Origin of the sequence: Streptomyces sp. NBC_00490, assembly GCF_036013645.1 — a bacterium.
Taxonomy (GTDB): domain Bacteria; phylum Actinomycetota; class Actinomycetes; order Streptomycetales; family Streptomycetaceae; genus Streptomyces; species Streptomyces canus_F.
Window position 1 is genome coordinate 1,702,330 of sequence record NZ_CP107869.1, and the last position, 57,671, is coordinate 1,760,000.

The 57,671-nt window shown below is 72.3% G+C and carries 45 protein-coding genes (2 of these 45 only partly in view); 23 read left to right on the forward strand and 22 right to left on the reverse strand.

Features of this window, described 5'->3' with window-relative positions:
• On the forward strand, positions 1–331 hold the end of the coding sequence (locus tag OG381_RS07670; RefSeq protein WP_327715355.1) for an O-antigen ligase family protein. The gene continues 743 nt to the left of window position 1, outside the view; the window shows 331 of its 1,074 coding nt (coding positions 744–1,074); its start codon lies off the left edge, out of view; its stop codon occupies positions 329–331.
• Between the two features lies 1 nt (position 332).
• Here the strand turns inward: OG381_RS07670 and OG381_RS07675 are convergent, their stop codons facing one another.
• Complete coding sequence (locus OG381_RS07675; RefSeq protein ID WP_327715356.1) at positions 333–878, reverse strand: hypothetical protein; 546 nt, start codon at positions 876–878, stop codon at positions 333–335.
• Between the two features lie 94 nt (positions 879–972).
• Entirely contained in the window at positions 973–1,758 is a 786-nt protein-coding gene (locus OG381_RS07680) for a glutamate racemase (protein WP_327715357.1), read from the reverse strand.
• A 66-nt stretch (positions 1,759–1,824) separates the two neighbouring features.
• Here OG381_RS07680 and OG381_RS07685 point away from each other — a divergent pair, with 66 nt between their 5' ends.
• Entirely contained in the window at positions 1,825–2,991 is a 1,167-nt protein-coding gene (locus tag OG381_RS07685; RefSeq protein ID WP_327722412.1) for a glycosyltransferase, read from the forward strand.
• A 4-nt stretch (positions 2,992–2,995) separates the two neighbouring features.
• Here the strand turns inward: OG381_RS07685 and OG381_RS07690 are convergent, their stop codons facing one another.
• Complete coding sequence (locus OG381_RS07690; protein ID WP_327722413.1) at positions 2,996–4,270, reverse strand: TerD family protein; 1,275 nt, start codon at positions 4,268–4,270, stop codon at positions 2,996–2,998.
• A gap of 295 nt (positions 4,271–4,565) precedes the next feature.
• Between OG381_RS07690 and OG381_RS07695 the strand changes: the two genes are divergently transcribed.
• The 4 genes from OG381_RS07695 (at position 4,566) to OG381_RS07710 (ending at position 9,280) form a co-directional block, all read left to right on the forward strand.
• Positions 4,566–5,003 carry a DUF6643 family protein gene (locus OG381_RS07695; RefSeq protein ID WP_327715358.1) on the forward strand — a complete coding sequence of 146 codons (438 nt, stop codon included), beginning with the start codon at positions 4,566–4,568 and terminating at the stop codon, positions 5,001–5,003.
• A gap of 42 nt (positions 5,004–5,045) precedes the next feature.
• Positions 5,046–5,876, forward strand: coding sequence for an MOSC domain-containing protein (locus tag OG381_RS07700; RefSeq protein ID WP_327715359.1), 831 nt, complete (start codon positions 5,046–5,048; stop codon positions 5,874–5,876).
• 169 nt (positions 5,877–6,045) lie between these two features.
• The gene (locus OG381_RS07705) at positions 6,046–6,651 is read left to right on the forward strand and encodes an Rv1733c family protein (protein WP_327722414.1); all 606 of its coding nucleotides are present in this window, start codon (positions 6,046–6,048) and stop codon (positions 6,649–6,651) included.
• 190 nt (positions 6,652–6,841) lie between these two features.
• Entirely contained in the window at positions 6,842–9,280 is a 2,439-nt protein-coding gene (locus OG381_RS07710) for a right-handed parallel beta-helix repeat-containing protein (protein WP_327722415.1), read from the forward strand.
• 9 nt (positions 9,281–9,289) lie between these two features.
• Here the strand turns inward: OG381_RS07710 and OG381_RS07715 are convergent, their stop codons facing one another.
• A complete protein-coding gene (locus OG381_RS07715; RefSeq protein ID WP_327715360.1) occupies positions 9,290–11,581 on the reverse strand; it encodes a hypothetical protein in 2,292 nt (763 codons plus the stop codon).
• A gap of 292 nt (positions 11,582–11,873) precedes the next feature.
• Between OG381_RS07715 and OG381_RS07720 the strand changes: the two genes are divergently transcribed.
• Both OG381_RS07720 and OG381_RS07725 read left to right on the forward strand, forming a co-directional pair.
• Complete coding sequence (locus tag OG381_RS07720) at positions 11,874–12,704, forward strand: DeoR/GlpR family DNA-binding transcription regulator (protein ID WP_327715361.1); 831 nt, start codon at positions 11,874–11,876, stop codon at positions 12,702–12,704.
• Positions 12,705–12,756: 52 nt separating this feature from the next.
• Positions 12,757–13,227: an SRPBCC family protein gene (locus OG381_RS07725; protein WP_327715362.1), complete on the forward strand. Its 471-nt coding sequence runs from the start codon at positions 12,757–12,759 to the stop codon at positions 13,225–13,227.
• On the opposite strand, the gene OG381_RS07730 is transcribed toward OG381_RS07725, so the two are convergent.
• A complete protein-coding gene (locus OG381_RS07730) occupies positions 13,224–14,348 on the reverse strand; it encodes a PLP-dependent cysteine synthase family protein (protein ID WP_307034317.1) in 1,125 nt (374 codons plus the stop codon). The two genes, OG381_RS07725 and OG381_RS07730, sit on opposite strands and share 4 nt — an antisense overlap.
• Before the next feature lie 332 nt (positions 14,349–14,680).
• Here OG381_RS07730 and OG381_RS07735 point away from each other — a divergent pair, with 332 nt between their 5' ends.
• Positions 14,681–15,004, forward strand: coding sequence for a hypothetical protein (locus OG381_RS07735; RefSeq protein ID WP_327722416.1), 324 nt, complete (start codon positions 14,681–14,683; stop codon positions 15,002–15,004).
• 187 nt (positions 15,005–15,191) lie between these two features.
• Positions 15,192–15,731 carry an ATP-binding protein gene (locus OG381_RS07740; protein ID WP_327715363.1) on the forward strand — a complete coding sequence of 180 codons (540 nt, stop codon included), beginning with the start codon at positions 15,192–15,194 and terminating at the stop codon, positions 15,729–15,731.
• 32 nt (positions 15,732–15,763) lie between these two features.
• Here OG381_RS07740 and OG381_RS07745 read toward each other — a convergent pair whose 3' ends face one another.
• The 3 genes from OG381_RS07745 to OG381_RS07755 are packed head-to-tail and all read right to left on the reverse strand — an operon-like array spanning position 15,764 to position 19,376.
• Positions 15,764–18,325: an ABC transporter permease gene (locus OG381_RS07745; RefSeq protein WP_327715364.1), complete on the reverse strand. Its 2,562-nt coding sequence runs from the start codon at positions 18,323–18,325 to the stop codon at positions 15,764–15,766.
• On the reverse strand, positions 18,322–19,089 hold the full coding sequence (locus OG381_RS07750; protein ID WP_327715365.1) for an ABC transporter ATP-binding protein: 768 nt from the start codon (positions 19,087–19,089) through the stop codon (positions 18,322–18,324). Before OG381_RS07750 ends, OG381_RS07745 begins: the two co-directional genes overlap by 4 nt.
• Positions 19,086–19,376 carry an SHOCT domain-containing protein gene (locus OG381_RS07755; protein WP_327715366.1) on the reverse strand — a complete coding sequence of 97 codons (291 nt, stop codon included), beginning with the start codon at positions 19,374–19,376 and terminating at the stop codon, positions 19,086–19,088. The genes OG381_RS07750 and OG381_RS07755 overlap by 4 nt, the downstream gene beginning before the upstream one ends.
• A 177-nt stretch (positions 19,377–19,553) precedes the next feature.
• Between OG381_RS07755 and OG381_RS07760 the strand changes: the two genes are divergently transcribed.
• The 5 genes from OG381_RS07760 to OG381_RS07780 are packed head-to-tail and all read left to right on the forward strand — an operon-like array spanning position 19,554 to position 22,224.
• Positions 19,554–20,114: a TetR/AcrR family transcriptional regulator gene (locus OG381_RS07760; protein WP_327715367.1), complete on the forward strand. Its 561-nt coding sequence runs from the start codon at positions 19,554–19,556 to the stop codon at positions 20,112–20,114.
• 12 nt (positions 20,115–20,126) lie between these two features.
• Positions 20,127–20,522, forward strand: coding sequence for a (R)-mandelonitrile lyase (locus tag OG381_RS07765; RefSeq protein ID WP_327715368.1), 396 nt, complete (start codon positions 20,127–20,129; stop codon positions 20,520–20,522).
• A gap of 11 nt (positions 20,523–20,533) precedes the next feature.
• On the forward strand, positions 20,534–21,118 hold the full coding sequence (locus OG381_RS07770) for a DUF4865 family protein (RefSeq protein WP_327715369.1): 585 nt from the start codon (positions 20,534–20,536) through the stop codon (positions 21,116–21,118).
• Positions 21,115–22,023 carry a phosphotriesterase family protein gene (locus tag OG381_RS07775; protein ID WP_327715370.1) on the forward strand — a complete coding sequence of 303 codons (909 nt, stop codon included), beginning with the start codon at positions 21,115–21,117 and terminating at the stop codon, positions 22,021–22,023. The genes OG381_RS07770 and OG381_RS07775 overlap by 4 nt, the downstream gene beginning before the upstream one ends.
• A gap of 24 nt (positions 22,024–22,047) precedes the next feature.
• A complete protein-coding gene (locus tag OG381_RS07780) occupies positions 22,048–22,224 on the forward strand; it encodes a DUF1272 domain-containing protein (RefSeq protein ID WP_327715371.1) in 177 nt (58 codons plus the stop codon).
• Here the strand turns inward: OG381_RS07780 and OG381_RS07785 are convergent.
• Together OG381_RS07785 and OG381_RS07790 are read right to left on the reverse strand one after the other, a co-directional pair.
• Positions 22,221–22,763, reverse strand: coding sequence for a GNAT family N-acetyltransferase (locus OG381_RS07785; protein WP_327715372.1), 543 nt, complete (start codon positions 22,761–22,763; stop codon positions 22,221–22,223). The genes OG381_RS07780 and OG381_RS07785 overlap by 4 nt on opposite strands.
• Positions 22,764–22,807: 44 nt before the next feature.
• On the reverse strand, positions 22,808–24,277 hold the full coding sequence (locus OG381_RS07790; RefSeq protein ID WP_327715373.1) for a ketol-acid reductoisomerase: 1,470 nt from the start codon (positions 24,275–24,277) through the stop codon (positions 22,808–22,810).
• 88 nt (positions 24,278–24,365) lie between these two features.
• On the opposite strand from OG381_RS07790, the gene ilvY reads away from it, so the two are divergent.
• Entirely contained in the window at positions 24,366–25,217 is an 852-nt protein-coding gene (ilvY, locus tag OG381_RS07795; RefSeq protein ID WP_327715374.1) for an HTH-type transcriptional activator IlvY, read from the forward strand.
• A 12-nt stretch (positions 25,218–25,229) separates the two neighbouring features.
• Here the strand turns inward: ilvY and OG381_RS07800 are convergent, their stop codons facing one another.
• Together OG381_RS07800 and OG381_RS07805 are read right to left on the reverse strand one after the other, a co-directional pair.
• Positions 25,230–25,679 (reverse strand): RpiB/LacA/LacB family sugar-phosphate isomerase, encoded by a 450-nt coding sequence (locus tag OG381_RS07800; protein WP_327715375.1) that lies wholly within the window; start codon positions 25,677–25,679, stop codon positions 25,230–25,232.
• Positions 25,680–25,688: 9 nt separating this feature from the next.
• Entirely contained in the window at positions 25,689–26,690 is a 1,002-nt protein-coding gene (locus OG381_RS07805; RefSeq protein ID WP_327715376.1) for a helix-turn-helix transcriptional regulator, read from the reverse strand.
• Positions 26,691–26,773: 83 nt separating this feature from the next.
• Here OG381_RS07805 and OG381_RS07810 point away from each other — a divergent pair, with 83 nt between their 5' ends.
• Positions 26,774–27,088, forward strand: coding sequence for a hypothetical protein (locus OG381_RS07810; RefSeq protein WP_327715377.1), 315 nt, complete (start codon positions 26,774–26,776; stop codon positions 27,086–27,088).
• On the opposite strand, the gene OG381_RS07815 is transcribed toward OG381_RS07810, so the two are convergent.
• Positions 27,055–27,762, reverse strand: coding sequence for an SDR family oxidoreductase (locus OG381_RS07815; RefSeq protein ID WP_327715378.1), 708 nt, complete (start codon positions 27,760–27,762; stop codon positions 27,055–27,057). The genes OG381_RS07810 and OG381_RS07815 overlap by 34 nt on opposite strands.
• 101 nt (positions 27,763–27,863) lie before the next feature.
• Between OG381_RS07815 and OG381_RS07820 the strand changes: the two genes are divergently transcribed.
• Positions 27,864–28,703: a helix-turn-helix transcriptional regulator gene (locus tag OG381_RS07820; RefSeq protein WP_327715379.1), complete on the forward strand. Its 840-nt coding sequence runs from the start codon at positions 27,864–27,866 to the stop codon at positions 28,701–28,703.
• Here the strand turns inward: OG381_RS07820 and OG381_RS07825 are convergent.
• A complete protein-coding gene (locus OG381_RS07825) occupies positions 28,689–29,933 on the reverse strand; it encodes an ROK family protein (protein WP_327715380.1) in 1,245 nt (414 codons plus the stop codon). The genes OG381_RS07820 and OG381_RS07825 overlap by 15 nt on opposite strands.
• A 36-nt stretch (positions 29,934–29,969) precedes the next feature.
• Positions 29,970–30,644 carry an alpha-ketoglutarate-dependent dioxygenase AlkB family protein gene (locus OG381_RS07830; RefSeq protein ID WP_327715381.1) on the reverse strand — a complete coding sequence of 225 codons (675 nt, stop codon included), beginning with the start codon at positions 30,642–30,644 and terminating at the stop codon, positions 29,970–29,972.
• Between the two features lie 67 nt (positions 30,645–30,711).
• On the opposite strand from OG381_RS07830, the gene OG381_RS07835 reads away from it, so the two are divergent.
• Positions 30,712–31,845, forward strand: coding sequence for a methyltransferase (locus tag OG381_RS07835; protein WP_327722417.1), 1,134 nt, complete (start codon positions 30,712–30,714; stop codon positions 31,843–31,845).
• A 6-nt stretch (positions 31,846–31,851) separates the two neighbouring features.
• On the opposite strand, the gene OG381_RS07840 is transcribed toward OG381_RS07835, so the two are convergent.
• Positions 31,852–32,700, reverse strand: coding sequence for a class II fructose-bisphosphate aldolase (locus tag OG381_RS07840; protein WP_327715382.1), 849 nt, complete (start codon positions 32,698–32,700; stop codon positions 31,852–31,854).
• Between the two features lie 8 nt (positions 32,701–32,708).
• Positions 32,709–33,593: an SIS domain-containing protein gene (locus tag OG381_RS07845; protein WP_327715383.1), complete on the reverse strand. Its 885-nt coding sequence runs from the start codon at positions 33,591–33,593 to the stop codon at positions 32,709–32,711.
• A 137-nt stretch (positions 33,594–33,730) separates the two neighbouring features.
• Here OG381_RS07845 and OG381_RS07850 point away from each other — a divergent pair, with 137 nt between their 5' ends.
• Both OG381_RS07850 and OG381_RS07855 read left to right on the forward strand, forming a co-directional pair.
• Positions 33,731–34,510: a DeoR/GlpR family DNA-binding transcription regulator gene (locus OG381_RS07850; protein ID WP_327715384.1), complete on the forward strand. Its 780-nt coding sequence runs from the start codon at positions 33,731–33,733 to the stop codon at positions 34,508–34,510.
• Between the two features lie 58 nt (positions 34,511–34,568).
• Positions 34,569–36,395: a glycoside hydrolase family 15 protein gene (locus OG381_RS07855; protein ID WP_327715385.1), complete on the forward strand. Its 1,827-nt coding sequence runs from the start codon at positions 34,569–34,571 to the stop codon at positions 36,393–36,395.
• Positions 36,396–36,456: 61 nt separating this feature from the next.
• On the opposite strand, the gene OG381_RS07860 is transcribed toward OG381_RS07855, so the two are convergent.
• Positions 36,457–37,764 (reverse strand): lysine N(6)-hydroxylase/L-ornithine N(5)-oxygenase family protein, encoded by a 1,308-nt coding sequence (locus OG381_RS07860; protein WP_327715386.1) that lies wholly within the window; start codon positions 37,762–37,764, stop codon positions 36,457–36,459.
• An 83-nt stretch (positions 37,765–37,847) separates the two neighbouring features.
• Between OG381_RS07860 and OG381_RS07865 the strand changes: the two genes are divergently transcribed.
• Together OG381_RS07865 and OG381_RS07870 are read left to right on the forward strand one after the other, a co-directional pair.
• The gene (locus OG381_RS07865) at positions 37,848–38,825 is read left to right on the forward strand and encodes a methionyl-tRNA formyltransferase (RefSeq protein ID WP_327715387.1); all 978 of its coding nucleotides are present in this window, start codon (positions 37,848–37,850) and stop codon (positions 38,823–38,825) included.
• A gap of 121 nt (positions 38,826–38,946) precedes the next feature.
• Positions 38,947–39,951, forward strand: a complete 1,005-nt coding sequence (locus OG381_RS07870) for an iron-siderophore ABC transporter substrate-binding protein (RefSeq protein WP_327715388.1) — start codon at positions 38,947–38,949, stop codon at positions 39,949–39,951.
• A gap of 57 nt (positions 39,952–40,008) precedes the next feature.
• Here OG381_RS07870 and OG381_RS07875 read toward each other — a convergent pair whose 3' ends face one another.
• The 4 genes in view from OG381_RS07875 to OG381_RS07890 are tightly spaced (at most 16 nt apart) and all read right to left on the reverse strand, a layout consistent with a single transcriptional unit that may run on beyond the window.
• Positions 40,009–43,434, reverse strand: a complete 3,426-nt coding sequence (locus OG381_RS07875) for an amino acid adenylation domain-containing protein (RefSeq protein ID WP_327715389.1) — start codon at positions 43,432–43,434, stop codon at positions 40,009–40,011.
• Positions 43,435–43,450: 16 nt separating this feature from the next.
• Complete coding sequence (locus tag OG381_RS07880) at positions 43,451–51,163, reverse strand: non-ribosomal peptide synthetase (RefSeq protein ID WP_327715390.1); 7,713 nt, start codon at positions 51,161–51,163, stop codon at positions 43,451–43,453.
• Complete coding sequence (locus OG381_RS07885; RefSeq protein ID WP_327715391.1) at positions 51,160–55,530, reverse strand: amino acid adenylation domain-containing protein; 4,371 nt, start codon at positions 55,528–55,530, stop codon at positions 51,160–51,162. The genes OG381_RS07880 and OG381_RS07885 overlap by 4 nt, the downstream gene beginning before the upstream one ends.
• Positions 55,527–57,671, reverse strand: the 3' portion of a protein-coding gene (locus OG381_RS07890) for an amino acid adenylation domain-containing protein (protein ID WP_327715392.1). 1,056 nt of this gene lie beyond the right edge of the window; only the last 2,145 of its 3,201 coding nucleotides appear in the window; its start codon lies off the right edge, out of view; its stop codon occupies positions 55,527–55,529. Before OG381_RS07890 ends, OG381_RS07885 begins: the two co-directional genes overlap by 4 nt.

The following is a 57,671-nucleotide window of genomic DNA, read 5'->3' on the forward strand; positions in this document are numbered from 1 at the left end:
GCTGCTGCCGGACGGCAAACCGCACTCGGCGCCGCTCCAGCAGGCCGCCGAACAGGGAGTCGTCGGCGTGGTCCTGCTCGCCGCGGCCTTCTGCTGGCTTCTCTACACCCTGTGGCGCTCCCCGCGCCCCACGCCGGTCGCGCTCACCGCGGGTGCGGCGCTCACCGCGCTCGCGGCCATCGCGGCGGTCGGCAACGCGCTCAGTTTCACGACGGTGTCGGTGGGCGCCGGCCTCCTGGCGGGGCTGGCCACGGCCCGCCCGCTGGCCGACGAGTCGGCGCGCCGCGAGTCGGACGACATCCGCCCCTGGGACGACCGACCGGCTCGGTGACCTAGTGCGCCCCGCCGTGCGATCGCGAACGCAGCCGGTCCCTGATGATCTGCACGGCGGCCTCGGCGTCGTCCACGGTGATCGTGAACGTGTGCCCGTCCCACAGGCTCAGCACGATGCCCTCGCCACGGCGTACGACGACGGCGGTGCCCTTCTCGGGCCGCCAGCGGTAGCCCCAGCCTCCCCAGTGGCGCGGGGTGACGTCATGGTCGACCTCGGCGCCCGCCACGTGCGACAGCAGGATGCGGCGGCGCGGCAGGCCCATGTGACCGCAGCGCACCTCGAGGGACTCCTCGTCGACCTTGAGCGCGACATGCACGAACGCCAGGGTGCCGAAGAGGACGAGCAGGCCGGCCGCGATGCATCCGACGACCGCCATGGCGAGCGGGGCGATGCCCGAGGTCCACGCCGAGTCGACGGCCAGCTCGATGCCGAGCGCCATGCACGCGGCGCCGACGAGCGCCAGCAGCCACTGGACCCGGTTGGTGGCGCGTCCGGTCCAGACGTCGGGATGCGGCGCGTTCACGCCGTGGGGGTGGTCCCTCATGCTTATGAGGTTACTCAGGTTTCGCTGTGCGGGTAGCGCGTGGCGGAGGGTGACCGGTCCGGTGGACCGATCGGGGCGCGTGCGCCGCGCCCCGTCAGCGGGCGGGGCTGACCGCCGAGAGGAAGCGGCCTTCCGCGTAGGTGAGCGCGGTCCCGGGCAGCTCCGCCTCACGTCCGCTGAGCAGCACGGTGAGACGGCCGTCGGCGGATGCCTCGGGAGCGGGCAGCTCGCCGATCCTGCGCAGTGCCTGGGCGACCACGGCTCCGGCGGTGCCGTGCAGGATGAGCGGCGCCCGGCCGGGCTGTTGCACTGCCGCGCGGATGCGCTCGGCGACCAGTTCGTAGTTGGTGCAGCCGAGGACGAGGGTCGTGATGTCGTCGGGGGTGCGTGCCGCGGCGGCGGCGATCGCGGCCTCGATGGCCGGCTCGTCGGCATGGTGGACGGCGTCCGCGAGCCCCGGGCACGGCACCTCGGCGACGTCCACGCCTATGGCGAACCGCTCGATGAGATCGCGCTGGTAGGGGCTGCCGGTGGTGGCGGGGGTCGCCCAGATGGCGAGGGGGCCACCGCCCGCGGCGGCCGGCTTGATCGCCGGAACGGTGCCGATGATCGGCAGGTCCGGCTCGAAACGGGCCCGCAGCGCGGGCAGCGAGTGCACCGAGGCGGTGTTGCAGGCGACGATCAGCACATCGGGACGGTGCGCCGCGGCGGCCTCGGCGACGGCCAGCGCCCGCTGCGTGATGTCCTCGGGGGTGCGCGGCCCCCAGGGCATCCCGTCGGGGTCCCAGGACAGGACGAGATCCGCGTCGGGCCTGAGCCGGCGTGCCGCGGCAGCGGCGGGAAGCAGGCCGATTCCGGAGTCCATGAGCGCGATCTTCACCCGGCCACGATAGACGATGAGCTCTTTCGGGCCGGTCCGGTGGGGGACACTGCGCCAGTGAGTGCCATGACGTGGACCGCCGCCGCTTCCCTCGCCGCCTGGCTGTGGCTGTTGCTCTGCCAGGGCTTCTTCTGGCGTACGGACGTCAGACTGCCCGAGCGGCGGGAACCCGACGAGTGGCCGTCCGTCTGCGTCGTCGTCCCCGCGCGCGACGAGGCCGCCGTCCTGCCCGCCAGTCTTCCGTCGCTGCTGGCCCAGGACTACCCCGGGACGGCCGAGGTCTTCCTCGTCGACGACGGCAGCTCGGACGGCACCGCGGAACTGGCCCGGGAACTGTCGCGACGGTACGGCGGGCTGCCGCTCACCGTGGCCTCGCCCGGTGAACCGCCCGCCGGGTGGACCGGCAAGCTGTGGGCGGTGCGCCATGGCATCGGCCTGGCACGCGCGCGTGACCCCGAGTACCTGCTGCTCACGGACGCGGACATCGCACACGAGCCGGAGAGTCTGCGCGCCTTGGTCGCGGCGGCGCGCACCGGCGGCTTCGACGTCGTGTCGCAGATGGCCCGGCTGCGGGTGGAGAGCCTGTGGGAGCGGCTGGTCGTGCCGGCCTTCGTCTACTTCTTCGCCCAGCTGTACCCCTTCCGCCGTATCGGGAGGAAGGGGTCCCGGACGGCGGCGGCCGCGGGCGGGTGCGTACTGCTGCGCACACAGAGCGCCGAGCGGGCGCGGATCCCGGACGCGATCCGGCACGCCGTCATCGACGACGTGGCGCTCGCGCGCGCGGTCAAGGGCGGGGGCGGTCACATCTGGCTGGGGCTGGCCGAGCGGGTGGACAGCGTCCGGCCGTATCCGCGGCTGCACGACCTGTGGCGCATGGTCTCGCGCAGCGCGTACGCGCAGTTGCGGCACAGCCTTCCGTTGCTGGCCGGAACGGTGGCCGGGCTGGCGCTGGTCTACCTGGTGCCGCCCGTGGCCCTGGCGGCGGGACTCGTCGCGGGGGATACGGCGGCCGCGGTCCTCGGCGGGCTCGCGTGGCTGGTGATGACGGGGACGTACGTCCCGATGCTTCGCTACTACCGGCAGCCCCTGTGGCTCGCTCCCCTGCTGCCGTTCACGGCGTTCCTCTACCTCCTGATGACGCTCGACTCGGCCGTCCAGCACTACCGGGGGCGCGGTGCGGCCTGGAAGGGCCGCACCTACGCACGTCCGGACGCGGTGCCCGACGAGGGCTGACCCGCTACTTGCGGCCGGGGGTCCAGTTCATGCCCCAGCCGTAGGCGTAGTCGACGGTCCGCTGAGGGCTGACTCCGCGCTCGGGCACCAGGTAGCGGGCTTCGCGCTGGACGACGAGGTCGGAGCCGGTGTTGGTGATCAGGGCGAGCGCGCAGACCGTCGAGGGGACGGTGCACTCGTCGAGGGAGAAGTCGATCGCGGCGCCGAACTGCGGCTGAAGGGTCACGGTGGCGTGCAGGTCGGCGAAGGAGCGCGCGCCCTCGTAGATCGTGACGAAGACGAGGATGCGCCGGAAGGCCTGCTTGTGGTCGAGGTTGACGGTGAGGTTCTCGCCGCTCGCGACGGCGCCGGTGCGGTCGTCGCCGTCGAGGTGGATGAACGGCGGCTGGTGCAGCGCGCCGAAGGCGTTGCCGAGTGCCTGGACGACGCCCTTGCTGCCGTCGGTGAGCTCGTACAGGGCGCACAGGTCCAGGTCGAGGTCGTTGTGCGTGGCGACCGGGCGGCCCAGTTTGCTCGCCCAGCCCGAGAACTGCTTGCGGACCTCCCAGTTGAGGTTCACGCGCATCGCGCCCGAGGTGCCGCCCTGCTTGGTCAGTGAGACCGACGGGGACGCCTTGGTGAGCGTGACCTTGGTGAGGCGGACCGGTTGCGCCGGAGGTGCCGGAGGGGCGGCCGGCGCAGGCGGCACGGTCACCGGCGGGGCGGTGACGGGCGGGGCGGTGACCGCGGGGGCCGCCGGTGCGGGCGGGGCGGCCTGCTGCGGTTCGTCCACGGTGATGCCGAAGTCCGTGGCCAGCCCTTCCAGCCCGCTGCTGTAGCCCTGGCCGACGGCACGGAACTTCCAGTTGCCCTGGCGGCGGTAGAACTCGCCGAGGACGAAAGCGGTTTCGACGCTGGCGCCGGTGCTGTCGAAGCGGGCGATCACCGTGCTCTGGGCGGCGTCCTTGACCTCGATGTAGAGGCCCGGCACCTGTCCGAACGACCCGCCGTCGCTGGAGGCGGCCAGGACCACCGTCTCGACGGCGGGCTCCACGCGCGCGAGGTCGACGAGAAGGGTGTCGACCACCCGGCCACCGGCGTTCTGCTTGCCCTCGTGACGGACCGCGCCGGAGGTGTGCGCCGGCTGGTTGTAGAAGACGAAGTCGCCGTCGGAACGGACCTTTCCGCCGACCAGGAGCAGCGCCGACGCGTCCGCGTCGGGTACGCCCGGTCCGGAACTCCAGCCCAGTTCGACCCGCAGTGCCGTCGTCGGCACCGGAGCATTGGACCCTTTCGACATTGACATGTCCGCCCCCATCACGTGTCACCGCGCCAGGCATGTCCCGGCAGCCCGTTGTTCTCTACGGGGCCAACCTATTCCCCGCGACAGCGAACTCCCATCCGGTGCACAGGGAGATCGCCCGCCAACCCTGGGTAACCCGCTCGGAACTCGGCCTTTACAGGATCGGAGCCTGTGCCGCTGCCCCTTTTCCCCACCTTCGCTCGCATTGGGGATCCGACGTCACTGCCGACACGGAAAACAACCCTCTTATCGGTCTCCCCAACCAGCACATCGTGGGCTTAACTTATGTGCCATGACCTCCCCCCGCTCCACTTATGGCGGCGGCTACTACTCCGCCTCCTTCCCGGACACTCCGATCTACGACTCGCTCGTGGCCGAGCGGGGTACCCCGCAGATCGCCCCGATCCGGGTCCCCGCCGAGTACGCCATGCCGAGCAGCAACAACCTGCCCGCGCTGCCGTCGGCACTGCCCGCCCTCCCGGCGGGTCCCTCCCAGCCCTCCTACGGCTACCCGCAGGCGCAGCAGCCGGCTCCGCTGCAACAGGCGCCCGCCGCGTACATCCCGCAGCAGGCCGGCGCCCCGCGCGGCTATCCCGGTCCGCAGCCACAGCAGCCCCGTCCGGCGGCGGCGCAGGGCATGGGCTACGAGGCGATGCGCCCCGCGGCTCCCCGCCCCGCTCCGGCTCCGTACCAGGACCCGTACAACAACCAGCAGTACCGCGGCTACTGAGCCGACCCCCGGACACCGCGTGCCTGCTGGCACGATGGGTTCATGGGTAATGCGCGGCTTCAGTCGATTCACGTCCATCCGGTCAAGGCGTTCCGGGGCCTCGCGCCCGGGGAGGCCGACGTGGAGCCCTGGGGGCTGGCCGGGGACAGGCGCTGGGCGCTGATCGACGACGGGGGAAAGGTCGTCACGCAACGCCGGGAGCCGCGTGTCGCGCTTGCCGCCGCCGAGCTGCTGCCCGGCGGCGGCGTCCGGCTGTCCGCGCCCGGCATGGAGCCGCTGGAGGTCCCCGTACCGCGCCCGGTCGGCACCGTGCCGGTGACGATCTTCCGGGACAAGGTGGAGGCGGTGCCCGCCGAGGACGCGGCCGCGCACGCCTGGTGCAGCGACTATCTCGGCGCGGACGCCCGTCTGGTGCACATGGACGATCCCGCCACGCGCCGGCCCGTCGATCCGGAGTACGCGCTCGACGGAGAGACCGTTTCCTTCGCCGACGGCTTTCCCCTGCTGCTCACCACGACGGCCTCGCTCGACGCCCTGAACTCCCTGATCGCGCAGGGTGATCACGCCGACGAGGGTCCGCTGCGCATGGACCGGTTCCGGCCCAACGTGGTCGTGTCGGGCACCGATGCCTGGGCCGAGGACGACTGGTCGCTGCTCTCGATCGGCGAGGTCGTCTTCCGGGTCGCCAAGACCTGTGGGCGCTGTGTCGTGACCACCACCGACCAGTCCACCGCCGCCCGCGGCAGGGAACCTCTGCACACCCTGGGACACCACCGTCGCCTGGGCGGAAAGCTGGTCTTCGGGCAGAACCTGGTGGCCCGGTCCCGTGGCACGATCCGCGTCGGCGACCCCGTCACGATCCTCGATCGGTAGAGACCCGCTCAACGCCTGATGTGCGGGAACCCACCGCGGGGGACCGCGCGTTGATAATCGTGAGAAGTTCATGAGAGGTCCGGCTGGTGATTTCGCTCTCTCTTTGACCGGGCCTGCACGTGAACATCTCCGCCAGGGGTTATCACGGAGCGGGAAGGGGGTGCGGACAGTGCGAGCGATGAGCGGACTCTGGCGCTGGCGGCGCAATCCGCTGCGCCGTGCGACCGATCTGGCCGAGGCCTGGGTCGCCCTCGCGGCCCTGCTGCTCATCCTGGTCGTCGCGCCGGTGGCCGGCGTCGTCGTGGGCGGCCTCGCCCAGGACTCCCTCCAGGAATCGGTGCGCGACCAGCGCGGCACCCGTCATGTGGTGACGGCGACCGTGGCCCGCAAGCTGGACCGGTCCCCGCTGGACGCCGACCCCGAGACCTCCACCGGGCGGGAGATGCGCACCCGCGTCCTCGCCGACTGGACCGCGCCGGACGGCACCGCACAGCACGGCCCGGTGCTGGCGAACCTCAAGGACCCGCATCGGGGCGACCACTTCACCATCTGGACGGACGCCCGGGGCCACATAGTGGCCCGGCCGCTGGACTCCGCGACCGCCACGACCCATGCCGTCCTCGCCGGCTTCGGTGCGGCCCTGCTCGGCATCGGACTCGTCGAGAGTGCCCGCCGGTTGATCGTCTGGCGCATGGTCCGTCGCCGGTACGCCCGTTGGGACCAGGCCTGGGAGCGGGTGGGCCCGGACTGGGGCAGGACCGGCACCGGCAGCTGACAGCCTTCCCTCTCTGGTCAACCCACCGCCTGCGCGCACGCTACGGTGGACCGGCCGAACTTCTTCGGCAGCACGAACCCGCGAGCGAGCGAGCCGCAGGGACGTGCCGGTGTCCGGCAGTTGACGTCGGTACCGGTGTCCCGACGGCCCGCGAGCCATGAGTACCGCACAGTGGGGGCACGGCAACGCCATGGCACAGGGCACGGTCCAGGTGACGCACACCGGTACCTCGCGGTGGCGGCGCCGCACGGGTGAGTACGCATCGCTCGCCGCCGCCCTGGAGGCCGCGGCCGACGGCGACGTCCTCACGGTCGCCCCCGGCACCTACCGGGAGAACCTCGTCGTGCAGCGGGCGGTGACCCTGCGCGGGCCTGAGGGCTCCCCCGGCTCGGTGCGGATCGCGCCCCTCGACGGGGTGCCGCTGACCGTGCGCGCCTCGGCGGTGGTCCAGGACCTGCACGTGGAGGGCCAGGACGCGGCAGCGCCCGCGCTGCTCGTCGAGGAGGGCACCCCGGAGCTGACGGACATCCGGATCGTCACCCGGTCCGCGGCCGGGATAGAGGTGCGCGGCGGCGCCCGGCCCACCGTGCGGCGCTGCACCGTCGACAACCCGGCCGGGATCGGCATCGCCGTACTCGACGACGGGGGCGGCGTGTTCGAGGAGTGCGAGGTCGTGGCGGCCGGCCAGGCCGGCGTCGCGGTCCGCGGCGGGGCCCATCCGCGCCTGGAGCGCTGCCGGGTGCATCACGCGTCGGGTGTGGGCCTGTCGGTGACCGGGGAGAACTCCGCGCTGGAAGCGGTGGGTTGCGAGGTCTACGAGGTCCGTGGCAGCGGGGTGCAGATCACCGGCAAGGCCACCGCGCACCTCACCGACTGCGATGTGCACCGCACCACCGGGGACGGCGTCACGCTCGACACGGACGCCGTGCTGACCCTGGCCGACTGCACCATCCACGACATCCCCGAGAACGCGGTGGACCTCAGGTCGCGTGCCGTCCTCACCCTCACACGCACGACGGTGCGCCGGTTCGGGCGCAACGGCCTGTCGGTGTGGGATCCGGGCACGCGCGTGGACGCCAACCAGTGCGAGATCTTCGACAGCACCGGCGACTATCCCGCGGTGTGGGTGAGCGACGGGGCGACCGTGGTGCTGGACTCGTGCCGGGTGCACGACGTGCCGGACGCGCTGTTCGTCCTGGACCGCGGCTCCCGCGCGGACGTCGTCGACAGCGACCTCTCCCAGGTGCGCAACACCGCGGTGTCGGTGAGCGACGGAGCCACCGCGCAACTCGACGACTGCCGTATCCGGGACGCGGCCACCGGCGCCTGGTTCCGGGACCACGGCAGTGGCGGCACCCTCAACAACTGCACGGTGGACGGCACCCAGACCGGCGTGATCGTCACCAAGGGCGCCGACCCGACGATCGAGCGGTGCACGGTCGACTCCCCCGCCGAGGCGGGCTTCTACGTGTCGGCGGGCGGCCGGGGCAGCTTCCTCAACTGCCGGGTCACCGGCAGCGGCGGCTACGGCTTCCATGTGATCGACGGGTCCCGTACGACGCTCAGGAAGTGCCGCACGGAGCGGTGCGCACGGGGCGGTTACGAGTTCGCGGACGCCGGCCCGGACACGGGATCCGGCGTCGGCCCGGTCGTCGAGGACTGCACGAGCGACGAGAGCGCGGGGCTGCGCCCGTCCGCCGACCCGGAGCCCGTCGTGCAGACGGCGAGCCAGTCCCCCGGTCTGCTCGGCGCGATCCCCGGGCAGCGCATCACCGAGCCGGAGCAGCCTGCCGCCCCCGCCGAGCCGGAGCAGCCCGCGCGCACCTCCCAGGCCGTCATGGGCGAACTCGACGCCCTGGTGGGCCTGGACAGCGTCAAGCGCGAGGTGCGGGCCCTCACCGACATGATCGAGGTCGGCCGGCGCCGCCGGGAGGCGGGCCTCAAGGCGGCCTCGGTCAAACGCCACCTGGTCTTCACCGGCTCCCCCGGAACCGGCAAGACGACGGTCGCCCGCCTCTACGGCGAGATCCTCGCCTCCCTCGGTGTCCTGGAGAAGGGCCACCTCGTCGAGGTGTCCCGCGTCGACCTGGTCGGCGAGCACATCGGCTCCACCGCGATCCGCACCCAGGAGGCCTTCGACAAGGCGCGCGGCGGTGTGCTGTTCATCGACGAGGCGTACGCGCTCTCCCCCGAGGACTCCGGCCGCGACTTCGGCAAGGAGGCCATCGACACCCTGGTGAAGCTCATGGAGGACCACCGGGACGCGGTCGTGGTGATCGTCGCGGGCTACACGGCCGAGATGGAGCGGTTCCTCTCGGTCAACCCCGGGGTGGCGTCCCGCTTCTCACGGACCATCACCTTCGGCGACTACACCCCCGACGAACTGCTGCGGATCGTGGAGCAGCAGGCCGACGAGCACGAGTACCGACTGGCGTCGGGCGCGCCGGAGGCTCTCCTCAAGTACTTCACGGCGATCCCCAAGGGCCCCGCCTTCGGCAACGGCCGCACCGCCCGCCAGACGTTCGAGGCCATGGTCGAGCGGCACGCGAGCCGCGTCGCCCAGTTCGCGGAGCCCAGCACGGACGATCTGACGCTGCTGTACGCGGAGGACCTGCCGGAGCTCGGCTGACCTGAGCGGCTACCGCTGCGCCGGTACGTCCGGACGCAGCCGGGCCAGCAGCTTCGTCCGCTCCTGCGCGAAGCCGGGGTCGGCCTGGTAGTCGGAGTGGCCCAGGATCGGTGTGGGCAGCGGGTGCTGCTCGGTGCGGCCGTAGGCCAGCGGGTCCTCGAGGGGTTCGTGGTCGACCTCGGGGCCGCATTCGCCAGGCAGTCGGACCGGGCCGCCGATGGGGTCGGTGGGTCGGTACAGGTTGCGCCAGCAGGCGACGTCGTGGTGCAGGGCGCTGAGCGCGGCCGGCCCGAAGTGGGCGGGGAACCAGCGGCCGTAGAGCCGCTCGAGCGGTGAGCCGTACGTCAGCAGCGCGACCCGCCTGCGGTCGGCCGGCGTCAGCTGCCAGGCCGCCGCGGCGGCGAGGACGCTGCCCTGGGAGTGCCCGGAGATCACCAGACGGCCGCCGGTGGCGCGGGTCCAGGTGGCTATCCGCCAGGTCAGGTCGGGCACCGCGCGCTCGGCGTAGCAGGGCGGCGAGAAGGGGTGGGCGGCGCGCGGCCAGAACGTGCCGACGTCCCACAGGATGCCGATGGTACGGCGTGCGGAGGGGTCCTTGTAGGCGCGTCGGCCCCAGGTGACGAACAGTATGAAGCCGAACCCGATCAGCCAGGAGCCGAGCGCCTGCGCGGTGTCGGCGGCGCCCTGGACGAAGGCGTACGTCCGGTCCGCCGCCTCGCCGGGTGTTTTGCCGGTGGCGAGGGCGCCCACCAGTGCGGCGGCGCCCAGGAGCAGGGTGGTGGCGGAGGTGACGGCGACGATCAGCGGGGCCCGGTCGGTGAGTGCGGCCAGCGCGCGGGCGTTGGCGATACGCCGGGTGCGGGCGCGGTCCTTGGGCTTGTCCGGGTAGTCGCGGTCCACGGCGGCCAGTTCGGTGCGGCGCAGCTGCCAGGTGCGGCGTCCCAGCCAGCCGCACAGCACCAGCAGGACGACGATGAGCGGCGGGATCACGGACGCCTGCCAGGTCAGCAGGACGGGTGGTCCGGTGATGGTGGTTCCGGTGCCGTCCAGCCAGTCGGCCACGCGCTGGGACACTCCGCCGGACATCACCCCGCCGAGGGCGCAGGCGAGCATCGCGACGGCGGGCCCGCCCAGGCCGCGCATGGCGGCGCGCGGGTCGGGGTGGGTGCGGTGCAGGGTGTGGGCCACGACGGCCATGACGATCACGATCAGTCCCTGGCCCAGGGCGATGGTGCCGAAGGTGGCGTCGCCGGGCAGCCGCCCCCGCGACTCCCATCCCGGGCGGTCCCAGCCGGCGTAGAGCATGGTCAGGGCGAGCAGGCCGAGCGCGGCGAGCGGCAGACGTCGTACGAGGTGCTCGTCGAGCTCCCGGTCGAGGCGGTTCTCGCTGCGGCCGCGGCGGCAGACCACCCAGACGACCATGACCGCGCCGCCGGCCAGCGCCACCATCAGGAGCCGGCCCAGCGCGTCGAGCAGGGCAGGTCCGTCGGGTCGGCGGTCGAAGCGGGCCGCCGCGGAGCCGACGGCCGCGGCGACCGTGAGCAGGGCCGCGGCGGTGTGGGCGGCACGCAGCCGGGCCACCAGTCGGCGTCCGTACCAGAAGCCGGGGCGGCCGAGGGCGGTGCGGGCCGTGTCCTCGTCGGGCTCGGCCGGGCGGGACATCGGCGCCTGCGACTCGTAGGCGTTCCAGGTGCGGTGGGACAGGTACCACAGCAGGCAGGTGAGCACGGCGGGGAGCAGGGCGGCGAGGGCGAGTCTGCGGCCGGGGCGGCTCCACCAGCCGCCGTCGGAGACGGTCGGCGACAGGAAGCCCAGCCAGGAATGCCGGTCGGCACACGCGCGGGTGCCCGCGCACTGCCATGCCGTGAGATCGAGGGCCACCTCGCAGACGGCCGCGACCAGCAGCACCGTCAGGGACAGTCCCGCCAGTCGCACCAGCAGCCCGTACAGCCGGACCGTGCGGGTGCGGCCGCGGGCGGCGGGGCGCATCCAGTGGGCGAGGTTGACCACCATGAACGGGAGCAGCAGCAGCCACAGGGCGCGCGAGGCGTTGCCGGAGGTGAGGTTGCACCAGACGTAGGCCTCGGGCACCGGCTCGCGCCGCGGGTTGCCGGGTCCGGTGTCGGCCTCGGCGTCGTCGGCGCGCCGGAACACGGCCGCCGTGTCGTCGCCGGTGATCCGTACCGTCCGCGGATCGTCGAGCATCTTCTCGGGCGTCGTACCGCCCACCCCGTGGACCAGCAGCTCCAGTGCGAAGCCCTCCGGCCCGCCCGTCGAGGCACGTTCCTGCGCATGTTCCACTGTGTCGCTCTTCCCCCGTGACGCGCCGTCCGCATATGTCGGTGCGGCCTCAAGGATCTCCGCTGAGGCCGCGCCCTACACCTCTCGTCACGGAATCTCCCCGTTCCGTGTGACGGTCGGGACGGAGGATACGGCCGAAGTGACATGAGCGCGTCGTGACGGTCGGTGGCGCGACCGGTACCGTGCCGTGCGAGGATGGGGCGTCCATGCACCGGGAGCGGCGAGAATGTCCTCGTCGGAGCAGGTGTGCGGGGCGTGTCGGACGGGTTGAGGCGAAAGGACCGGAGCGTACGTGAGCGAGAATCAGAACCTCCTCGCGGAGCAGCGGCGCGCGCTCATCCTGGACGAGGTCCGGCGTCGCGGCGGCGTCCGGGTCAACGAGCTGACCCGCAAGCTCGGCGTGTCGGACATGACCGTGCGTCGTGATCTCGACGCGCTCGCCCGGCAGGGTGTTCTGGAGAAGGTGCACGGCGGCGCGGTCCCGGTGGTCGAGGCGAGCACGCACGAGCCGGGTTTCGAGGCCAAGTCGGGCCTGGAACTGACCGCCAAGGAGGACATCGCGCGAGCGGCGGCCGAACTGGTGGCCCCGGGCTCCGCGATCGCCCTCTCGGGCGGTACGACGACGTACGCGCTCGCCCACCATCTGCTCGACGTGCCGGACCTCACGGTCGTCACCAACTCGGTGCGGGTGGCCGACGTCTTCCACGCGGCGCAGCGCACCACGGGCCCCCGCCAGGGTGCGGCCACGGTCGTGCTGACCGGCGGTGTGCGGACGCCGTCCGACTCGCTGGTGGGCCCGGTGGCCGACCAGGCGATCGCGGCGCTCCACTTCGACGTGCTGTTCCTCGGGGTCCACGGGATATCGGTCGAGGCCGGGCTGTCCACGCCGAACCTCGCCGAGGCGGAGACCAACCGCCGTCTGGTGCAGTCGGCGCGGCGGGTCGTGGTGGTCGCCGACCACACCAAGTGGGGCACGGTGGGCCTGAGTTCGTTCGCGGCGCTGGAGCAGGTCGACACGCTGGTGACGGACGCGGGGCTGCCGACGGCGGCGCGCGAGGAGGTCGCCGAGCATCTGCGGCGGCTGGTGGTGGCCGGTGAGCCCGGTGGGGCCGCAGACAGCTGACTGGCTGTCAGTTAGGGTGTCACCCCTGTGTCGTCGCCTGGGGGGTGTGACCGTGGCTCACCAACTGCGTGCCGTGGGGCTCGACTTCATCGAGGTCGCTCCTGTGCGCCTGGTCTTCGCCCGGGAGATGTCCGCCGGCCCGGAGGCCGTCTACCGGGCCCTCGCCGACGATGTGCCGGGCTGGGCGCAGTGGTTCCCGGCGGTCACCTTCGCCCGGCCGACCGGCGACGGCTCGACACGCGAGGTCCGGCTCAGGGGCGGCGGACGCTTCCAGGAGACGATCATCGCGGCGAAGGAGCCCGAGGTGTACGCCTACCGTGTCGACGTGGCGAACACGCCCGGCGTCCACGCCCTCGCCGAGGAGTGGCGGCTCACCCCCGCAGGGACGGGCACCCTGGTGCGCTGGACCTTCGCCCTCGACGGCACGGCCCCGGTCCGCTTCCTGGCGAAGCTCGGACGCGCCGGGCTGGGGCGGGCGTTCCGGGGCGCGGTCACCGCACTGGACCGGCGTATCGCCGTCTAGCAGGGCCAGACACCCGTTTCCAGCAGCGATTCGATCGCCGCCGCGTACGGCTGGATGTCCAGACCCTGTTCGGCCAGCCACGCGTCCGAGTAGTACTTGTCGAGATACCGGTCCCCCGGGTCGCACAGCAGTGTCACCACGCTGCCCCGGCGCCCCTCGGCCACCATCTCGGCGACGATCTTCAGCGCGCTCCACAGCCCGGTGCCGGTCGAGCCGCCCGCCTTGCGGCCGATGGCCTGTTCCAGTGCCCGTACGGCAGCGACGCTGGCGGCGTCGGGGACCTTCATCATCCGGTCGACGGCGCCGGGCACGAAGCTCGGTTCCATGCGCGGCCGGCCGATGCCCTCGATGCGGGAGCCGCAGTCGCAGGTGACGTCCGGATCGCCGGTGGTCCAGCCCTCGAAGAAACAGGAGTTCTCCGGGTCGGCGACACAGATGCGGGTGTCGCGCTGGGTGTAGTGGACGTATCGGGCGATGGTCGCCGAGGTGCCGCCGGTGCCGGCCGTGGCGACGATCCACGCGGGTTCCGGGAACCGCTCCAGCTCCAGCTGGCGGAAAATGGATTCGGCGATGTTGTTGTTGCCGCGCCAGTCCGTGGCCCGTTCCGCGTAGGTGAACTGGTCCATGTAGTGGCCGCCGGTGTCCACCGCGAGCCGGGCCGACTCCTCGTACATCCTGCGCGAGTCGTCCACGAAGTGGCACCGGCCGCCGTGGAACTCGATGAGGCGGATCTTCTCGGCGCTGGTCGTGCGCGGCATGACGGCGATGAAGGGCACGCCGATCAGTCCGGCGAAGTACGCCTCGGAGACGGCCGTCGAGCCGCTGGACGCCTCGATCACCGGGCGGCCGGGCCGAATCCAGCCATTGCACAGGCCGTACAGGAACAGGGAGCGGGCCAGGCGGTGCTTGAGGCTGCCGGTCGGGTGGGTCGACTCGTCCTTGAGGTACAGGTCGATGCCCCACTGCTCCGGCAGCGGGAAGCGCAGGAGGTGCGTGTCGGCCGAGCGGTTGGCATCGGCCTGGACCTTGCGGACGGCCTCTTTCAGCCAGGCACGGTAGGCGGCGTCGCTGTGGTCAACGTCGAGGGTGGCGCCGGTCCGGATCTGCTGGGGGGTGCTCACGGCGGGGCTCCTTAGGCTTCGCGCCGACGGCGGATCGCGCTGTCGACACTTCGATCATAAGCACCTCCCGCACCCTTCTCACCTGCATAAACACACCTTTGAGCACCCCAAAGGCCACCCTGGGGGCCGGGCTCCGCAAGACCATGGGGGCGCATTCGGACGAGTGCTCCGGACTTGCGTACCGGGGGTCGCGTGCGCACTGGTGCTCGACGCCGGGTGCGGGCAGACTGCACCGAACGGGACACGCCGGTCCCGGACGGGGGCGCACACTGGGACACGTGACCAGCCGGATCATGGGCCGGCACACCGAGAGCGCACTAGGGGGCGGGAGCATGGCGGAGCCGGAGTTCACGGCCACGGGCGTGCGGATCGGGAAGCGGCTGCGTTCGCTCACCCGGGCCGGACAGGTCCGGATCAGCGACGGCAGGCTGGAGTTGCTCACCAGCTACGGCAGCGAGATCGACAGCGCGCCGGTGCAGGCGGTGCGGGCGTCCAAACCCTGGTTCGCCGCCGACGACCGGGCCCTCGCCGACCTCAACGGCAAGCGGTATCTGCTGACGCTCGGCGATCACGATCCAGCGCCGGGCGAGCCGGGTCCCCCCGCGGCACGCCGGTTCATCGAGGCCGTACGGAAGGCCGCGGGACGTCACGGGTGAGGCACCGCGAGTTGCGGGATCCCACCCCCTGAGTCACGCTGTTCACACGTCACTCTGGGTTTACCGGCGATAACGCTGCGAACCAGCCCGCCGGGCATGGCAGCAGGCAGCCGCTTCACCAGGCGCCTTGCTGGATCGATCCGAACTCCGTGTTCTTCCGGACCTCTTCAGTCGGGGAGTCGCAGCCGTGATCAGTCACCCAAGCAGGCACTGCACGGTGGAGCTCCAAGCCCTGCCGTCGCGGATCGGCCAGGTCCGCAGAATCGTCTCTGCGCAGTTGCGCTACTGGCATCTCGACCCCCTCATAGACCGGGCCGCGCTCGGTGTGACAGAGCTCTTGACCAACGTCCACCGGCACGCCCAGCCCGACAAGATGTGCACCGTGGAGATCGAGCTGGTCCTCGACCGGCTCATGGTCTCGGTGCACGACCACGACCCGCGTCTGCCGGTCGTGGAAGACATGCCCGACGACCTCCTGGAAGCCGAGACGCTCGCCACCCGTGGGCGGGGGCTCGCCATGGTGGCCGCCTTCAGCGAGAGCTGGGGCGTGCGGCCGGACGGGGAGGCGGGCAAGGTCGTGTGGTTCGCGCTGTCCGCTCCCGCTGCCGTGAAAGCCGGGGCGGGGCGTCCGCCGCGGCGTCTCGCGGAGAAGACACCTCGGGTGTTCGCCGAGGTCGACGCCCTGAGGACCGAACATGCTCCCGCCCGGTCGGCCGTTGTCGGCTGACCGGGCGGTGACATCCTGTGGCGGCCCCTGTCTCACTCGGTGGCGATCGCCCGCAGTACGTCCAGGCGTGCCGCGCGACGGGCCGGGCGCAGGCCCGCCAGGGCGCCCGCCGCCAGGCCCACCAGGGCCACGATCACGAGTTGCAGCGGCGGCATCGCGAAGGCGAAGTCGCTGTCGCTCGCGCCGTCGGAGGCCTTGACCAGGACCCAGCCGAGGAACCCGCCGAGCGCCAGTCCCCCGACCGTGCCGAACGCGGCCACCAGGACCGACTCCCAGCGGACCATGGCCCGCAGTTGGGAGCGGGTCTGGCCGACCGCCCGCAGCAGGCCCAGTTCCCGGGTGCGTTCGTGGATCGCCAGGGTCAGGGTGTTGGCGATGCCGAGGAGCGCGATGAGGACCGCCAGGGCCAGCAGGGCGTAGACCAGGGTGAGCATCATGTCGATGCCGCCCGCCGAGGACTGCGCGTACTCGTCCCGGGTCTGCACCTCGGGGTTGCCGTAGCGCTCGGCCACCTTCTCCACCGCGGCCTTGCCGGTGTCCGTGCTCACGCCGTCCTCGAACGACACGGCGATGAGGGTGTCGGCGTCCTGGGTGCGGTGCGGTTCCCAGGCCGCGCGGGTGATGACGTACTCCCCCGCGAGTTCGGACCGGCCGTAGACGGCACGGACCGTGAAGGTCTCGCTCTTGCCGTCCGTGAACGTCAGCCGGGTCGTGTCGCCGGTCTTCAGTCCCTGCTTGTCGGCCTCGCTCCCCGTGATGGCGATGCCGTCCGTGCCGAGACCGCTCAGGGACCCCTTGACCGTGCCCAGGTCGAAGGTGCGCTCCAGCGCCAGGGGGTCGGTGACCGTCAACGCCCTTCCCTTGCCGTCGACTTCGGCGACTCCGCGGCCGAGTCCGACGGCCGTGTCCACCTCGGGCAGCTGGTCGACGGCGCCGGCCAGACGCGGGCTCAGTCCGCTGCCGCCCGCGCCGAAGGCCGGGGTGCTCACCGCGATGTCGCCCGCGAAGGAGCGGGAGACGGTCTGGTCCATGGTCGCCTTCAGGGACGCGGCGAACACGGTGAACAGGGAGACGACCGCGACGCCGATCATCAGGGCACTGGCGGTGGCGGCCGTGCGCTTGGGGCTGCGCAGGGCGTTGCGGCGGGCGAGGCCCCCGGTGACTCCGCGCAGTCGGTCGAGGGGACCGCCGAGGACGCGTACCGCTGTGGTGGAGGCGACCGGGCCGAGGACCACGAACGAGGCCAGGGCCAGGACGGCACCGGTGCCCGCGAGCCACAGCGACGGGGAGACGAGGACACCGCTGATCGTCACGCCGAGGGCGAGGGCGACGAGGCCCGTTCCCGTGACGGCGCGCACGCGGGAGGCGCCCGAGGTGTCCACGGCGGTTTCGCGCAGAGCCGCCATCGGGGCGGTGCGGCCCGCCCGTACGGCGGGCAGGAGTGCGGAGCCGAGGCAGACCACGATGCCGACCGCGAGCGGCAGCAGCATGGACAGCACGCTGACCACCAAGTCGCCCTCGGGGAACGGGAATCCGATCGCCGGGAACAGGATCTGAAGACCCGCGGCGATACCGATGCCACCCGCCAGGCCCGCGAGCGAGGCCGTCACCGCGACCGCGGTCGCCTCCACGAGGGTCGACGCGGTGACCTGGCGGCGGGAGGCACCCAGGGCGCGCAACAGGGCGTTCTCGCGGGTCCGTTGGGCGACGACGATGGCGAAGGTGTTGTGGATGGAGAAGGTCGCCACCAGCAGGGCGACGCCGGAGAAGACGAGGAGGAAGAGGGTGAAGATGGTCAGGAACTGGCTGGAGATCATCTCGGTGTTCTCCTCGGCCGACTTCTGGCCGGTGATCGCCTCGACTCCCTCGGGCAGTACGGGAGTCAGCCGATCGACGAGCTCCTGCTGGCTGACGCCGGGACCGGCGCGCACCTGGATGGTGGCCGCCTCGCCGGGCCGTGCGGTGAGGTACTTCTCGGCGTCGGCCTGCGTCATGCCGGTGAACGTCACCTGGGCCATGCCGTCCTCGCCGCCGAAGGTCGCCAGACCGACGATCGTCACCTCGACCGGGTCCGGCGTCCGGAGAGTCGTCGTGTCGCCGATCTCCAGGTCGCCGCGCTTGGCGGTGCCCCGGTCGATGACGACCTCGCCCGACGCGGCGGGGGCACGGCCCTCGGCGAGCTGGTAGGCGTTGAGCTCGGGATCGGCGATCCAGTTGCCCGCGAGGGTCGGCGGACCCTGGCCGCCGATGGGATCACCGTTCGCGCCGACCAGCTGGCCCGCGCCCTGGATGCTGGGGGCGGCGGCCGCCACACCGGGGACGCGCTCGACGGCACTCACCAGGTCGGTGGCGACGGGCTGACGTACGCCCTCGCTGTCGCCCGGTGTGGTGATGGCGTCGGCGCTGCGGACCACGGCGTCCGTGCCGCTGGTCGCCCTGCCGAACATCGTGTCGAAGCCGGCGCGCAGGGTGTCGCCCATGACGAGCGTCCCGGCCAGGAAGGCGACGCCGAGGCACACCGCGAGGAAGGTTCCGGCGAAGCGGCGCCTGTGCGCGCGCAGGGAGGACACGCTCAGACGGACGGAGGCGTTCATGACGGCCCTCCGGGGGGTGAGGTGGTGTCGAAGGCCTTCATGCGGTCCAGGACCTTGTCGGCGGTCGGCGCGGTCATACGGTCGACCAGGCGCCCGTCCGCGAGGAAGACGACCTCGTCGGCGTGGGCGGCGGCCACGGGGTCGTGGGTGACCATGACGACCGTGCGGGCCGTCTGGCGGACGGCACGGCCGAGGAGGCCGAGCACCTCGCCGCCGGAGCGGGAGTCCAGGTTGCCGGTCGGTTCGTCGGCGAAGACGACGTCCGGTCGCCCGGCGAACGCCCTTGCCACGGCGACGCGTTGCTGCTGGCCGCCGGAGAGTTCGGAGGGGCGGTGGTGGAGGCGGTCGCGCAGGCCGACGACGTCGACGAGTGCGTCGATCCACTCGCGGTCGCCCTTGCCGCCCGCCAGGTCGAGGGGGAGCCTGATGTTCTCCTCGACGGTCAGGGTGGGCACCAGGTTGAACGCCTGGAACACGAAGCCCACGCGGTCGCGGCGCAGCAGGGTGAGGCGGCGGTCGTCGAGGGAGCCCAGTTCGGTGTCGCCGATGCGGGCGGTGCCCGAGGTGAGCGTGTCGAGACCGGCCGCGCAGTGCATCAGGGTGGACTTGCCGGAGCCCGAGGGCCCCATGATCGCGGTGAAGCGGCCGGCCGGGAAGTCGACGCTCACCCCGTCCAGGGCCCTCACGCCGGTGTCGCCGCTGCCGTAGACCTTCACGGCGTCGACCACCCGGGCGGCCGACCGGACGGCGGTCGTGGTCGTCATGCCGCACCGCCCTTGCCCGTGCGGCCGAACTGCTCGTCCAGGACGGACAGCCGGCGCCAGTACTCGTCCTCGTCGATCTCGCCGGAGGCGAACCGGCGGCCGAGCACGGCGATGGGCGAGTCGCCGGACGGACCGGTGTCGGCGGTCGCGCGCCACGGGCCACGGCGGCCGCGCAGGCCGGTGCGGCGCAGGACGGTGACGGCGCCGACCACGACGGCCGCCCAGATCAGCGGGAAGAGAAGGATCCACGGGCCGGGCCCGCCGTCCCAGTGCGCCAGGGTCTGCATCTCGGGTCATCTCCCTAGTGATGTGTCCGGTTGATGTCTCGAGACTGGCCCCGGCCAGGGGTGCGGGTCGTCGTACGGCCAGCGGCAGTGCGGGTACCTCCCGGGGAGTACGAGGGGCCGTTCCGGCTGCTCCGTGAGGGCTCGACTTCTGTAACTACTAGTATGTACAGTGCGTGTATGAGCACCCCGGAGCGTCTGATCGAGTCCACCCGAGAGCTGCTGTGGGAGCGCGGTTACGTGGGCACCAGCCCCAAGGCCATCCTGGAGCGTTCGGGTGCCGGGCAGGGCAGCATGTACCACCACTTCAAGGGCAAGCCCGACCTCGCGCTGGCCGCGATCCGGCGCACGGCAGCGGAGATGAGGGCTACCGCCGAGGGAGTACTCGGCGGGCCGGGGACGCCGTACGAGCGCATCGAGGCGTATCTGCTGCGCGAGCGCGATGTGTTGCGCGGCTGCCCGGTCGGGCGGCTGACGATGGATCCGGACATCATCGCCAGCGACGAGTTGCGCGAGCCGGTGGACGAGACCCTCGACTGGCTGCGTGAACGGATCGCCGGGATCGTCGAGGAGGGCAGGGAGCAGGGGCAGTTCGCGGCGTCGCTCGACGGCGAGGCGATCGCGGCGACGGTCGTCGCCACCGTGCAGGGCGGCTATGTCCTCGCCCGCGCCTCGGGCTCCCCCGCCGCCTTCGACGCGGGCGTCCGGGGACTGCTCTCCCTCCTCTCACCACGGCCTTAGGAGTTCACGCACGTGCACATCACGAGGAAGCGTCCCGACACGTGGCAGGGTCCGGCGGAGAACTTCACCGGCACGGTGTGGCTGGACGAGATCGCCGCGCCCGGACCCCCGTCACGGCTGCGGATGTTCAACGTCCACTTCGCCCCGGGCGCGCACACCGCCTGGCACCGTCATCCCCGCGGCCAGGTCCTGCACGTCCTGGAGGGCGAGGGGCTGGTGCAGCGGGAGGGCGGCGAGATCGAGGCGATCCGGGCGGGCGACACCGTGTGGATCGAACCCGGCGAACGGCACTGGCACGGCGCCGGACCGCGCACCTTCATGACCCACCTCGCGGTCGTGGAGGCCACCGAGGACGGCACGACCACGCACTGGGAAGCGCACGTGGACACCGCGGAGTACCCCGCCTGAGGAGGCACGCGATGCATGCCATGCAGTACGAACTCACCCTGCCCGCCGACTACGACATGGACGTGATCCGCGCCCGCGTGGCCCGTGTCGGACATCTCCTCGACGAGTGGGAGGGCCTCGGGCTCAAGGCGTACCTGATGCGGGAGCGCGGGGTGCACGGCTCGCCGGTCAACCAGTACGCGCCGTTCTACCTCTGGGACACCATGGCGGGCATGAACTCCTTCCTGTGGGGAGGCGCCTTCCAGGGGCTGAGCGACGACTTCGGGCGGCCGTCGGTCCGGCAGTGGACGGGGCTGGCCCTCGAGGAGGGCGGCGCCGCCGGTTCGCCGGCGCGGGTCGCGGTACGGAGGCGGCAACCGGTGCCGGACGGAGTGGAGTTGGCGGAGGTCATGGGGGACGCGGTGCGTGCGGCGGGGCGGCTGGCGGCGCAGGACGGGGCGGTGCTGGCGGCGGCCGTCGTGGACTCCAGTCGTTGGGAGTTGGTCCACTTCTCGCTCTGGGCCCATGACACGCCCAAGGCCGACGGCGAGGTGTTCCAGGTGCTGCACCTGTCGGCGTCGGGGCTCGCCGGGCTGCCGCGGGGGCGCCGGTGGTGAGCGCGGTCCGAACGGTGGTCGGGGATGTGGAGCCGGAGCGGCTGGGTGTGTGCGACGCGCACGACCATCTGTTCTTCGGCAGCCCCCAGTTGCCCGGGCAGGAGTTGCGGGACGTGTCCGCGGCCCGCGCGGAGTTGGCGGCGTTCCGCGCCCAGGGCGGGCACAGCGTGGTGCAGTGGACGCCGTACGGGCTGGGGAGACGAGCTGCCGATCTGCCGCCGCTGTCCCGGGAGACGGGGGTCCTGGTGGTGGCCGCGACCGGTCTGCACCAGGCCGTCCACTACGACGACCGGACCCTGAAAGCACTGCGCGGCAGGCTCGCCGAGCTCTTCGTATCCGAACTGACCGACGGGATCGGCACATCGGGCGTCCGTGCCGGACTCATCAAGGTCGCCGGCGGTTTCCACGCCCTCGACGCACACGCCCGCTGGACGATGACCGCGGCGGCCGAGGCGCACCACGCGACCGGTGCGCCGATCGCGGTCCACCTGGAGCTGGGCACCGGCGCGCTCGACGTACTGGACCTGCTGTGCGGGGAGTTGGGCGTGGCGCCGTACCGGGTGATCCTGGGCCATCTGAACCGCTCCCCCGACCTCGTGGCGCACCGGCAGGCCGCGGCGTCGGGCTGTTACCTGGCCTTCGACGGTCCCTCACGTGCGAACCACGCCACGGACTGGCGGATGCCGGACGCCGTACGGGCCCTGGCCGAGGCGGGCCACGGCGATCGGCTCCTCCTGGGCGGTGACACGACGACCGCGGCGGCGCGTTCGGTGAACGGCGGTCCCGGGATGCCGTATCTGCTGCGTCGGGTGCGGCCGCGACTGGCGGCGGAGCTCGGCGCCGAACTGGTCGAACGCATCATGCGCGAGAATCCTGGGCGGGCCCTCGGCGTCGAGTGGCACTGACCGGCGACGAAAGCGGGAGCACGGATGGCACTGGAGATGCGCGGGAGATGCGAACGCTGTGAGACGGCCGAGCTGCCGCCGGACGCCCCGGCCCGCATCTGCTCGTACGAGTGCACCTTCTGTGTGCCCTGCACCGAGGCGATGCGGGGCATCTGCCCCAACTGCGGCGGCGAACTGGTCCCCCGGCCGCGGAGGGCCTAACCCTTCGGACCCGGCTTCCAGTCCCGGGCGAGGAGGCCGAGCAGTACCTCGTCCACGAACTCGCCCATCACCCATGCCGAGGAGCGCAGCACGCCCTCGTGGACGAAGCCGTTGTGCTCGGCCGAGCGCAGCATCGCGGCGTTGTCCGCCAGCGTCTCGATCTGGAGCCGATGCAGGCCGCGCACGATGAAGCCGTAGTGGCACAGCACCGCGACCACGTCGGTGCCGTAGCCCTTGCCGCGAGCGGAGGGACGCAGGCCGAGGCCGATGTGTGCGAACCGGTTGTGGTTGTCGATGCCCCACAGGGTCGCGGTGCCGATCAGGGTGCCGCCGTCGAGTTCCACCACGGAGAACGGGACGTGCCCTTCCTCCTCGTCGTCCACCACGAGCCGCGAGTCCTTGGAGCCCGGTGTGATCGGCCGCCACGGCCGGCCCTCGGCCCGCGCGGAGTTGGCCACGTCGTCGTAGAGCTCGGTCCGCAGGATCGGGATGTCGTCCTCGTGGCGGGCCCTGAGCCCGACCTTGGTGCCTTTGAGCATGCAGGCTTCCTATCCGACCGGGAGCGCCGACGACAACTCCTTTCCTACGCCACCGAGATGTCCACCGACGGCCTCACCTCGGCCGCCGCGGCCAGGGCCTCGTGCACCGGGTGGGTGTCGAAGGCGGTCAACAGGGCGGTGTCCGCCGGACGTTCGGCGGCCGGGAAGGCGATCTGCTCGTAGGCGCTCTGGAAGCGCGGGCCCCAGCGGCGGGCGCCGAGGCGGGCCGTGCGGGAGCAGTTGTCGACCATGTGGCCGACGTCGCGGGCGTGCATGTAGGGCAGGAGCGAGTCCACGGCCTCGATGACGGACTCGTTGACGATCTCGGACCAGGGGTGGCCGCGGTCGGCGAACTCGTCGATCTGGGCCGTCATGGTGGCGACGAAGACCCCGGCGGTGAACGGGTCCACGGGCAGCTCCCGTTCGGCCCTGCGGGTGTGCGCCCGGTCGCTCACCGACCACATCGGTGAACCGCCGATCCGGCTCATCTCACGGGCGCCGAGCCGCCGTTCGGCCAGGATCACACTGCGCAGCTCCGTGCCGTCGGCGACCTCGTCGTAGATCTCCGCGACGATCTCGCGGGCCGGGCCGTACGTCGCCGTGTACGCACGGTCGAACACGTCACGGGCGTCGGCGTCGAGGTTCTCGCGGACCGCCCGCAGGCCGGCCCGGGAGATGGTGCGGGCGATCGGGCCGGTCACGTTCTCGCAGGAGCGTTCGTACGCCGTCACCTCGTCGTCCCCGGCGAGGCGGTAACGCGTGAAGAGGCTCTCGACGATGCCGTGGACGGCGCCCAGCAGGATGGCGCGTTCGCCGACGATGTCGGAGAGGTACTCACCGGCGAGTGTGGTGCGGAAGGTGTACGGCGAGCCGAGCGCCACCGACCAGCCCAGCGCGAGGTCGACGGCCCGGCCGTCGGGGTCGGCGTGGACCGCGTGACTGCTGTTGATCCCGGCGCCGTTGATCTCGGCGCCCTGCTGGTAGAGCCGTCGCACCGAGTCACCCATGCCCTTGGGGCACACCGCGATCACCGGATGTCCCGGCGGGAAGCCGCCGCCGGACTCGCGGAGGTGGCCGAGCAGGAAGCCGTGGGACAGGCCGATGGCGGCGCCCGGCTTCAGGGCCGCGAAGATCTCCTGGTGATGGGCGGCGAGTGCGGCGTCCGCGATCAGCAGGATCACGAGGTCGCTGTCGGCGGTGACGGCGAGCCAGTCGCCGAGGGTGCCGTCCTCCTCGGTGAAGCCGTGGGCGCGGGCGTCGGCGGCCGAGCGCGAACCGGGGCGCAGTCCGACGGCCACCCGGACGTCCGTGCCGGTGAGCGAGTCGCGCAGGTTCAGGGCCTGGGCGCGGCCTTGGGGGCCCCATCCGATGACACCGATGCGGCGGATCCCGGCGAAGGCCCGCGGGAGCAGCGGGAAGAGGTGCCGGCCGCCGCGCAGGATGGTCTCGGTGCCGCCGGGCACGTCCATCGTCTCCAGGGAGAAGACACGGGAGCTGTACGTGGTCGAGGTCATGGTCGAGTTGTAGGCTCCGGACGAGCATTGCGACAAGCGCAACATCTGAAGCGGGGTGTTGCACCGAATGAAAGACGCAGGTCACAGCATGCGGGAAGACCATCGGGACCTGCGTCTTTTCCTGCATCTGGCGCAGACGCTGAACTTCGGGCGGACCAGTCTCGACTGTCACGTCAGCGCGGCGACGCTGACGCGGACCGTGCAGCGGCTGGAGGCCGGGCTCGGGCACCGGCTCCTCGACCGGGGCCCGCGCGGGGTGTCGCTGACGGCGGAGGGGCACCGGTTCCGCGCCTACGCCGTCGAGGCACTGGAGTTGTGGCGCTCCTATCGTGAGGAGCACCCCGATCCGGCCGAACTCACCGGCCGGCTGGCCGTGTTCGCCACGGTGACCGCCTGTCAGGCGCTGCTGCCGGACCTGTTGGCCCCGTTCCGCGCCGCGCACCCCCAGGTACGGCTGGACCTGCGTACCGGTGACGCGGCGGCGGCGCTGGCCCGGCTGGACGAGGGCGAGGTGGACGTGGCCGTGGCGGGGATCCCGGCGCGGCTGCCGGAGCCGTTGGTGGGCCGGACGGTCGCGGTCACCGAGCTGGTCCTGGTCACGGCCCGGGACCGGCCCGACCCGGACCTTGATGGACCCTTCGTCCTGCCCCACCGCGGCCTGGTCCGCGATGCCGCCGACCGCTGGTTCCGCGCCCGCGGCGCCGCGCCCGAGGTGGTCTGCGAACCGGACGGCCACGAAGGGCTGTTGACGCTCGTCGCCCTCGGCTGCGGCACGGGGGTGGTCCCCCGTCTCGTACTGGAGCACAGTGCGGTGCGCGACCGGCTGTCGGTGGTCGCGGCGGATCCGGCACCGGAGCCGTTTCCCATCGGGTTGTGCGTACGGCGGGCCGATCTGCGCCGCCCGCTGGTGGCGGCGCTGTGGAGCCTCACGGCACCCTGAGCCCGCCCGGATTCAGGGCTCCCTGCGGTCCAGGCGTCCGATCCGGGCCACGTTCTCCCGGTCCTCCACGTCCTCGCTGGCCTCGGCGGTGAACCAGGCGTCGAGGATCTCCTTGAGCAGCGGCTCGGAGGTCAGGCGCAGGCTGAGGGCGAGGACGTTGGCGTCGTTCCAGCGGCGGGCGCCGTCCGCGGTGTAGGCGTCGGTGCACAGGGCGGCCCGTACGCCCGGGACCTTGTTCGCGGCGATCGACGCGCCCGTGCCGGTCCAGCAGCACACGACCGCCTGGTCCGCCGCACCGGTGGCCACGTCCCGGGCCGCCGCCTCCGAGCACGCCGCCCACTGAGGGTCGGAGCCGGGGTGCAACGCCCCGTGGGCGGTGACGTCGTGGCCGCGTGCGCGCAGCTCGGCGACGAGGCCGCGGGCCACGGGTTCGTCCATGTCCGAGGAGACGGAGATCCGCATGCCCCGAGCCTACGCGCCGAGCGCGCGGGCGAGCAGGTCGCGGCGGTTGTGGGTGCCCGTCTTCGCGAACACCGACTTCAGGTGGTCCTGCACGGTGTGTTCGGAGACGTACATGGTGGCGGCGACCGTACGGCTGTCGGCGCCTTTGGCGAGCAGGCCGACGAGTTCGGTCTCCCGGGCGCTGAGGGCGTGGGCCCGGCAGAAGACGGACAGCCGCTCGGCGGGTGAGGACTCCTCGATGGTGACGGCGACGGCGCCTGCCATCCGTGCGGCGCGCAGGGTCAGCCAGAGGCCGTCGGTGAGGTGGACGCGGGCCCGCGGCGGATGGTCGTCGACCCCGGCCTCCGCGGCCAGGAGCTGGGCGGCGACGTTGTAGGCGCCGGCCGGCACGGTCGGGCGGCCGTTCTCCGGGGGGACCAGGACACGCAGGTAGGCGTGGGTGCCCGGGGTCTGGCCGACGACTCCCATGTCGGGCGACAGCACCAGCACCAGGGGTTCGGAGCGGGGCTCGTGGGACGGTCGTACGACGAAGGTGGCGGCCTGGCTGCGGCGCAGCGCCGTCGTGATCGGCGCCGTGAGGTCGGCGAGGAGGGCGGCCTCCGCCGGGGTGAAGTCGCGGTCGCGGCGCCACAGGTCGAGGAAGCCCCAGGTGCCGTGGCGGTCCCGGAAGACCGCCGAGGCGACGTCGCGGATGCCGTGGTGGCGCAGGAGCTCGTTCCAGAGCGGGCTCGCCGAGCGGTCGGGCAGGTCGCTGAGCAGGGCGGCGTCCCGCAGCTGAGTCCAACGGTTCGCCCGTGTCAGGTACTTGAGGCGGATCGCGCGGGGCAGCTCCCGCAGGACGGGGACATCGGCGATCGGGGCACAGCCGACCGAGGTCTCCGGGTCGGTGAGGAGGAAGGCGTACGCGTCGAACCCGATGGTGGCGCGGAGCTCGTCGAGGAGCCGCAGGCGCAGTTCCCGGGCGTCGCCGCCCGCCTCGCACAGCCGCACGATGCGGTCCCGTCCGGACATGGCCTGAGCGTATCCCCATATTTCTGGGATGTACGGCGGTGCGTGGTCCGGCGCAACCTGGTGACCAGCGCCGAGGAGGAATCATGCCGACCCTGCACATCGAGCATCCGATCACGGACTTCGCCACCTGGAAGACGGCCTTCGACCGCTTCGCGGCCGCGCGCGCCGACGCGGGCGTACGAAGCCATCGCGTCCAGCGGCCCGTCGACGACCCCGCCTATGTTGTCGTGGACCTCGACTTCGACGATGTGGCGGGGGCCGAGCGGTTCCTGGGATTCCTGAAGTCGACGGTATGGGGTTCGCCCGGGAACGCCCCGGCGCTGGCCGGGGCGCCTCGGACCCGGATCCTGGAGACCGCCGAGGATCACCAGGGCAGCGAGCCGTCGACGTCGACGTAGCGGCCGGTCGGCCCGTCGGGGCCCAGCCGGGCCATGCGGACGATGATCTCGGCGCCCTGTTCGACGGTCTGGGTGCCCGTGCGGCCGTTGAGGTCGGTCGCGGTGAACCCCGGCTCGACGGCGTTGACGCGCATCTCGGGGAACGCCTTCGCGTACTGCACGGTGATCATGTTGAGGGCGGTCTTGGAGGACGGGTACGCCAGGGCCTGGTAGAAGTGCGCCGGTGAGTCCGGGTCGGACAGCCGGGACAGCGAGGCCAGGCCGCTGCTCACGTTCACGACGACGGGGGCCGCGGACCGCCGGAGCAGCGGCAGGAAGGCGTGGGTCACCCGGACGACGCCGAAGACGTTGGTCTCGAACACCGTGCGCATCTCGTCGGCGGTGGTGTCGGCGGCGGCCGGGATGGCGTTGTTCTCGCCCCGGACCTCGATGCCGGCGTTGTTGACCAGGACATCGAGCCCGCCCTCGGCCTCGATGGTCTTCGCGGCGGCCTGGACGGAGGCGTCGTCGGTGACGTCGAGCTGGACGAAGCGGGCGCCGAGCCGTTCGGCGGCACGGCGGCCGCGTTCGGCGTTCCGGGCGCCGATGTAGACGGCGTGACCCGCGGCGACGAGGTGACGGGCGGTCTCGAGGCCCAGGCCCTTGTTGGCTCCGGTGATGAGTGTCGTAGTCATGGCTCCACCGTCCCGCCGGACCGGCGGGACAGCCAGAAGACCCTTCTTCCTGGGACCGGCAGTACCAGGCACCGCGGCGGCCGACGCGGTTCACTGGAGGCATGACGACGACGGAACTGGGGCGGGCGCTGCGGCGCTGGCGCGACCGGGTCGCCCCCGGGACCGCGGGGCTGCCCACAGGGGGTCAGCGGCGGGCAGCCGGGCTGCGGCGCGAGGAGCTGGCGCTGCTGGCGGGGATCTCGGTCGACTACGTCACCCGCCTCGAACAGGGCCGGGCGGCCAGTCCGTCGGGGCAGGTCGTGGAGGCGCTGGCGCGGGCGCTGCGGCTGTCGGGGGACGAGCGGGGGTATCTGTTCCGGCTGGCCGGACTGGTGCCGCCGGGTCCCGAGACGGTGCCCGGGTACATCACGCCGAGCGTGCAGCGGCTGCTGGACCGGCTGGTGGACACCCCCGTCGGCGTTTCCGACGCGGCGATGACACTGCTCATGGCCAATCCGATGTACGCGGCGCTGATGGGCGACCCCTCCGGTCTGCGCGGCTTCGAACGCAACGGGGTGTGGCGCAACTTCCTCGGCGCGCCCGGCCGGGTCCGGCACACTCCCGAGGAGCGGCGCGCTTTCGAGGTGGGCATGGTCGGCGAACTGCGGTCGACCGCCTCTCGGTATCCCGCCGACCCGCAACTGCGGCGCCTGATCGCGGAGTTGCGGGCGGGCAGCGAGCGGTTCGCCGAGCTGTGGGACGAGGGTACGGTCGGCCGGCTGGAGGCTTCACGCAAGACGATCGAGCATCCGCAGGTGGGCCCGGTGACGTTGGACTGCGATCTGCTCCGGGTGGAGGGCAGCGATCTGCACATCCTCGTCTACTCGGCCGAACCGGGGACCGAGGCCGCCGAGAAGCTGGAGTTGGTCTCCGTGCTCGGCATCCAGTCACTGGTGGGTTAGCGCCCCCAGCGGGTCGTCCAGCACCGGCTGCCACGCCAACTCGGCGGCGCCGACCAGGCTGTTGTGGTCGAGGGTGCACGCGAGGATCGGTACGCCGCCGCTCTGCCCCCACAGGCTGCGGTCGGCGACGACCGCGCGCAGCCGGTGCGGGTCGGCGTCGAGGAGGGTGCGGTGCAGGCCGCCGAGGATGATGCGGTCCGGGTTGAGGATGTTCACCAGGCCCGCGAGGCCCAGTCCGAGGCGGTCGATGAGGGCCTCGGTGGCGGTGCGGACGGCCGGGTCGTCGTAGTGGTCGCGGATCAGCTCGTTCGACTGCTGGAGCAGGGACACCTCGGGCCCTGGCGCGCGGCCCACGGCGTCGAGGAAGGCCAGCGGGTCGGCCTCGACGTCCAGGCAGCCGCGGCTGCCGCAGTGGCAGGGACGGCCCTCGGGGTTGACGGTCAGGTGGCCGACTTCCAGCGCGAGACCCGAACTGCCGGTGTGCAGGCGGCCGTCGAGGACCAGCGCCCCGCCGACGCCCCGGTGTCCGGTGGCCACGCACAGCAGGTCGCGGGCGCCGCGGCCCGCGCCGTGCCGGTGCTCGGCGAGCGCGGCGAGGTTGACGTCGTTGCCCGCGAAGGCCGGTCCGGCGATACCGGCGGCACGAACGCACTCCGCGAAGATCCGGCGGACGGGGGCGCCCACGGGCCAGGCCAGGTGCAGCGGGTTCAGCGCGGTCCCGTCGGGCTCGGCGACGGCGGAGGGGACCGCGAGACCGGCGCCCACACAGCGCAGACCGGTGGTGCGCAGCAGCTCGGCGCCCGCCTCGACGACCGAGGCGAGGACCTTCGCCGGGTCGGCGTCGACGGTCTCGCAGCCGGGTGCGGTGGCGACGATCCGGCCGCCCAGGCCGACCAGCGCCGCCCGGAATCCGTCGGCGTGCACCTGCGCGGCGAGGACGACGGGCCCTTCCTCGGCGACCGCGAGCCGGTGCGAGGGCCGGCCCTGCGAACCGGCGGCCGCGCCGGGCCGGGCGTCGACCCGGATCAGCCCGAGCGCCTCCAGCTCGGCGGCGACCGCGCCGGCCGTGGCGCGTGTCACTCCGAGTTCGGCGGTGAGCACGGCGCGGGTGGGGGCGCGTCCGGTGTGCACGAGCTCCAGAGCGGGCCCGAGCGCACCGCGTCCCCGGTCCAACCGCGTCCTCGAGGTCGTTCCTTCCCCCGTCGGCCGGGGGTCCGCCTTGCCGCTCATGAGGGCGAGTCTCCCATGATCCGCTGTGCCACCGTCCTACCGGCCACTGACTCTGAGCGTGATGTTCAGCCGTCCGGCCAGCCCCAACTCCGGGGGCGCGGTACCCGGGTACACCTTCGGTACGCCGTGGTACGCGAGCCGTGAGGGCCCGCCGAACACGAACAGGTCGCCGCTGCGCAGTTCGACGTCCGTGTACGGCTTCGTCCGCGTCTGGGTGTTGCCGAACCGGAAGACACAGGTGTCGCCGAGGCTCAGGGACACCACCGGGTCGTCCGCCATCTCGTCGCTGTCGCGATGCATGCCCATGCGGGCGTCGCCGTCGTAGAAGTTGATCAGTGCGATGTCGTACGGCGGTGAGGTCGCCCCGGGTGCGCTCCCCGCCGTGGGAGAGGGTGCCCCGAAGGCGTCCCGGACCGCGCTGCGGCCCAGCTCCCCCAGCCACTCGGGGAACGGCTTGACCGGGGCTCCGTCGCCGTCGACGACGGTGCGGGCGTAGGCGTACGGGTACCAGTGCCAGCCCAGGCAGACCTGCCGGGCGGTCATCGTGCCGCCGCCGGGGGTACGGACCGAGCGCAGCCCGGCCGGGGGGCGGGCCCACTCCCGGCAGGCCTCCAGCAGCTCGTGCTGGCGGCTCGTGTCGAGCCAGTCCGGCAGGTGCACCGCGCCCGGCGCGACCTCCGTGCGGGGCCTGGGGAACAGCTCGCCATCCATGAGGCCATCCTGCCCGAACAGTCCTGAGCTGCGGCTCCGATAGCCTGGACCCACGATGAACGACCGTATGGTGACGCCCTGGGGCCAGCTCACGCTGGCCCGTTTCCCCGAGGACCCGCGTGACAGGCTTCGTGCCTGGGACGCCTCGGACGAGTACCTGCTGACGCACCTGGCCGAACAGGCGGTCCCGCTGTCCGGCACGGTCGTTGTCCTGGGTGATCGCTGGGGCGCGCTGTCCACGGCGCTCGCCGCGCACCGGCCGGTGCAGATCACCGACTCCTACCTCTCCCAGGAGGCGACCCGGGCGAACCTGGCCCGGGGCGGTGTCGAGACCGGGGCGGTGCGGCTCCTCACCACCCAGGACCCGCCGCCCGGCCGGATCGACGTCCTGCTGGTGCGGGTGCCGAAGAGCCTGGCCCTGCTGGAGGACCAGCTGCTGCGGCTGGCGCCCGCGGTGCACGAGGGCACCGTCGTCGTCGGGACCGGGATGGTGAAGGAGATCCACACCTCGACGCTGAAGCTGTTCGAGCGGATCCTCGGACCGACCCGCACCTCGCTCGCCGAGAAGAAGGCGCGGCTCATCTTCTGCACGCCCGGGACGGCACCGCGTACGACCACCAGTCCGTGGCCGTACCGCTACGAGCTGCCCGACGGCATCGGCGCGGTCTCGGGGCGCACGGTGGTCAATCACGCGGGTGTCTTCTGTGCCGACCGCCTGGACGTCGGCACCCGGTTCTTCCTCCAGCACCTGCCGGACAGCAAGGGCGCGCAGCGGGTCGTGGACCTGGGCTGCGGCAACGGGGTCGTCGGTACGGCGGTGGCGCTGGCGAACCCCGAGGCCGAGGTGCTGTTCGTGGACGAGTCGTTCCAGGCCGTGGCCTCGGCGGAGGCGACGTACAAGGCGAACGGCGTTCCGGGGCACGCCGAGTTCCGGGTCGGGGACGGGCTCGCCGGAGTGGCGGACGGGAGTGTCGACCTCGTGCTCAACAATCCGCCGTTCCACTCCCATCAGACCACCACCGACGCCACTGCCTGGCGGATGTTCACGGGCGCGCACGGTGCGCTGCGGCCGGGCGGCGAGCTGTGGGTGATCGGCAACCGTCATCTGGGCTACCACGCCAAGCTGCGCCGGCTGTTCGGGAACAGTGAACTGATGGCCAGTGACCCGAAGTTCGTGGTGCTGAGGGCTGTCAGGAAGTAGTCGGCGTCAGCCCAGCACCCGGATGATCCCCGCCACGGCCCGCGCCATCGCCGCCCGCCCCACTCCCAGGTACGTGCGCGAGTCGACCGCCTCGGGGTGGGCGGTGAGGAACTCGCGTATGGCGCCGGTCATGGCGATGTTGAGGGCGGTGCCGATGTTGATTTTGCTGATGCCGCCCGCGACGGCGGCGGTCAGTTCGTCGTCCGGCAGGCCCGAGGAGCCGTGCAGGACGAGCGGTACGTCCAGCGCGCCGGAGAGGCGTGCGAGGAGGGCGTGGTCGAGGCTGGCGGTGCGGGTGGTCATCGCGTGCGAGCTGCCGATGGCGACGGCGAGGGCGTCCACGCCGGAGTCGGTCACGAAGGTGCCGGCCTCGGCGGGGTCGGTGCGGGCGCCGGGCGTGTGGGCGTCGAGCGGCGGTTCGCCGTTCTTGCCGCCGACCTCACCCAACTCCGCCTCGATCCAGAGGCCTTGGGCATGGGCCCAGTCCGCTGCGGCGCGGGTGGCGGCGAGGTTCTCCCGGTAGGGCAGGTGGGCGGCGTCGTACATCACGGAGCTGAATCCGGCGTCCGCGGCCTGTCTCAGGAGGGCGTCGCTCTGGACGTGGTCCAGGTGCAACGCGACGGGGACGGCGGCGCGTTCGCACGCGGCGACGGCGGCGCGGGCGAGGGGTTGCAGGCGTCCGAGGCGGAACTTGACGGCGTTCTCGCTCACTTGGAGGACGACGGCGGCGTCCGCCGACTCGGCGCCGGCGACGACCGCCTCGACGTGTTCGAGCGTGACGACGTTGAACGCGGCGACGGCGCGGTGCGCGGCCGCGGCCCGCGTGACGAGCTCGCCGGTGGTCACCAGAGGCACGGCCGCTCCTACGAACCGGCGAGGATCACGGAACGGGTGAGATGGCGCGGCCGGTCCGGGTCGAGACCCCGGTCCGCGGCGACGGCCACGGCGAGCCGCTGGGCGCGGACCAGTTCGGCGAGCGGGTCGAGACCGCCCGCGACCCACAGTCCGCCGGTCTCCCGCACCTGCTCGGCCAGCCCCTCGGGCGCCTCGCCGAACATCCAGGTCGCGGTCCCCGCGGTGGTGATGCTGATGGGGCCGTGCCGGTACTCCATGGCCGGGTAGGCCTCGGTCCAGGACAGGGCCGCCTCGCGCATCTTCAGGCCGGCCTCGTTGGCCAGCCCCACGGTCCAGCCGCGGCCGAGGAAGGTGAACTGCGTGCAGTGGACGAGTCCGTCCGGCAGCGGGGCGGCGAGTGCGCTGCGGGCGTCGGCGACGACGGCGTCGGTGTGCAGACCGAGGTGGGCGCGGAGCAGGGTCAGGGCGGTGGTCGCGAACCGGGTCTGCACGACGGACCGTTCGTCCGCGAAGTCGAGCACGACGACGTCGTCGGCTGCCCGCATGACCGGTGTGTGCGGGTCGGCGGTGAGGGCCGTGGTCCGGGTACGGCCCTTCAACCGCCCGAGCAGTTCCAGCACTTCGGTGGTGGTGCCGGAGCGGGTGAGGGCGAGGACACGGTCGTACGGGCGGCCGTGCGGGTACTCCGAGGCGGCGAAGGCGTCCGTCTCGCCCTGTCCCGCGCCCTCGCGCAGCGCCGCGACGGACTGCGCCATGAAGTACGACGTGCCGCACCCCACGATCGCGACCCGCTCCCCCGGCGCCGGCAGCACGGCGGCATGGTCCGGCGCCTCGGCCGCCGCCCGGATCCAGCACTCGGGCTGACTGACCAGCTCGTCCTCGACATGGGTCATGTCGCGGCCCCTCCCCGTCAACGAACACCGCGGTGATTGTTTCTGCAAGATATAGCGAGGTTTCGAGCATAATCAAGCATTCGAGTGACATCGGGGTGCGCTAAGGTCACGGAGAGGTCGAGGAATGGAGGCCGCGGATGTCCCGCGACGCCCGCTGGAAAGCGCTGCTGGAACTGCTCGTGGAGCGCGGCCGGCTGGACGTCGAGGAGGCCGCCGCCGAACTGGGGGTCTCGTCCGCCACGATCCGCCGCGACTTCGACCAGCTGGCCGAACAGCAGATGCTCGTGCGCACCCGGGGCGGCGCGGTCGTGCACGGGGTCTCCTACGAGCTGCCGCTGCGCTACAAGACGGCCCGGCACGCCTCCGAGAAGCAGCGCATCGCCCAGGCCGTCGCCGCTCTCGTCACCCCCGGCACCGCCGTGGGCCTCACCGGCGGCACGACCACGACCGAGGTGGCCCGCGCCCTGGCCGTCCGCCCCGACCTGGCATCCGGCTCCCCCGCGCTCACCGTCGTCACCAACGCGCTGAACATCGCCAACGAGCTGGCCGTACGCCCGCAGTTCAAGATCGTGGTGACCGGCGGGGTGGCGCGTCCGCAGTCGTACGAGCTCATCGGGCCGCTCGCCGACGGGGTGCTGAGCCAGATCACCATCGATGTGGCGGTGCTCGGTGTGGTCGCCTTCGACGTCACGCACGGCGCGGCCGCGCACGACGAGGCCGAGGCGGCGATCAACCGGCTGCTGTGCGAGCGCGCCGCGCGGGTGATCGTGGCCGCCGACTCCAGCAAGCTGGGGCAGCGCGCGTTCGCCCGGATCTGCGCGTCCGACGCGGTGGACACGCTGGTCACGGACACGGCGGCCGACGAGGACGCCGTGCGGGGCTTCGAGGAGGCGGGGATCCGGGTCGTCGCGGTCTGATTCCGTTCGCCGCACCTGCCGGGCCGAACCGACCTAGGGTGGTTCCAGGGAGGCCGCGATGAGCGCAACACCTTTGGACCAGCCGGACCAGCCGTATCTGCCGATCGCCGAGCACGGGCTGATCGGCGACCTGCGGAGCGTGGCGCTGGTGGGCACGGACGGCACGATCGACTGGTACTGCTGCCCGTCCTTCGACGCCCCCAGCGTCTTCGCCTCGATCCTCGACGCGGAGCGCGGCGGGTCCTTCCAGCTCGCCGCGTCGGTGCCGGCGAAGACGAAGCAGTTCTACTGCCCCGACACCAACGTCCTGATCACCCGCTTCTTCACCGAGGACGGCGTCGGCGAGGTGCAGGACTTCATGCCGGTGGACGGCGAGTCGGCCGAGACCGAGCGGCACCGGCTGATCCGGCGGGTGGTGTGCGTACGCGGCTCCATCCCGTTCCGCACCCGTGTCGCCCCGCGGTTCGACTACGGCAGGACGCCGCACACCGTGCGCATGGCCGGTGACGTCGCCGTCTTCGAATCGGAGCAGCTGTCGCTCGGCCTGACCGCGACCGTGCCGCTGGAGACCGACGGCCAGGACGCCCGCGCCGACTTCAAGCTCGCCGAGGGCGAGTCGGCGGTGTTCGCGCTGGACCAGGTCGGCGGTGAGGTGACCCCGCGCAGATGCGCCCGCACCGAGGCCGAGGAGCAGTTCAGCAGCACGGTCGCCTACTGGCGCCGCTGGCTCTCCGCCTCCAAGTACCGGGGCCGGTGGCGGGAGATGGTGCACCGCTCGGCCCTCACCCTGAAACTGCTCACCTACGCGCCGACCGGCGCGATCGTGGCCGCGCCGACCACGAGCCTGCCCGAACAGCTCGGCGGGGAACGCAACTGGGACTACCGGTACGTGTGGGTGCGGGACGCCGCGTTCTGTGTGTACGCCCTGCTGCGGCTCGGCTTCACCGGCGAGGCCGAGGCGTTCATGAACTTCGTGACCGAGCACATCAGTCCGGGCGACGGCAAACCCTCCGGACCCCTGCAGATCATGTACGGCATCGACGGCCGCACCGATTTGACCGAGACCGAACTCCCCCACCTCGAAGGGCATCAGGGCTCCGCGCCGGTGCGGATCGGCAACGCCGCGGCGGACCAGCTCCAGCTGGACATCTACGGCGCGCTGATCGACTCGATCTACCTCTACGACAAGTGGGCCAAGCCGATCTCCAGCGACCAGTGGGACGACGTGTGCGCCCTGGTGGAGTGGGTGTGCGAGCACTGGGACCAGCCCGACGAGGGGATCTGGGAGACCCGGGGCGGCCGCAAGAACTTCCTGTACTCGCGTCTCATGTGCTGGGTGGCGATCGAGCGGGCGATCCGCATGGCGAACCGCCGCGGTCTGCCGGCCGATCTGCCGCGCTGGCTGGAGTGCCGCGACACGATCTACCGGCGGATCATGAGCCGCGGCTGGTCCGAGACCCGCAAGGCGTTCGTGCAGCACGAGGACGGCGACGTGCTGGACGCGGCCGTCCTCATGATGCCGCTGACGAAGTTCATCGCCCCGACCGACCCCAAGTGGCTGTCCACCCTGGACGCGCTCACCCAGGAGCTGGTCTCCGACTCCCTGGTCTACCGCTACGACCCGCTGGCCAGCCCCGACGGGCTGCGCGGCGACGAGGGCACGTTCTCCATCTGCTCCTTCTGGTACGTCGAGGCGATGGTGCACGCCGGCCGGGTCGACGAGGCACGGCTCGCCTTCGAGAAGATGCTCACGTACGCCAACCATCTGGGCCTGTACGCCGAGGAGATCAGCCACACCGGCGAGCAACAGGGCAACTTCCCGCAGGCGTTCACGCATCTCGCGCTCATCAGCGCGGCGTTCAACCTGGATCGCGCGCTGGGCTGACGGCGGCCCGGGGCCGGGCCACTCGTCGGGCACACCCGCGTCAGGCGCACCCGCGGGCGGCTCAGCCGGAGTGTGCCGCCTGCCTGGCGAGCAGTGAGCGATGGATCTCGCCGGCCCGGATCGCCGTCGTGGACAGCAGGGTCGAGGTCAGTCCGTGGGTGTGCTCGGTGCCGCCCTGGAGGTAGATGCCCGCGGTGACGTCGGGGGCGGTCTCCACGCGGTGGTCGCGGGTCACGCGGATGGCGTCCCCGTCGTCCCGGAGACAGACCTTGGCCGCCTCTCCGAGCAGGGCCGTGAAGTCGCGCGGCCGGTAGCCGGTGGCGTGCACCAGCAGGTCGGCCTCCATGGTCCGCTCGTCGCCGGTGGGAAGGTACTCGACGGTGATGTCGAGGGCGTTGTCGGCGCGTTGGCTCACCTCACGGATGCGGGAGACGTTCAGGAAGCGCAGCCGCTCCCGGCCGGTGACCTTCTCGCGGTACGCGCTCGCGTACAGGGACTCGATCAACTCCATGTCGACCACGGAGTAGTTGGTCGAGCGGTGGTAGTCGAAGAGGGACTGTTTCACCTCCGACGGGGAGGTGAAGTACACGTCCACCGCCTCCGGGTCGAAGATGCGGTTGGCGAACGGGCTGTCGTCCGCCGGGGTGTAGCCGTACTTGGAGAAGACCGCGCAGACCTCGGCCTCCGGGAAGGAGCGGTGCAGGTAGTCGACCGACTCGGCGGCGCTCTGCCCCGCGCCCAGCACGACGGCCCGCCGCACGGACTTGCCCTCGGCGAGGAGCTTTTCCACGCCGGGCAGCAACTGGCTGTTGTGCCAGACCCGTTCGGACAGTTCGGCGCCCGGTGGCACATGGGGTTCCAGCCCGACGGCCACGGTCAGGTTGCGGGCCCGGTACGTCCTCCCGCCGCAGACCACCTCGAAGCTGGTGACGGCGCCCGAGTCGTCCCGGACCGGGTCGACGGCGGTCACCTCGTGGTCGTAGGCGACGAGCGAGCGGACCCGCTCGGCGGCCCATTCGAAGTACTCGTGGAACTCGACGCGCAGCGGGAACAGGGTCTTCTGGTTCAGGAAGTCGACCAGCCGGCCGCGGTCGCGCAGGAAGCAGAGAAAGCTGAAGTCGCTGGCCGGGTCCCGTAACGTCACCAGGTCCTTCAGGAAGGACACCTGCATGGTGGCGTCGTCGATGAGCATGCCCCGGTGCCAGCCGAATCCCGGTTGGCGTTCCAGGAAAAGGGCGTCCAGCCGTCGCTCGGGTGGAAGGTCTGCGTTGTGTTCCGCAATGGCTATGGCCAGGGCCAGATTTGACGGGCCGAAGCCGATTCCGAGGATGTCGTAGGTGCGATCCGATCCCGTGAGCGGTGAGTTCACCGTGGCATCGCCTCCCTCAGGCAGCCACATGTTAGATAAGGTAAGCCTTACCTTGCAATGAGGCCGTCCGAGGGGAGCACCGCATGCGCGTCGCCATGTTCGGCTATCAGACCTGGGGGCACCGCACACTCCAGGCCCTGCTGGACTCCGACCACGAAGTCGTCCTCGTCGTCACCCACCCCAAGAGCGACCACGCCTACGAGAAGATCTGGGACGACAACGTCGCCGAACTGGCCGAGAAGAACGACGTCCCCGTCCTGCTGCGCAACCGGCCCGACGACCCCGAACTCCTCGCCGCGCTGCGGGAGTCCGGACCGGACATCATCGTCGCCAACAACTGGCGGACCTGGCTGCCACCAGAGCTGTTCGACCTGCCCCCGCACGGCACGCTCAACATCCACGACTCGCTGCTGCCGGCGTACGCAGGCTTCTCGCCGCTGATCTGGGCGCTCATCAACGGCGAGGCACGGGTCGGCGTCACCGCGCACCGCATGAACGCCGAGCTCGACGCCGGGGACATCCTCGTCCAGCGTTCGATACCGGTCGGACCGGCCGACACCGCGACCGACCTGTTCCACCGGACCGTCGACCTGATCTCGCCGATCGTGCGCGAGTCGCTCGATCTGATCGCCGCCGGCAAGGACGCCGGACAGTGGGTGCCGCAGGACCGCGGCCGGGCAAGTTTCTTCCACAAGCGGTCACTCGAGGACAGCCGCATCGACTGGAGCTGGCCCGCGGAATGCCTGGAACGCCTCGTGAGGGCCCAGTCCGACCCGTACCCGAACGCGTACACGTTCCACCGCGGAGAACGCCTCAGGATCGTCGAGGCCTCCGTGTCAGAGGCGTTCTACGGCGGCACCCCGGGCCGGATCTTCATCCGCGAGGGCGACGGCGTGGTCATCGTGGCCGGCGCCGACGCCCACACCGGCCACTGCCGTGGGCTCGTCGTCCGGCGGCTGCGCACCGAGGACGGCACCGAGTTCGCCGCCACCGACTACTTCCGGACGATGGGCGGCTATCTCACCCGGTACCCGAACTCCCGCCCGAACAACGCCGCATGACTGACCGTCACATGCGCGTTCGGGCAAGGATCGCGTCCGGAACACATTGCTAAGGCAAGGCTTACCTTGCTTTACTGACCGGCGTACCGAGTCTGCCGGCATCTGGCGAAAAGGGATGCACATGTCGAGAAAACTCCGCACCACCCTTCTCACGGTCACCCTGGCCGCCGCGCTGGCCGCCTGTGGCTCCGTGGAGGACGACGACCCCGTCTCGTCGTCCTCCGACGGCGCCTCCTCGGACGCGTTCCCCGTCACGGTCAAGCACAAGTTCGGCAGCACCCGGATCAAGTCGGCGCCCGAGCGGGTCGTGGTGATCGGCAACGGCGGTACGGACGACATCGACGCGCTCTACGCCCTCGGTGTCACGCCTGTCGCCATCTCCAAGGACGCCCTGAGCTCCGACGGCATCTACCCGTGGCTCAAGGACAGGATCGACACCGAGAAGACCAAGCTGCTCGACACGCTCACCGCGGTGGACTACGAGGCCGTCGCCGCCCTCCAGCCGGATCTGATCCTGGCCACCTCGGACTTCACGCTCGACAAGGACTACAAGAAGCTCGCCGCCGTGGCCCCCACCATCGGCTACGAGACGGCGTGGGGACAGCAGACCTGGCAGGAGCACGTGCAGGTGGTGGGCCAGGCCGTCGGCAAGCCGGACGAGGCCGAGAAGGTCGTCAAGGACACCGAGGCCCGCATCGCCGCGGTGAAGGACAAGCACCCGGGCCTCGTGGGCAAGACCTACAGCCTGTCCATCGGCAACACCCCGGCCAAGATCTACACCATCGCCTCCGAGGAGGACTTCGCCGCCAAGCTGATGAGCGAGGTCGGGCTGAAGCTGACCCCGTCGGTCACCGACATCAAGACGGTGAGCGGGAGCCCGACCGGTGAGCTGTCCTTCGAACAGCTCGACAAGCTCGACGCCGACCTGGTGATCATCGCGTTCACCACGCCGGACCTGAAGAAGGCCTTCGAGGCCAGCACGCTGGTGAAGAACATGTCCGCGGTGAAGAAGGACCACTACGTGGTGACCGACGTCGCCACGATCAGCCAGCTGCGCAGTCCGTCCGCCCTGGGCATCCCGTGGGCGCTGGACAATCTGGAGACCGGCTTCGCCAAGCTCGACTGACAGTGAGGGGGAAGGAAGGGCGGGCCGCACTCGGGGCGGGCCGCCCTTCCTCGTTCCCTACGCGTCGCGCAGGGCCGCGTCGATCTCCTCGGCCGACATGTCCTCGATCTCCAGGTGGATCGCGGCGACCCCCTCCAGCCGGCCGGGCGTCGCCTCCTCGGCGGACAGCCGCTTGGCCATGCCCCCGGCCGTGAGCGTGGCGAACAGGGCGCGGACGGACACCTCGGAGGTGTCGAGGACCTCCCGCAGCCTGCTCACGATGACCGTGGCGAGCACGGAGTCGCCGCCGAGCGCGAAGAAGCCGTCGTCGAGGCCGACGCGTTCGACACCGAGGACGTCCGCCCAGACCCGGGCCACGACCGTCTCCAGCGCGGTGCCGGGCGCCCGGTGCCCCAACTCCTCCTCGCCCTCCCAGAGTTGCCGCACGGCACGCCGGTCCAGCTTGCCGTTGGAGGTGAGCGGAAGCTCCCGCACGACGGCGATCCGCGACGGGACCATGTGCGAGGGCAGCACCGACCGCACCCACTCCCGCAGTTCCTCCGCGGCCGTGCCCCGCTCGGCGGCCACGGCGGCCGCCAGCTGGACTCCCTGCCCCCGGGTCAGCCCCGCGACAGCCCTGCGCACGGCGGGGTGCCCGGCGAGTGCCGCCTCCACCTCGCCCAACTCGATCCGGAAACCGCGCAGTTTCACCTGATGGTCGCGGCGGCCGAGGAACTCCAGGGTGCCGTCGGGCCAGTAGCGGGCGAGATCACCGGTGCGGTACCAGCGCAGGCCGTCCCGCTCGGTGAACTTCTCGGCCGTGCGCACCGGATCGGCCCGGTACCCGAGCGCCACCCCGTCCCCGCCGATCCACAGCTCGCCCGGCACCCAGTCGGGGCAGTCCCGCCCCCGGCCGTCGACGACCCGGCAGCGCACATTGCGCAAAGGGGTGCCGTACGGCACCGACTTCCACCCGGCGGGCACCTGACCGCCCGTCACCTCGCAGACCGTGGAGTGGATCGCGGTCTCCGTCGTCCCGCCGAGACCGGCGAACCGGCACCCCGGCGCCCGTTCGGCGAGGCGCCCCGGCAGATCGGTGCCGACCCAGTCGCCGCCGAGCAACACGACCCGCAGTGAGGAGAGTTCGCCGGGTGCGAGGAGCAGCATGTCGAGCAGGGGCGGTACGCAGTTCAGGAGGGTCACGCCGTGGGTGCGCACCAGCTCCGCCCACTGACCGGCCTCGCGCCGGTCGGCGTCGTCCACGAGGACCAGTGCGCCGCCCGCGCCCAGCAGCCCGAACGTGTCGTAGACGGACAGGTCGAAGTCGAGGGCGGACAGGGCCAGGCAGCGGTCCGAAGGACCCACCGCGTAGCGCTCGTTGAGGTCGTCGATGGTGTTCACCGCCGCCCGGTGCGGCACCTCGACCCCCTTGGGTTCGCCGGTCGAGCCGGAGGTGAACAGCACATAGGCGGGCTGCTCCTCGTCCACGGTCACCGGTTCCGCGAGGGGCGGGTGGTGTAGCGACACGGAGTCCAGGACTGCCCGGAATCCCGCGGTGGCCCGGATGCGCTCGCGGCGAGCCGGCGGTTGCCCGACGCCGACGGGGACATAGGCGGCGCCCGCGGCGAGCACACCCAGAACGGCCGTGATCTGGTCGGGCCCCTTCGGGAGACTGACCGCGACCGTGTCCCCGGGCCGCACACCCCGCTCCACCAGGTCGGCCGCGACCCTCAGCGACCGGTCGGCCAACTCGCCGTAGGACAAGGCCCCTTCCGAGCCCCAGAGCAGCGCAGGCGTGTCCGGCCGCTCGGCCGCCCGCTCGAAGAACCCCTGGTGGAGCAGCCGGTGACTGCGCGGCCCCTCGGTGGAGTTGACCGTCGCGCGGACCGTCTTCTCCCGCTCGCCCAGCAGCGCCGGTACCGGCTGCTCCCAGACCGCCTCCTCGGTGCCGAGCCGGCTCACCAATGCGTGGAAGGCGGCGAACATGGCGTCGACCAGGCCCGCGGGGAAGGCGTCCTCGCGCACGTCCCAGTTGACCAGGAGCCCGCCGTCGACCTCGGTCACCTGGCAGTCCAAGACCACCTGCGGGCCCTGGGAGATGATCCAGACCGGTTCCCCGAAGGACTGGCTTACGCCCGCGTCGAACAGCTCTCCCAGGTTCAGCGCGCTGGTGAACACGACCGGTGCGAGGACCTGTTCGCCCCGGTGCCGGGAGAGGTCGCGCAGTACCTCCACGCCGGAGTAGTCGGCGTGGGCGGCGTCGGTGTGCATACGGTCCTGGAGGCGCCGGGCGTGCGCGGTGAAGGACTCCTGCCCGGCCAGGTCCACGTCGAGGAGGACCGAGCTGGTGAAGTCGCCGACGAGAAGGTCGACATCGGGGTGGGAGCCGCGGCGGTCGAACATCGGGATGTTGAGCAGGAAGCGCGCCTGACCGCTGAAGGCGGCCAGCACCTCCGAGAAGGCGGCCGCCACCGCCATCGCCGGGGTGAGTCCGTGCCGGTGGGCCCGGGCGGTCAGGCGCTGCTTCTCCTGCGCCCGCAGCCAGTGGTGGCGGCGCGTGACCCGGGTGGGGTCGGCGCGCTCCGCCTCGGGCACGAGCGGGAGTTCGGGTGCGCTGGGCAGTTCGGGGATGCGCTCCTGCCACCACTTCCGCGAGTCCTCGCGGCTGAGCCGCCGTACGGTGGCGCGTTCGGCGAGGTACTCCGGGTAGCTGGTGCGGATCGGCGGCAGCGGGGTCGCCGGGTGCTCGTAGAAGTGGGCGAGGTCGGAGAGCAGGACGCGGTAGCTGAGGGCGTCCGCGGCGAGCATGTCGACGTCCACGTGGAGCCTGCTGCGGCCGCCCGGCAGCAGGGAGAGCCGGACGGAGAAGACCTCGCCGGCCGCGACGTCGAGCCGGGCGTGCGAGGAGGAGTGCCGCAGGGACTCCAGTTCGGCCGCGACGGTGTCGGCGTCCAGTCCTCGCAGGTCGTTGACGACGGTCGCGGGGCGGGTGAGGGCGGGGAGGATCTCCTGGCGGCCGTCGTCGCCGAAGCGGGCGCGCAGCATTCCGTGCCGCTCCACGAGGGCGCGTACGGCGGTGTCGAGCCGCTCCGGGTCCACCCCGGCGCCGTCGAACTCGACGTAGAGATGCGCGGCGACGGAGCCGAGGGTGGTGTCCTCGCCGCGGCCGATCCGGTAGGCGTGCTGCATGACGGCCAGCGGGAACGGCTCGCCCGGATCGGCCGCCGGAACCGTCATGGGAGCGGGCTCGGGTTCGGGTTCGGGTGCCGCGCCCGTACGGGCCGTCAGCAGTGCCCGCCAGGCCCGCAGGGTGGGTTCCTTGGCCAGTTCCGCGAACGTGACGCGGACACCTTGCCGGCGCCAGCCGCTCGCGATCTTCATCAGGGTGATGGAGTCCAGGCCCCAGGTGATGAGGCTGTCCTCGTCGCTCGGCGGGGTGTCCGCGCCGAATGTGTCGGTGACCGAACGGAGCAGCTCGTCCGCGGTCGGGGGGTGCTGCGTCACCGGTTCCTCCGCTGGTTCAGAAGTCGTCGTTCTCGAAGTCGTCGATGTCCTCTTGGGTCAGCTCCACCAGCGGGAGGTCGGACGGCGTCAGGCCGCCCGCCGGAGATTCCCCGGCATGGCGTACGAGCCCGTGCAGGGCCCGCTCCCACAGGGCGAGCAGGTCGGTGGCCTCCGCGGGAGTCAGGAACGACTCGGGCCAGGCCGCCCAGATGTGCAGCCGGAGGCCGTCGTCCCCGTCGACGGCGACGGCGTTGATCTCCAGCCCGAAGCGCGCGGGTCCCGCGAGAGGCAGCATCGGAGCCTCGGGGGCGAGGTCCCAGGGGTCGTCGGCGGAGGCCGAGGCGGTGAACCGGCCGAGGTAGTTGAAGGCGACCTGCGGCTGCGGGAGCTTCTCCAGGGGCGCCGAGGTGTCGGGGTTGAGGTGGCGCAGCAGGCCGTAGCCCAGACCGCCGTCCGGTACGGCACGCAGCTGCTCCTTGACGCGCTTGAGTGCCGTGCCCGCCGCGGGACCGCCGTCGAGCGCCTCGCCGAGGTCCAGGGGGCCGGGGTCGATGCCGACCGGGTGGAAGGTGGTGAACCAGCCGACCGTGGCCGACAGGTCCACGCCCTCGGCGATGGCCTCCTCGCGGCCATGGCCCTCGACGCCGACGAGCAGCGAACGTCCCGTCAGGTCGCCGCGTTCCTCGCGCCAGTCGGCGGCCGCCACCGCGAGCGCGGTCAGCAGGACGTCCGGGACGGCGGCATGGTAGGCGGCGGGCACGGACGTCAGCAGCGGTCCGGTGATCCCGGGCGGGAGCACGAGCGTCTGCTCGCGCTGGGTGTCTCCGGGGTCGGGGACCCGCTCGACCAGTGGCCGGGCGTTCTCCGACACCCAGGTCCACCAGGGGAGTTCGCTCCCCCGCTTGCCGGCTTCCTCGCCCAGGAGCCTGCTCCAGGTCCGGAAGGACGTCCCGGTGCGCGGGAGGGCCTCGCCCGACTGCCAGGTCTCCGCCAGATCCGAGGTGATGATCCGCCAGGACACCCCGTCGACGACCAGGTGATGGGCCACGAGGAGCAGCCGCGCGGAGTCGGCGAACCAGACGGCCTGGAGCATGCGCCCGGACGCCGGGTCGAGCCGGGCCACGGCGGCGGCCAGCTCCTCGTGGACGTCCGTGCCCCGCACCTGGCCGAGCAGGTCCTCCGCCCGCACGGTCCCCTCGGCGGGTACCACCAGCCGGCCGGAGAGCCGGGCGCGCAGCAGGTCGTGCCGGTCCACCACCCTCTGCAGGACGGCGGCCAGGGTGTCGTAGGAGAGTTCCGGCGGCGTCACCAGCAGGACGGCCTGGGCGAGACCGTCGTACGATCCCGCCGTCCACCGCATGATCGGCGTCAGCTCCACCTCGCCGACCGGCTCGTCGACCGGGCCGGTCTCGGTGCGCTCCGCCGCGGCGGCCGCCGCCAGGCCCGCCGGGGTGGGGGTCTGGAAGACCTGGCGGGGGCTGATGGCGAGCCCGGCCCTGCGGGCCAGGGTGACCAGACGGATGGAGACGATGCTGTCGCCGCCGAGTTCGAAGAAGTTGTCGTCGACGCCGACCTGTCGCAGGCCCAGGAGGGACGCGAACAGCTCGCACAGCTGCCGTTCGCGGGCGTCGGCGGGCTCCCGTGTCGCGGCGGCGGTGCTCGTGGTCTCGGGGGCGGGCAGCGAGGCGCGGTCCACCTTGCCGGAGGGCAGCAGCGGGAAGGCGTCCAGGACGGTGAGGGTGGCCGGGACCATGTGTTCGGGGAGGCTTTCACGGAGCCATACGGGCAGGTCGGTGAGGTCGCCCGCGGCCAGGCAGTAACCGGCCAGACGCTTGACGCCCGGCGTGTCCTCGCGGATCACCACCACCGCCCGCCGGACGCCGGGATGCTGTTCGAGGATCGCCTCGATCTCCTCCAGCTCGACGCGCATCCCGCGGATCTTGACCTGGTTGTCGGCGCGGCCGAGGAACTCCAGGGTGCCGTCGCGCTGCCAGCGCACGAGGTCGCCGGTGCGGTAGAGGCGTTCGCCGGGCGGTCCGAACGGGTCGGCGACCCAGTGGTCGGCGGTACGCCGGGGGTCGTTGACGTAGCCGCGGCCGAGGTAGACGCCGCCCGCGTACAGCTCTCCGGGCACGCCCACCGGGGTGGGCTGGAGGCGTTCGTCGAGGACGTAGAGGCGGGTGTTGCCGTTGGGGCGGCCGATGGAGACGGCGCTGCGGATGGCGCCGGTGCGGTAGACGACGTGGCTGACTCCGATGGTGGCCTCGGCGGGGCCGTACCCGTGGTACATCACGGCCCTGCCGGCGGTCCGGAAGCGGGCGAACAGCTCGGGGGTGAGCACCTCGCCGCCGCACCACACATGCCTCAGCGACCGCGCCCGCCGGGCGAAGCCGTCGAGTTCGAGGAGCAGGTCGAGCATCGAGGAGACCAGGTAGGTGAAGGTCACCCGGTGGCGTTCGACGGTGTCCAGGAGGTAGTCGACGTCCCGTTCGCCGCCGGGCTCGGCGACCACCACCCGGCCGCCGTTCACCAGCGGCAGGAAGATCTCGTTGATGGAGATGTCGAAGCCGAGCGGGGCCTTGAACAGGGCCGCGTCGTCCGTCCCGAAGCCGAGCAGGCCGCGTTGCCACAGCAGCCGGTGCGCGATGGCCCGGTGCCGGATCATCGCGCCCTTGGGGACGCCGGTCGAGCCGGAGGTGTAGATGACGTAGGCGAGCCCTTCGGGGTCGACGGGGACGCACGGGTTCGCGGTGTCCGTCACCGGGTCCCGCAGGTCGACGGCGAGGGCGGGCGGTCCGCCGGGGACGGCTGCGCCGAGCACCGCTGTCAGCCCGGCGTTCGCGCACACCTCGGCGATACGCCGGGCGGGCCAGGACGGCTCCAGCGGCACGAACGCCCCGCCCGCCTTGAGGACCGCGAGCAGGGCGACGACCATCTCCACCGAGCGTTCGAGGTGGATGCCGACGCGGTGCTCCGGGCCCACTCCCAGGGACGTCAGCCGGCGGGCGAGGGCGTTGGCGCGGTGGTTGAGCTCGCCGTAGGTCAGTGCCGTTCCGCCGGGGGTGCCGTACTCCACGGCCGTCAGCTTCGGGGTCCGTGCCGCCTGTTCCTCGACCAGTGCGGTGAGGGTGGTGGACGGCATGGGGTGCGCGGTGTCGTTCCACTCCTCCAGCAGCCGCGTCCGTTCGCGCGGGCTGAGGAGGTCGGCGGCGGCCACGGGACGGTCCGGCTCGGCGGCGAGTTCGGTGAGCAGCCGGACGTATCGCTCGGCCATGTCCTGTGCGGTCGCGGCGTCGTACAGGTCACGGCTGAAGACGAGCGAGCCGGTGAGTCCGCCGCCGTCGGGCCGCTCGAAGACGTGGAAGGCCAGGTCGGTCTTGGCGGTGTAGTGGTCGACGCGCAGCTCGTGGAGTGTGAGTCCGGCGAACTCCCTTTCCTCTTGCGGGGCTTGCTGGTGGGCCAGCATCACCTGGAAGAGCGGGTGGCGGCCCATCGAGCGGGTCGGGGCGAGCGCGTCCACGAGTCGCTCGAACGGCAGGTCCTGGTGGGCGTAGGCGTCGACATCGGCCTCGCGGACGCGGGCGAGGAGGGTGCGGTACGTCGGGTCTCCGGAGACGTCGGTGCGCAGCACCAGGGTGTTGACGAAGAGGCCGACGAGGTTGTCGAGGGCGGCGTCGCCGCGGCCGGCCACCGGGGTCCCGAGGGGAATGTCGTGCCCCGCGCCGAGGCGGCTGAGCAGGACGGCGAGGGCGGCCTGGAGCGCCATGAAGACGGTGCCGCCGGCTTCGGTGGCGAGGTCACGCAGGGCGCGGTGGGTGTCGGCGTCGACGGTGAAGTCGGCCGCTCCCGCGTTGTACGAGTGGATGGCCGGACGCGGCCGGTCCACGGGCAGCTGGAGTTCCTCGGGAAGACCGGCCAACTGGCTGGTCCAGTAGTCCAGTTCCCCTTCGTGGTCGGCCAGTTCCCGCTGCCAGAGCGTGTAGTCCGCGTACTGCACGGGCAGGGGCGGCCACTCGGGCGGCCCGCCTCGCAGCCGTGCCGCGTAGGCCCGCTCCAGGTCCGCGAGGAGGGGGTCCGCGGACCAGCCGTCCGTGGCGATGTGGTGGACCAGCAGGAACAGCGCGTGCTCCTCGGGGGCGAGGGCGTACAGCGTGGCGCGTACGGGGATCTCGGCGTCCAGCGAGAAGCAGTGCGCCGCGGCTTCCCTCAGCTGCGCGTCGAGGGCGTCCGGCTCGCCGGGCACCACGTCGAAGGGGACGACGGCGTCCGCCACGACCTCCTGCCGGGGCACGCCGTCCTGGTCCGGGAACACCGTGCGCAGCGCCTCATGACGGCCCACGACGTCCTGAAGCGCCTGCCGGAGGGCGTCGGGGTCGAGCGGTCCGGTGAGGCGTACGGCGGTGTGGATGTTGTAGGTGGGGCTCGGACCTTCCAGCCGGTGCAGGAACCACAGCCTGGCCTGTGCGGAGGACAGCGGGACAAGGTCCGGTCGGCGCGCGGGCCGCAGTACCGGGCGCTGTTCGGCCGGGGACTCCAGCAGCGGGGCGAGGGCGGCCACGGTCGGGGTGTCGAAGACGGCTCGCAGCGGGAGCGTGACACCCAGCTCGGCCCGGACCCGGGCGACCAGGCGGGTGGCGAGCAGGGAGTGGCCGCCGAGGGCGAAGAACTCGTCGTGGATGCCGACGGCGGGCAGTCCGAGCAGATCGGCGAAGAGCACGCCGAGGGCCGCCTCGGCCTCGGTGCGGCGTGCGGTGGCGGTGGTGAGGTCCGTGAGGTCGGGGGCCGGCAGGGCTGCGCGGTCCAGTTTTCCGTTGGGGGTGAGGGGCAGTTCGTCGAGGATCACGACCGCCGTGGGCAGCAGATGCTCCGGCAGGGTGGCCTTGAGGTCCTGCCGGACCCGGAGCGGTTCGAGGCGGGCGCCGGGCTGCGGGACCGCGTACGCCACCAACTGCGGCTCGTCTGTTCCGCGTACCGTCACGGCCGCCTGCGACACACCGGGCAGGGCGGCCACGGCCGCCTCCGTCTCCCCCGGCTCGACGCGAACACCGCGGATCTTCACCTGGTCGTCGGAGCGGCCCAGGAATTCGAGCGCGCCCCGCACGGTCCAGCGCACGAGGTCGCCGGTGCGGTAGAGGCGGGCGCCCGGCGGCCCGTAGGGGTCGGCGACGAAGCGGCCGGCGGTGAGGACGGGGCGGTTCAGATAGCCGCGGGCCAGCTGGGTGCCGCCCAGATAGAGCTCGCCGGGGACTCCGGGCGGGACCGGGCGCAGGTTCGCGTCCAGGACGAGGGTGCGGGTGTTCCACACCGGTCGGCCGATCGGTACGGAGCCGGCGGCGGTCCGGGTGCCGTCGGCGCATGCCCAGGCGGTGACGTCGACCGCGGCCTCGGTGGGGCCGTAGAGGTTGTGCAACTCGGTGCCGTCGAGCAGGCGGGCGAAGCGCTCGGCGAGTTCGGTGGGCAGTGCCTCACCGCTGCACACCACGCGGCGCAGCACACCGCGCACGTGCGCGGCGGCGGAGTCGTCGAGGAAGGCCCGCAGCATGGAGGGGACGAAGTGGGCGGTGGTCACCCGTTGTTCGCGGATGAGCTCGGCGAGATGGCCGGGGTCGCGGTGGCCGCCGGGACGGGCGAGCACGAGGCCCGCGCCGGTGATCAGCGGCCAGAAGAACTCCCAGACGGAGACGTCGAAGCCGGCCGGTGTCTTCTGCAACACGCGGTCGTCGGGGCCGAGTCGGTACGTGTCCTGCATCCACAGCAGCCGGTTGACGATCGCGGCGTGCGCGACGGCGGCCCCCTTGGGGCGGCCGGTGGAGCCGGAGGTGTAGATGACGTAGGCCGGGTGCTCGGGGCGCAGGGGCCGGAGGCGTTCGGCGTCGGTGGGTTCGGTCGCGTCGAGGTGGGCGTACTCCTCCTCGTCCGGCACCAGGACAGGTGCCCCGTAGTCGGCCTCGGTGTGCGCCAGGACCAGGGTCGGCCGGGAGTCCTCGACCATGTACGCCAGCCGCTCCGCGGGGTAGCCGGGGTCCAGCGGGAGGTAGGCGCCCCCCGCCTTCAGCACCGCCAGCAGCGCCACCACCAGGCCGGGGCCGCGCTCCAGGGCGACGCCCACCAGGTGTTCGGGGCCGACTCCGCGGGAGATCAGCAGGCGGGCGAGGCGGTTGGCGCGGGCGTGCAGTTCGGCGTGGTCGAGGGTTTCGTCGGCGATGAGTGCGGGGGCGTGCGGGGTGCGTGCCGCCTGCTCGGCGAGCAGGTCCGCGAGGGTGGTGTCGGGGACGGGGTGGGCCGTGGAGTTCCAGTCCTCAAGGACCTGGCGCTCCTCGGCGGAGGTCATCAACGGGAGGCGGGACACGGCGAGTTCCGGGTCGGCGAGGGCCGCCGCGAGAAGCGTCTCCAGTTGGCGCAGGAGCCGGTCGACGGTCTCCGGTGTGAACAGAGCGCTGCGGTAGGTCGCTTCGATCCGCAGCCGGCCCTCGGTGAGGAAGGCCTCCAGGGAGAGGTCGAACTGGGTGGTGTCGTTGTGGACCGTCTCCCATGCGGCGGTCACTCCGGGAAATTGCGGCCCTTCCAGCCCCTGGGTGAGGAAGAGCAGCATGACGTCGAAGTACACGGCACGCCCCGGGTGCCGTTCGGGGCGCAGCCGCTCGACGAGCCGGTCGAAGGGCATGTCCTGGTGGGCGTAGCTCTCGGTGCACAACCGGCGGACCCGCTCGAGAAGTTCGGCGAAGTCGGGATCGCCGTCGAGGTCGGCGCGGAGTGCCAGGGTGTTGCCGAAGTTGCCGATCAGCTTCTCCAGGCCCGGCAGGTCGCGGTTCATGACCGCCGAGCCGATGGGGATGTCGGTGGCGCCGGTGGTGCGGTGCAGGAGAGCGGCCAGGCCCGCGAGCAGCACCATGAAGGGGGTGGCGCCCGACTTCCTGGCGAACTCCGTGAGCCGCTCGGTGACGTCCGGGGCGAAGGCGTGGAAGCGACGGCGGCCCTGGGCGGTGGGATGGGCGCCGCGGGGCGCGTCGACGGGCAGGGCGAGCGGCCGGGGTGGTGGTGTCAGGGCGGTGCGCCAGTACTGAAGGTGTTCGTCCAGTCGTGCGTCGGTCCAGGTCTCGCGCTGCCGGACGGCGTAGTCGGCGTACTGGACGGGCAGCGGTTCGACGGTGTCCGGGGCCTGGTAGAGGGCGCTCAGATCGCGGGAGAGGGCGTGGAACGTGCCGCCGTCCCAGGCGATGTGATGGACTGTCAGGACCAAGGTGTGGTCCTGTTCCGCGTGCCGGATCAGGACAGCCCTCAGGGAGTGGTCGGTGGCCAGGTCGAACGGGGTGGCCGACTCGGTGCGGGCCAGTTCGGCGGCGCGCTCCGGCGGCAGTTCGGCGGTGGTGAATCGGACCTCGGCCGTCGCGTCGACGACCTGTTCCGGGGTGCCGTCCTCGGCTGCCGGGTAGCGGGTGCGCAGGATCTCGTGCCGGGCGACCAGCCCCTGGAGGGCGGTGTGCAGCCGGGCCGGGTCCAGCGGGCCGCGCAGGCGGATGGTGAGGCAGACGTTGTAGGCGGGGCCGACCGGGTCGAGTTGCTGGAGCAGCCACATCCGGGACTGGGCGTACGACAGCGGCAGGCGCCCCGCGTCCGCGGGCCGGCGCGGGATGCGCTCGGCACGGGCGGGCGTGTCGGCGAGGCCCGCGTTCTCCAGCCTTCGGCGCAGCAGTTCGCGCTTGCGGGCCGCCAGGTCGGTCTCGGTCACTGGTGTCCGCCCTTCAGGAGCTGGTCGAGGGAGGCGCCCCACAGTTCGGCCAGCCGGCCGATCTCCGCCTCGGTGAAGAGCCGTTCGGGCCACTGCCAGCAGACCTTGAGGACCCCGTCCGTGATCACCGCGTCGATGACCAGGGGGTAGGGGGCCGGCATCGAGGGGTCGGCCGCGCTGCCCATGGCTCCGGTCTCGGGGGCGCTGGTGAACAGGGAGCTGTCCTGCCGCTCGCCCATGGTCATGCGGCCGAGGTAGTTGAACTCGATCTGCGGCTGCGGCAGTTCGGCCAGTTCCGCGGCGGTCGCCGGGTCGAGATGGCGGAGCAGCCCGTATCCGATGCCGTTGTCGGGCAGTTCCGGCAGTCGTCGGCCGGACTCCAGCCGGACGGGGAAGACGGTGGTGAACCAGCCGAGGGTGCTGGACAGATCGGCACCGGGAAGGAGTCGTTCCTCGCGGCCGTGGCCCTCCAGGGCGATCAGCACACTGTCGTCCGCCGTGGGGCGGGCGGCTTCCCCGCGCCAGGCGGGGACCGCGCGGGCGAGGGCCTCCAGCAGCACGTCCTGCACGTCGGTCGTCGGCGCGGGATGGTCCGTCCAGTGGCGGCGGACCGTGGCACGGGTGTCCAGGGCGGGGTCCAACGAGGCCGCGCCCAGGGGTGGCTCCGGCCGGTCCAGGATGCCTTTCCACAAGGCGAGTTCAGCCGTGCGCCGTGGGACCTCCTCGTGCAGCGCCCGGGCCCACTCCTTGAAGGAGGTGCCTCGGGGAGAGAGTTCCCTGCCCTCCCAGGCCGCCGCGAGGTCGGCCACGAGCACACCCCAGGATGCCGCGTCCGTCACCAGGTGATGCAGGACGACGAGCAGCCGTCCCTCGCGATCGGGCCCCGCGTCGAACCACAGGAACCGCGCCACCGCTCCGGCGGGCGGGTCGAGTTCGGCGACCAGCTCGTCGAAGGCGCGGGGCACGTCCGGCTGTTCGCCGTACCCGCGTCGTCGTACGCATTCCTCCGCGCGGACCGCTCCCGCCGGTGCCGTGTGCAGCCGCCACGCTCCGACGTCGGTCTGCGTGAAGGTGGCGCGCAGCAGGTCGTGCCGGTCCAGGACGGCCTGGACGGTCCGGTGCAGCCGGTCGAGGTCGGTTCCCGCGGGTGTCCGCAGGAAGCGTGCCTGGCTGACCCGGCGGAACGGGCCGCCCTGCTCGGTGAGCCAGGTCAGCATCGGGGTGAGCGGAATGTCGCCGGTGCCCGCGTCGGGGACGCTCACCGGGCGCTCGACGGCGGAGCCGGTGCGCTCGGCGAGCTCCGCGACGGTGGGCGCCTCGAAGATGTCCCGCGGCGAGACGGCCAGCCCGGCGGCGCGTGCCTGGCTGACGAGGCGCATCGACACGATGCTGTCGCCGCCGAGGGCGAAGAAGCTGTCGTGCACCCCGATGGTGTCCAGGCCGAGGACACCGGAGAACAGGGCGGCGAGGCGCTGCTCGGCCGCGTTCCGCGGTGGCGCGGCGGCCGGTCCGGCGGAGCGGGAGGGGGCGGGCAGCGCGGCGGTGTCCAGCTTGCCGTTGAGGGTGAGCGGGAAGCCGTCGACCGGGACGAAGGCCGAGGGGACCATGTAGTCGGGCAGGGCCGCGGCCGCGAACCGGCGCAGCGCGTCCTGCGCGACGTCGCCCTTCGGCACCACGTAGGCGACCAGGCGCCGCACCCCGGGGGTGTCCTCCCGTATGACGACCGCGGCGCGCTCGACGAGCTCGTGCTCCAGCAGGACCGCCTCGATCTCGCCGGGCTCGATGCGATAGCCCCTGATCTTGACCTGGTCGTCGATCCGGCCGAGGCACTCCACCAGCCCGTTCTCGGTCCACCGGGCGATGTCGCCGGTGCGGTACATGCGCGCGCCCGGCCGGTCGGCGAAGGGGTCGGCGACGAAGCGGCTCGCGGTGGCGCCCGACTGTCCGAGGTAGCCGCGGGCGAGGCCTGCTCCCGCGACGTACAGCTCGCCGTCGACGCCGACGGGGACGGGGTTGAGGTGGCCGTCCAGGATGTAGAGCGTGCCGCCCGCGACCGGTCGGCCGATGGCGGGCCGCTCGCTGAGGGCGAGGTCGCAGTCGGCGGAGTCGACGGTGCACTCGGTGGGTCCGTACAGGTTGTGCGCGGCCAGCCCGTCCGTCTCCCGCAGGGTCCGCCACAGGTCCGGGGGCACGGCCTCGCCGCCCACGCCCAGCACCTTCAACCGCCCCTGCCAGTCGCCGCCTTGGGCGACCAGTTCACCCAGCAGGGACGGGGACAGCTCGATGAACTCGATGGCGTGCTCGGTGAGGAAGCCGCGCAGGGCGTCCTGGTCGCGGCGCACCTCCTCGGGTACGAAGTGGAGTTCGTGCCCGGCGAACATCCACAGCATCGGCTGCCACGAGGCGTCGAACGCGGTCGGCCAGGCGTGCCCCACCCGCAGGGGCCGCCCGCCGACCGCTTCGGAGGCCGGTGTGTGCAGGGCGGTGTTGTGGGCGGCGAAGAGGTTGGCGATGGCCCGCTGCGGCACCACGACGGCCTTGGGGCGTCCGGTGGAGCCGGAGGTGTAGATGACGTAGGCGGGGTGCTCGGGGAGCAGGGGTGCCGGGCGGTCCTCGTCGGTGAGGTCCGAGCCGTCCGTCTCCGCCAGCCGCCGCCGGACGGCCGGGTCGTCCAGCAGGAGCGCCGTTTCAAGGACCGTCTCCGCCGTGGCCAGCAGCGCCACGGGCCGCGCGTCGGCGAGCATCCCGGCGATCCGCTCCCGTGGCCAGGCCGGGTCCAGCGGCAGATAGGCGGCGCCCGCCTTCTGGATCGCGAGGATCGCGATCATGGTGTCCGGCGTCGGCGGCAGGGCGAACGCCACGATCCGCTCGGGACCGGCGCCCGACTCCACCAGCAGCCGGGCCAGTTGGTTGGCCCGCGTGTTCAGTTCGGCGAAGGTCAGCCGCCGGCCGGCTCCCACGACCGCGACAGCGTCCGGAGTCCGGGCCGCCTGGCCCTCGAACACCGCGGGCATGGTGGCCCGCGCCGACGGCGGCCGCTCCCCCACCCCTCCCGCGAGCAGCGCGGCCCGCTCCTCGGGCGTGAGGACGTCCAGGGCGGCCAGCGGGGTGTCGGGCGCCGCCACGACCGCGTGGACGAGCCGTTCGAAGCGTCCCGCCAGTGCCTCGACCGTGGCCCGGTCGTACGCGTCGGGACGGAACTCGAAGATCACCTCGAGGTGCTGCTCGTCGAGGACGGCCAGGGTCAGCGGATAGTGGGTCGCGCCGGAGCCCTTCACGTCGACGATCCGCAGTCCGGCGAGCGTCTCGGCCTCGGCGACCGCACCCCGGTCGATCGGGTAGTTCTCGAAGACGAGCAGGGTGTCGAAGAGGTCCCCGGAACCGGCCAGGCGCTGGATCTCGGTGAGACCAAGATGCTGATGGCCCATCAGACGGGCCTGTTCGTCCTGGAGTCGTCGCAGGAAGGCACCGGCGCGCTCTCCCGGCGGGACCGCCACCCGTGCCGGCACGGTGTTGATGAACAGGCCGATCATGGCCTCCGCACCGGCGAGTTCGGCGGGCCGCCCGGCCACGGTCGCACCGAAGACCGCGTCCTCCCGACCGGTCAGCCGGGCGAGCAGCAGCGCCCACAGACCCTGGACAACGGTGTTGACGGTGACACCGTGCGAGCGCGCCAACTCCTTCGTCGAGGAAGGGAGTCGCAGAGTGTGCAGCTCGGGCCGCACCGGGACCGGCCCGGGGGCCGTGGGTGCCAGGAGGGTGGGTGTGGCCCCGGCGAGCGCCTGCCGCCAGGCCTGCTCCGAGGCCTCGCGGTCCCGTGCCGCCAGCCAGGCGAGGAAGTCCCGGTAGGGGCGTACGGCGGGCAGGGGTGCGGCCCGGTCGGGCGCCAGCCGGGCCGCGTAGAGCTGGAGCAGCTCGCGTACGAGAAGCGGCACGGACCAGCCGTCGAGGAGGAGATGGTGGTTGATGAGGATGAGCAGCCAGCGGTTCTCGCCCCGGTCGACGAGGGTGAACCGGAGCAGCGGGGGGTCGGTCAGGTCGAAGCGGGCCGTGGCGTCGGCGACGAGCGCGGCCTCCTGGGCCGCGTCGGCCTCGGTCCAGTCCACGGTGATCTGTTTGAGGACCACCTGCACCGGTTCGTCGAGGTCCTCGTGGAGGAAGGCGCTGCGCAGGTTGGCGTGGCGGGCGAAGAGCTCCTCGGCGGCCGTGCGCAGCAGGTCGGGGCGCAGCGGTCCTTCGATCTCCACCAGGGACCGCATGGTGTAGATGTCCTGGGCGTCCTCGTCGAACAGGGCGTGGAAGAGCAGGCCCTGTTGCAGCGGGGACAGCGGCAGGACGTCCTCGACCAGGGAACCGTCGTCGCTCATCGGGTTCTCCACCTCGCCTTGACGTTGTCGAGCTGCGACTGGCTGAGCGACACCAGCGGTGCGGTGGTCGCGGTGAACTCCTCGGACCCGCCCCCGGATTCGGGCAGCGCCGCCGCGAGGCCGGCCGGGGTGCGGTGGGTGAACACGTCCCGGGGGGAGAGCGGGAGCCCGGCTCTGCGGGCGCGGTCGGCCAGGCGTACGGAGACGATGCTGTCGCCGCCGTGTTCGAAGAAGTCGTCGTGCACACCGGCCCGTTCGAGCCCGAGCACCTCGGCGAACAGTGCGCACAGCACCTTCTCCGGTTCGGTGCGCGGCGGTTCGTACGTGCTCGCCTCCGTGAAGTCGGGGGCGGGCAGGGCGCGGCGGTCCAGTTTGCCGCTGGGGGTGAGCGGCAGGGCGTCCAGGACGACCACGGCGGAGGGGACGAGGTGGCCGGGGAGGCGTTCCGCGAGCGCCCGCCGGAGGGCGACGGGGTCGGGGGTGGTGTCGGGCTCGGGCACCACGTACACCACGAGGCGCTCCGCTGGAGGGGCCGTGACATATCTGCGGGCCGGTGGGGGCTGGTCGCGCAGTTCCCCGCGCCCCTTTAGAGGCTCGTCATCGCGCCGGGCCACCACAGCGGCCTGGGAAACTCCCGGCAGGGCGCGGGCCGCCGCCTCGATCTCACCCGGCTCCACCCGGAAGCCCCTGATCTTGACCTGGCTGTCGGTCCGGCCGAGGAACTCCACCGTGCCGTCGGCCCGCAGCCTGGCCAGGTCGCCGGTGCGGTAGAGGCGGCTGCCGGGCGGGCCGAAGGGGTTGGCGACGAACCGTTCGGCGGTGCGGCCGGGTTGGTTCAGATAGCCGCGGGCCAGTCCGTCCCCGGCGATGTACAGCTCGCCGCTCGCCCCGGCCGGGGAGGGCCGCAGGAACGGGTCCAGGACGTGGACGCGGGTGTGAGCGATGGGGTGGCCGAGCGGGACCGGGCCGTCTGCGCCGTCGTGGAGGTGGATCAGGCTGTCGCCGGCCGCCTCGGAGCAGCCGTAGAGGTTGACGAGCCGGGCCTGCGGCCAGCGTTCGGTGATGGCCCGGGCGAGTTCGCCGGTGAGGGGCTCGCCGCTGGACACCCAGGTCCGCACGGAGTCGAAGGCGCCGGGCGGGGCCGACTCGACCAGGGTGGCGTAGAGGCTGGGGACCGCGGTCAGGAGGGTGGCCCGGTGGCGGTCGGCCAGTGCGGCGAGGGCGGTGGGGTCACCGGTCGTCTCGTCGTCGGCGAGAGCCACGGGCTCGCCCGCGACCAGGGCGCCGAGCAGTTCGGTGAGGCCGTCGATGAAGCTGATCGGGCTCTTGGAGACGCGTACGCCGTCGTCCGTCAGCTGCCGTCCCCAGGCGAGGCGGTTGGCCAGGGCACGTTGGGTGCCGACGACGCCCTTGGGGCGGCCGGTGGAGCCCGAGGTGAAGATGACGTAGGCCGGGTGGTCGGGCGACAGGGGAGGCTGTTCGCCTACGCCGGCTTCGACATCCGGCGCGCACAGCAACTCGGCGCTGATTCCCGGCGGTTGGCCGTGGCCGATCACGAGACAGGGCTCGGCGTCATCGAGCATCAGGGCGATGCGGTCGGGCGGGTACCCCAGGTCGGCCGGCATACAGGCCGCACCCGCCTTGAGCACGGCGAGGAGGGCGATCACCAGATCGGGGCCGCGCGGCAGGGCGACGGCCACCACGGACTCGGGACCGGCGCCGCGGACGGCGAGTGCGGCGGCCAACCGGTCGGCCCGGGCGTCGAGTTCTGCGAAGGTGATGACGGTGTCGCCGTGCAGGACGGCCGGGGCCTCGGGGGTGCGGGCGGCCTGTTCCTCGAAGAGGGCGCGCACGGTGGTGGCGCCGCGCTCGACCGGGTTCTCGACCTCGGGCGGCGGGCCGAGTCGGGCGACGGGAGACCCGGGGTCCTTGGTGAACGCCGTTATCAGGTACTGGAGTTGGTCCGCGATGTCCTCGACCGCATTGTGGTCCAGGGCGGACGGCTGATGGCTGAAGGTCAGCGTGAGCCGGGGGCCGGGCAGGGCAGTGAGGGTCAGCGGGTAGTGGGTGGCGTCCCGGACGGAGACTCCCGTCATGCGCGGGCCGTCGAGGGCGCGGGCGATGCCGTCGTCGTCGATCGG

Coding starts and splice junctions, on each gene's coding strand:
- OG381_RS07675 (WP_327715356.1), bottom strand. CDS start 878: ATGAGGGACCACCCCCACGGCGTGAACGCGCCGCATCCCGACGTCTGG.
- OG381_RS07685 (WP_327722412.1), top strand. CDS start 1,825: ATGACGTGGACCGCCGCCGCTTCCCTCGCCGCCTGGCTGTGGCTGTTG.
- OG381_RS07690 (WP_327722413.1), bottom strand. CDS start 4,270: ATGTCGAAAGGGTCCAATGCTCCGGTGCCGACGACGGCACTGCGGGTC.
- OG381_RS07695 (WP_327715358.1), top strand. CDS start 4,566: ATGACCTCCCCCCGCTCCACTTATGGCGGCGGCTACTACTCCGCCTCC.
- OG381_RS07700 (WP_327715359.1), top strand. CDS start 5,046: ATGGGTAATGCGCGGCTTCAGTCGATTCACGTCCATCCGGTCAAGGCG.
- OG381_RS07710 (WP_327722415.1), top strand. CDS start 6,842: ATGGCACAGGGCACGGTCCAGGTGACGCACACCGGTACCTCGCGGTGG.
- OG381_RS07735 (WP_327722416.1), top strand. CDS start 14,681: ATGGCGGAGCCGGAGTTCACGGCCACGGGCGTGCGGATCGGGAAGCGG.
- OG381_RS07745 (WP_327715364.1), bottom strand. CDS start 18,325: ATGAACGCCTCCGTCCGTCTGAGCGTGTCCTCCCTGCGCGCGCACAGG.
- OG381_RS07750 (WP_327715365.1), bottom strand. CDS start 19,089: ATGACGACCACGACCGCCGTCCGGTCGGCCGCCCGGGTGGTCGACGCC.
- OG381_RS07755 (WP_327715366.1), bottom strand. CDS start 19,376: ATGCAGACCCTGGCGCACTGGGACGGCGGGCCCGGCCCGTGGATCCTT.
- OG381_RS07760 (WP_327715367.1), top strand. CDS start 19,554: ATGAGCACCCCGGAGCGTCTGATCGAGTCCACCCGAGAGCTGCTGTGG.
- OG381_RS07770 (WP_327715369.1), top strand. CDS start 20,534: ATGCATGCCATGCAGTACGAACTCACCCTGCCCGCCGACTACGACATG.
- OG381_RS07780 (WP_327715371.1), top strand. CDS start 22,048: ATGGCACTGGAGATGCGCGGGAGATGCGAACGCTGTGAGACGGCCGAG.
- OG381_RS07785 (WP_327715372.1), bottom strand. CDS start 22,763: ATGCTCAAAGGCACCAAGGTCGGGCTCAGGGCCCGCCACGAGGACGAC.
- OG381_RS07790 (WP_327715373.1), bottom strand. CDS start 24,277: ATGACCTCGACCACGTACAGCTCCCGTGTCTTCTCCCTGGAGACGATG.
- ilvY (WP_327715374.1), top strand. CDS start 24,366: ATGCGGGAAGACCATCGGGACCTGCGTCTTTTCCTGCATCTGGCGCAG.
- OG381_RS07800 (WP_327715375.1), bottom strand. CDS start 25,679: ATGCGGATCTCCGTCTCCTCGGACATGGACGAACCCGTGGCCCGCGGC.
- OG381_RS07805 (WP_327715376.1), bottom strand. CDS start 26,690: ATGTCCGGACGGGACCGCATCGTGCGGCTGTGCGAGGCGGGCGGCGAC.
- OG381_RS07810 (WP_327715377.1), top strand. CDS start 26,774: ATGCCGACCCTGCACATCGAGCATCCGATCACGGACTTCGCCACCTGG.
- OG381_RS07815 (WP_327715378.1), bottom strand. CDS start 27,762: ATGACTACGACACTCATCACCGGAGCCAACAAGGGCCTGGGCCTCGAG.
- OG381_RS07820 (WP_327715379.1), top strand. CDS start 27,864: ATGACGACGACGGAACTGGGGCGGGCGCTGCGGCGCTGGCGCGACCGG.
- OG381_RS07825 (WP_327715380.1), bottom strand. CDS start 29,933: ATGAGCGGCAAGGCGGACCCCCGGCCGACGGGGGAAGGAACGACCTCG.
- OG381_RS07830 (WP_327715381.1), bottom strand. CDS start 30,644: ATGGATGGCGAGCTGTTCCCCAGGCCCCGCACGGAGGTCGCGCCGGGC.
- OG381_RS07835 (WP_327722417.1), top strand. CDS start 30,712: ATGGTGACGCCCTGGGGCCAGCTCACGCTGGCCCGTTTCCCCGAGGAC.
- OG381_RS07845 (WP_327715383.1), bottom strand. CDS start 33,593: ATGACCCATGTCGAGGACGAGCTGGTCAGTCAGCCCGAGTGCTGGATC.
- OG381_RS07850 (WP_327715384.1), top strand. CDS start 33,731: ATGTCCCGCGACGCCCGCTGGAAAGCGCTGCTGGAACTGCTCGTGGAG.
- OG381_RS07855 (WP_327715385.1), top strand. CDS start 34,569: ATGAGCGCAACACCTTTGGACCAGCCGGACCAGCCGTATCTGCCGATC.
- OG381_RS07865 (WP_327715387.1), top strand. CDS start 37,848: ATGCGCGTCGCCATGTTCGGCTATCAGACCTGGGGGCACCGCACACTC.
- OG381_RS07870 (WP_327715388.1), top strand. CDS start 38,947: ATGTCGAGAAAACTCCGCACCACCCTTCTCACGGTCACCCTGGCCGCC.
- OG381_RS07885 (WP_327715391.1), bottom strand. CDS start 55,530: ATGAGCGACGACGGTTCCCTGGTCGAGGACGTCCTGCCGCTGTCCCCG.